Genomic DNA, 57,671 nt, shown 5'->3' with positions numbered 1-57,671 from the left:
AGCAGCAGGGCTATATTGGTCATCGGGCCGGTAACCACCAGCGTTATCGGCACCGGCGCGCTGCGCAGCAGGCTGGCGATCAGCTCTACTGCGCTCTGCTTTACCGGGCTGCAGCCCGGCGTCGGCAGGTGAGTATTGCCCATGCCGGTTTTTCCATGGACATGCTCGGCGATCACCAGTTCGCGCATCAGCGGTTTGTCCGCGCCGGCGGCGACGGGAATATCCGTGCGCTGCATCAGCGTCAGCAAGCCGAGGGTATTGTGCAGCGTTTTTTCCGGCGTTTGGTTGCCGGCGGAGGTGGTGACGGCTTTTACATCCAGCGTGGGTGAACGCAACGCCATCGCCAGGGCAATGGCGTCATCAAGGCCGGGATCGCAATCGATAATAATAGGGCGGGGCATCTGTTATCTCCTTGGCCGGGGTTACCTCAGCAGCATAGCGCTGATGGGCACGGCGTTTCTCTTCCTCAATCTGGTTTGGGCAACATAACGAAAGCAAGCGCCCCGCAAGGGGCGCTTGAAGAGGACGATCAGTGCAGGATTTTCGCCAGGAAATCTTTGGCGCGGTCAGATTCCGGGTTAGTGAAGAAATCATCTTTTTTACGGTCTTCGACGATTTTGCCTTCGTCCATAAAGATCACGCGGTGCGCCACTTTGCGGGCAAAGCCCATTTCGTGGGTGACCACCATCATGGTCATGCCTTCCTGCGCCAGCTCAACCATTACGTCCAGCACTTCGTTGATCATTTCCGGATCCAGTGCCGAAGTGGGTTCGTCGAACAGCATGGCGATAGGATCCATACACAGCGCGCGCGCAATCGCCACACGCTGTTGCTGGCCGCCGGAAAGTTGCGCCGGGTACTTATCCGCATGCGACGACAGGCCAACGCGCTGCAGCAGCTTCAGGCCCTTGTCGCGTGCGGCGGCCTTATCGCGTTTGAGAACCTTCACCTGCGCCAGGATCAGGTTTTCGATGATCGACAGGTGCGGGAACAGTTCGAAATGCTGGAATACCATGCCGACCTTGGAACGCAGATGCGCCAGGTTGGTTTTTTTATCGTTCACCTGCGTGCCGTTCACCAGGATTTCCCCTTTCTGAATCGGCTCCAGGCCATTGACGGTTTTAATCAGGGTAGACTTGCCCGAGCCGGAAGGACCGCAGACGACGACTACCTCACCTTTTTTTACTTCCGTGGAGCAATCAGTCAGCACCTGAAAGTGGCCATACCATTTAGAAACGTTTTTCAGGGAAATCATCAAACTGTCCTTTTCTTCAAATAGCTTACCAACGCCGAGGCGGCAAGGCTGATAACAAAATAGACGAGACCGACGAACAGGATCATTTCAACCTGCGTGCCGTCGCGCTCGCCAATCGTCGTGGCGGTACGGAAGAAATCCGCCAGGCTCAGCACATACACCAGTGAGGTATCCTGGAATAGCACGATGCCCTGCGTCAGCAGCAGCGGCACCATGGCGCGGAATGCCTGCGGCAGGATAACCAGTTGCATCGATTGCCAATGGGTCATACCCAGCGCCAGGGCGGCTGAAGATTGGCCACGGGAGATGCTCTGGATACCGGCACGGATAATTTCCGAATAATAAGCCGCTTCAAACAGGGAAAAGGCTACCATAGCCGAAATCAGGCGAATATCGGTTTTCGGCGACAGTCCCAGAACCTGTTGCAAAAAGCTCGGCACCACCAGGTAGAACCACAGCAGCACCATCACCAGGGGCACGGAGCGGAACAGGTTGACGTACAGCATCGCGAACCAACTGATCGGCTTAATCGGCGACAAACGCATCACCGCCAGAATCGTGCCCCAGATGATACCGAAAATCACCGCCGTAACGGTAATTTTCAGCGTGACGCCCAGCCCCTGTAACAGGTAAGGGAAGCTTGGGACAATGGAACCCCAATCAAATTCGTACATTATTTACTCCCCATGTTGCCTGGCAACCGCACTTTCTGTTCGACGAAACGCATGATTATCATAATGACGGCGTTAATGCCGATATAAGCCAGCGTGATTGCAGTAAAGGATTCATAGGCGTGCGCGGAGTAATCGAGCAACTTATTGGCCTGGGCGGCCATATCCACCAGCCCGATCGTTGAGGCGATGGCGGAGTTTTTCACCAGGTTCAGCATTTCAGAGGTAATGGGCGGCACGATAACGCGGTAGGCGTTCGGCAGCAGCACATAACGGTAGGTTTGCGGCAACGTCAGGCCCATGGCGAGCCCGGCGGCTTTCTGGCCGCGCGGCAATGACTGAATGGCGGCGCGAACCTGTTCGCACACGCGTGCTGCGGTAAACAGCCCCAGGCAGACGGTTGAGCAAACGAAGAACTGCGTGTTGGGGTCGATCTCGGTTTTAAACCACATGCCGATATCCACCGGCAGCAGTTCAGGAACCACCAGATACCAGATAAAGAATTGCACAATCAACGGTACGTTACGGAACAGCTCCACGTAACAGGTACCCAGGGAAGAAAGAAAGCGGTTAGGCACGGTTCGCAGAATACCGAACAGAGAACCGACAAAAAAAGCGATGATCCAAGCACAGATGGAGAGAGCTACCGTCACCTGAAAGCCGGACCACAGCCAGCCAAGGTAGGTGGTATTCCCAAACGGGGCCTGCTGCAGGAAGATACCCCAGTTCCAATCTATTGACATAAAAAACTCCGTTAAGCGGGTACAGAGCACCCCAAACATTGATGACTTTCAGTATTTTTGGCCTTTTGCCGCCAGTTTGGTTTTCCTGGCTTATTGGCGAAATGCCGATAGTGAGTAAAACGGGGAGAAGCGGGAGGGGAACGGCCCCCCGCTGCCTGTCTGTCCCAGCCATCAACCAGGCCGGCCAGGTTTTGGCCTGGCCGGCGCTGTTTTTCAACTTACTGAACTGCTTTATCGTTAGGCGCTTTGAACAGCTGTTTCATGTCGTCGGACAGTTCGAAATTCATGTTAAGGTTTTTTGGTGGAATCGGTTGTTGGAACCATTTATCAAACCATTTGGCGGCTTCACCGGAGGTTTGCGCCTGGGCGATGGTGTCATCAACCAGCTTTTTGAACTGCGGATCGTCTTTGCGCAACATACAGCCATAGGCTTCTTTGGATTGCGGCGTGCCGACGATCACCCAGTCACCCGGTTTTTTCGCTTTTGCACGTTCACCGGCCAGCAGGGCGTCATCCATCATGAAGGCAACAGCACGGCTGCTTTCCAGCGTACGGAAAGAGTCGCCATGATCTTTGGCGCTGATAATGCGCATCTTCATTTTGTCGTTGTCATTCAGCTTGTTCAGCAGAATTTCAGAGGTGGTGCCCGAGGTAACGACCACGGTTTTGCCGGCCAGGTCTTTAAAGTCTTTGATGTCGGAGCCTTTTCTCACCAACAGGCGGGTACCGATCTCAAAGATGGTATTGGAGAATGCCGCCTGTTGCTGGCGCTCCAGGTTGTTGGTGGTGGAACCGCACTCGTAGTCGTAAGTGCCGTTTTGCAGCAGCGGGATACGGTTTTGCGAGGTGATAGGCAGCATTTTCACCTGCAGGTTGGGTTCGTTCAGCTCTTTCTTGATGGCATCAACGATCAGGTTGGAATACTCCTGGGAGTAGCCCACCACTTTCTGTTGGTTGTCGTAATAGGAGAAAGGTACTGACGATTCGCGGTGACCAACAACAATCACGCCGTTGTCTTTAATCTTTTTAAGCGTACCGGTCAGCTCTTCCGCATGGGCGACGCTACTTGCCATACCGATCAGCAGTAACGATAACGCCAATTTACGCATTTGCATGGTCCAACTCCTTTGCTGTTGTGATGGCTTTGGCTAAAACGCGCCAAGTTTAAACGGTTGCTTTTTGCTCTGTTATAAAGATAGCCCCGGAACAGATTACCGTTTGAAAATAGTCGATTGTGAACAGATTGAAACTAAAATGTTTCGTTTTTTGCGACATCAAACGCACCAAATTAATGCATAAAAGGCGCTTGGCACCAATAAAGTGCATGCTATGCTCCGGCATTGTGCTAATCGGCCGTTAAATGTCACCAAAAGTAAACCTGCGATAAATCACGAGATAACTAAAGCAAGGAGTGTGCCAGCCTTGCTGGTTGTACGGGGGAGGGAGTCGCCTGCAGGTGCCTTCGCAGGCGGATTTGCGGATGGCAGGCACAGTGCGCTGTGCCTGCCTGCGGGTTAACGTTTGCCGCGGCGCCAGCCGGCGATCAGCGCTAGCGCGCCCAGCAGCGCGGTGATGATCCAGACGGGCATTGCACCAAAACGGGCATAGGGCGTGATGCCGCGGGTGGGGGTCACGTTGACGGCCAGTACGCCACGGGTGAACTGCGGGATACTGGCCATCACCTCGCCGGTTGGCCCGACGGCGGCGGTGATACCGTTGTTAGTGCTGCGCAACAGCGGGCGGCCCAATTCCAATGCGCGCATGCGCGCCATCTGGAAATGCTGCCACGGGCCGATCGAATGGCCGAACCAGGCGTCGTTGGAGATGGTCAGCAGGAAGTCGGTATCCGGGCGGAAGTTATCGCGCACCTGTTGGCCCAGCACAATTTCATAGCAAATCGCCGCCGTTAGCTTGAGCCCCCGCACGCTCAACGCTGGCTGCACGTAGCCGCCGCGGCTGAAAGATGACATCGGCAAATCAAAGAACGGCGCCAGCGGCCGCAGCAGGGTTTCCAGCGGCACAAACTCGCCGAAGGGGACCAGATGGTGCTTATCGTAGCGGTTTTGCGCCGGATAACGGTATGGCGTTGGTTCGCCGAGCACAATGGCGCTGTTGAAGATCTGGTTGCCTTGCGGCGTGGCCCGCACATCGACAATGCCGGTCACCAGGCTGCTGTTTTTCGCCCGCATCAGATCGTCCACCATGGTCAGAAAACCATTCTGCGCGGCTTCGTAATCCGGGATAGCCGATTCCGGCCAGATGATGATCGGCGTTTTGCCCATCAGGGGGCGGGTTTCGTCGAGGTAGGTTTGCAGCGTGCTGACCAGCGCCTGCGGATCCCACTTCATTGACTGGGCGATGTTGCCCTGCACCATGGCGATGTTGACGGCTTTTTCCGGCTGTGGAGTAAACCACTGCAACTGGCGCAGCGGCCAGGGCAGCAACAGCATGGCGGCGGCGACGAGCGCCGGGATGAGCCGCCGTTGGTTGCAGGCATAAACCAGCACCCCGCTGAGCGACACCAGAATAAAGGTAATCCCCTCAACCCCCAACAATGGTGCCACGCCTTTCAGCGGCCCATTGATTTGGCTGTAGCCAAACTGCAGCCAAGGGAAACCGGTCAACACCCAGCCGCGCAGGAATTCGGTAAGCTGCCACAGGGCCGGCGCGGCGAGCGCCAGCCGCCAGAGGCTGGTACGCGGCCAGAGGCGCGCCAACAGCCCGGCGAACAGGCCGGTGTATAACGACAGATAGGCCGCCAGCAGCGCCACCAGGAAGATATTGACGGCAAACGGCATGCCGCCGAAATCGGCGATGCTGACGTAAACCCAGTTGACGCCGCTGCCGAACAGCCCCAGCCCCCAGATAAAACCAAGCAGGGCCGCTTGCCGGGGCGAGCGGGACAGGGTGACGGCCAGCAGGCCAAACAGGGCGACGATGGCGGCAGGCCAGAAATCATACGGCGAGAAGGCCAACGTGCCGCAGGCACCAGACAACAGCGCCAGCAGGGCGCGAACCCGCTGGCGTTCAAGTAGAGAGGCTTTAGCCATGTGAAATTTAATCTTCCAGTTGCGGTTGCGGGGAGTCGTCCGGAATTTTTACATGAACCTGGATGATACGTCGACTATCCGCCATCGCCACTTTAAATTGGTAACCTTCAATTTCAATGGTTTCCCCACGCGCCGGCAGGTGGCCGAACGCCTGCATAATCAGGCCGCCGATGGTATCGACTTCCTCATCGCTGAAATGGGTGCCGAAGGTCTCGTTGAAGTCTTCGATATCGGTCAGCGCACGCACGGTATACATGTGGCGGCTAAGCTGGCGAATATCCACATCTTCTTCATCGTCATATTCGTCTTCGATCTCGCCGACGATCAGTTCCAGAATATCTTCGATGGTGACCAGGCCGGAAACGCCGCCAAACTCGTCAATGACGATAGCCATGTGATAACGCTGGGAACGAAATTCTTTCAGCATCCGGTCAACGCGCTTGCTTTCAGGCACCACCACTGCGGTACGCAGCACTTTATCAATGCTGAACGGTTCGGAGTCGGTGCGCATGAAGGGCAGTAAGTCCTTGGCCATCAGAATGCCTTCGATGTGATCCCTGTCTTCGCTGATCACCGGAAAGCGTGAGTGAGCGGATTCGATAATCACGTCCAGGCATTCTTCGAGCGTCTGGTTGCGTTTCAGCGTTACCATCTGGGAGCGAGGGATCATGATATCGCGCACGCGCTGTTCGGCGATATCCATCACGCCTTCCAGCATGTCGCGGGTATCGGGATCGATCAGATCGTTTTGTTCGGAATCACGGATCAGCTCTACCAGATCGCCACGGTTTTTAGGTTCGCCGTGGAACAGCTGATTAAGGATAAGAGTAAAGAACCCCTTCTTGGGACTGGGGCTGTCATTGCTTTGTGAATGGTCGTCGCTCATGGCGTTTTAGTTAATATCACTCATGTCAGAGTAGAGAAAGCCGGGCGTTGCCCCAGTGCGGGGCAAACGGCCGGCGTTAAGCGGGGTCTTTTTCCGCGAGATACGGGTCTGGGTAGCCCATGGCCTGCATGATCTCGGTTTCCAAAGACTCCATTTCTTCGGCTTCATCGTCTTCGATGTGGTCATACCCTAGCAGATGAAGGCTGCCGTGGACAACCATATGCGCCCAGTGGGCTTCCAGCGCTTTGTTCTGCTCTGCGGCTTCCTGTTCAACCACCTGCCGGCAGATGATCAGATCGCCCAGCAGCGGCAACTCAATGCCCGGCGGCGCTTCGAACGGGAATGACAGCACATTGGTCGGCTTGTCTTTCCCGCGGTAGGTCAGGTTCAGGTTGTGGCTTTCGGCCACATCCACCAGGCGAATGGTCACCTCAGCCTCTTCCAGGAACTGCGGCAGCACCCCCTCCAGCCAGCGCTGGAAGGTGGCCTCGTCCGGCAGGCCGCCGCTGTCTTCGCAAGCGACCTGCAAGTCCAGAATAACCTGGCTCATGGCGCCTCCTGGCTGGAAGCCAACTGGGCTTCGCGTTTGCGCTGCTCGGCAACCGCCTCTTTGCGTTTTTGCTCCGCTGCTTCCCAGGCTTCATAAGCGATAACCACGCGCGCGACCACCGGGTGGCGCACCACGTCTTCGCTATGGAAGAAGTTGAAGCTGATCTCTTCCACTTCCGACAATACTTCCACCGCGTGGCGCAGGCCGGATTTCTGGTTGCGCGGCAGGTCGATCTGCGTAACGTCGCCGGTAATCACCGCCTTGGAGTTAAAGCCGATGCGCGTCAGGAACATCTTCATCTGTTCGATGGTGGTGTTCTGGCTTTCATCAAGAATGATAAAGGCATCATTCAGCGTGCGGCCACGCATATAGGCCAGCGGCGCGACTTCAATCACGTTGCGTTCAATCAGTTTTTCAACGCGCTCAAAGCCCAGCATTTCGAACAGGGCGTCATACAGCGGCCGCAGGTAAGGATCGACCTTCTGGCTGAGATCCCCAGGTAGGAAGCCCAGCTTCTCACCGGCTTCCACCGCCGGGCGGGTCAGCAGGATACGGCGGATTTCCTGGCGCTCCAGGGCATCTACCGCGGCCGCGACCGCCAGATAGGTTTTCCCGGTGCCCGCCGGGCCAATGCCGAAGGTGATGTCATGATCCAGAATATGGGCGATGTACTGGGCCTGATTTGGCGTGCGGGGTTTGACCAGGCCGCGTTTGGTTTTGATGTTAACCGCTTTGCCGTATTCCGGCACGCTGTCGGCCACCTGCTCCAGCACCCGGCTCTCTTTAATGGCCAGATGGATGTGTTCCGGCTCGATATCGGGGATCACGCCGCGGATCGGGGCGGTATCCACATACAGATGGCGCAGAATATCAGCGGCGGCGTTCACGCACAGGTTCTTGCCCACCAGCTTAAAGCGGTTGTCGCGGCGGTTGATTTCGATCCCCAACCGGCGCTCGAGTTGTTTGATGTTGTCATCAAACGGGCCGCACAGACTGAGCAGGCGTTTGTTGTCTGCGGGCTCTAGCAGGATTTCTTGTGTTGCGACGTTCAAACTATTCCTCTAGGTCACATAGGGCCTGGTTGATAGCACGTAGCGCGTCACGGGACGCGCGCGGACAGGGCGAACCCTGATGGCTTACCTTGAATTATTCATGCTGTCGGGCATCGGCGCAAGTTTACCACTGCTGTTGTTAATAAAAACTGCTCAACAGGTGCGGATTGCAGGGGAAAAGCTCGCGCTGAACGGCAAGTGTTTAGGCGTAGCCGGTGCGGAACTGGCTGGGGCTGACGCCGGTGTATTTTCTGAACACGCGCGAAAAATAGAACTGATCTTCATAACCGACGATATTGCCGACGCTGGCGATGGGCATGCAGGTGGTGCTGAGCAGCAATTTGGCCTGATTGATGCGCTGATCTTCGCGCCAGGTCAGCACGCTGACGCCAAGCTGCTGGCGGAACAGATGCGAAAGACGGGAAGGCGAGAGACAAACGTGCTGCGCGACGCTGGCGATATTGACGCTGCGGTCGGCCAGATGATCGCTGATAAAGTGGCAAGCGTCGCTCACCCGGCTGTCCAGCGGCGGTTTCAACGACGCGTTGATAACCTCCATGCGCCGCAGCAGCAGTTGCTCCAGCAGGTTGATAGCCAACAGCTCCGAGTAATGCCCGGCATCGCGCCCTGCGTCGATCATCTGCTGAAACAGCTGTGCAAAGCGGCCCTGCTGCGTTTCGTCCGGGCGGAAGAAGCCGGTGCGGGCAAAAAGCACCGGCCAGTTCAGCCACTCCTGCCAGTAAGCGCGTGGCCGAAAGTAGACCCACTGATGATGCCAGCTTTCACTTCGCGGCGCGCGCCCGTAGTGATGGATCTCGCCGGGCGGGAACAGCAGTATATCCCCCGGGCGGCACAGGTAGTGGCTGCCCCGGTTATTGATCATGCCTTCCCCGCGTACCGTCAGGTTGAGGATATAGCCTTTCATGCCCTGCGGGCGGTCGATGAAAAAATCCAGCGGCCCTTCGGCTTCGATCGGCGTCAGCCCGGCCACCAGATGTGCGTTGAAAGAGTAGCCCGGCAGCAGAGGATCGTTTTGTTTCTCATTCATCATAAGGCGGGTTCTCCAGGAGCAGAAAGAAACTGATTGTCCATGCGCCAGGGCGGCCATGGTGGGCTGGAACCCGGCTAAAAGCGAACGCGTGGCCAGCACGCGCTTCAGCCAGCGGGCGCGCCGGAATTACCGTAATGGCAGGCTCTGCCTGCGTCAGTGATGAGCATAGCCGCTTGCGGCCTGTGAGCCGGGATATCCGCATCAAGAGTTTGCGCTGCTTCACAATTTCCGCTGGCATAGCCGTTTTATCCATGTTTTCAGCGCATACCGCCTGACGCTTCTGCCCGGCCGGCCCCTATTGTCTATGCACATCTGATTCACTCGGGGAGTGCAAAAATGGCGATAGTGCTGGGTCTGGATTTCGGCAGTGATTCCGTTCGTGCGTTGGCGGTTGACTGTGCACGGGGTACGGAACTGGCCACTCGGGTGGCCTGGTATCCGCGTTGGCGAGAAGGCCGCTATTGCGATGCCGCCAATAATCAGTTCCGCCATCATCCACGGGATTACATTGAGGCCATGGAGGAGGCGTTAATTGCCGTGCTGGCCGAGCTGGATGAGACGCAGCGCGCCGCCGTCTGCGGTATCGGCGTAGATAGCACCGGCTCTACGCCCGCGCCGATCGACGCCGCTGGCGATGTGCTGGCGCTGCGCCCTGAATTTGCCGACAACCCCAATGCCATGTTCGTGCTGTGGAAGGACCATACGGCGGTGGAGGAAGCGGAAGCCATTACCCAGCTTTGCCATCAGCCGGGCCGGACGGATTATTCGCGCTATATCGGCGGTATTTATTCCAGCGAGTGGTTTTGGGCCAAGATCCTGCACGTGACCCGCGTGGATGCCGCCGTCGCGCAGGCGGCGGCGTCGTGGATTGAGCTGTGTGACTGGGTGCCGGCGCTGCTGTCCGGCACCACCCGGCCCCAGGACATCCGCCGGGGCCGCTGTAGCGCCGGGCATAAGTCACTGTGGCATGAAAGCTGGGGCGGCCTGCCGCCGGCCGAGTTCTTCGATAGCCTCGATCCGCTGATCAATCGGCATTTGGCCTACCCGCTGTTTACCACGACCTGGACAGCGGAGCGCCCGGTCGGGCGGCTGTCGGCCGAATGGGCGCGTCGTCTGGGGTTGCCGCAAAGCGTGGTGATTGCCGGCGGGGCGTTTGACTGCCACATGGGCGCCGTAGGCGCCGGGGCGGCGCCGAATACGCTGGTGAAAGTGATCGGCACCTCGACCTGCGACATTCTGATCGCCGATAAAACCACGGTGGGGAGCCACGCGGTGAAGGGGATTTGCGGCCAGGTGGATGGCAGCGTAGTGCCGGGTTTTATCGGGCTGGAAGCCGGGCAGTCGGCCTTCGGCGATATCTACGCCTGGTTCGGCCGTTTACTCGGCTGGCCGCTCGATCAGTTGGCGCTGGCGCATCCCGAACTGCGCGAACCGCTCCAGCGCAGTAAACAACAGCTTTTGCCCGCGCTGACCGAAGCCTGGGCCAGCAACCCGTCGCTGGAGCATTTGCCGGTGGTGCTGGACTGGTTTAATGGCCGCCGCACGCCGAACGCCAACCAGCGGCTAAAAGGGGTGATTAGCGATCTCAATCTGGCGACCGACGCGCCGGCGCTGTTCGGCAGTTTGATCGCCGCCACCGCCTTCGGCGCGCGCGCCATCATGGAGTGTTTTACCCAGCAGGGCATTGCGGTGAATGCGGTGATGGCGCTGGGCGGCATCGCGCGCAAATCGCCGGCCATCATGCAGGTGTGCTGCGACGTGCTTAACCGGCCATTACAGATTGTGGCCTCCGACCAATGCTGTGCGCTGGGGGCGGCGATTTTTGCCGCCGTCGCGGCGCGGCAACACCCGGATATTGCCGCCGCGCAGCAGGCGATGGCCAGCCAGATAGCGACCACGTTGCAACCGGCGCCTGCACGCGCGGCGCGTTTCGATGCGCTTTACCACCGCTATCAGCAGTGGGCCGCCCACGCGGAACCGCTTTATCTCCCCTCTGCCGCGCCGTCCGGTGCACCGGCAGCTCCGATCCACTAAGGACACGACGATGACTATTTTTTCCCAATACGAAGTGTGGTTTGTGATTGGCAGCCAGAAACTCTACGGCGAGCAAGCGCTGCGCCAGGTGACTCAACACGCGGAACAGGTGGTGAATGCGCTTAATGCCGAAGGAAACCTGCCTTGCAAACTGGTGCTTAAACCGTTGGGCACCAGCCCGGACGAGATCACGGCGATCTGCCGCGAAGCCAATTATGCCGAGCGCTGCGCCGGGCTGGTGGTGTGGCTGCATACCTTTTCGCCGGCCAAAATGTGGATCAACGGCCTGAGCATTTTGACCAAGCCATTGTTGCAGTTTCACACCCAGTTCAATGCCCAGATCCCTTGGAGCAGCATCGATATGGACTTCATGAACCTGAACCAGACCGCGCACGGCGGCCGCGAGTTCGGCTTCATCGGCGCCCGTATGCGCCAGACGCACAGCGTGGTTACCGGCCACTGGCAAGATCTGCAAAGCCGTATGCGGATTGGCGCCTGGATGCGCCAGGCAGTATCGAAGCAGGATACCCGCCAGCTGAAAGTGGCGCGTTTCGGCGACAACATGCGTGAAGTGGCGGTTACCGAAGGCGACAAGGTGGCGGCGCAGATCACGTTCGGCTTTTCGGTCAACGGCTATGGGCTGGGCGATCTGGCGGAAGTGGTCGATGCCGTTAGCACCGGCGATGTCAACGCGCTGGTGGATGAGTATGAGTCATCCTATCGCCTGACGCCGGCGGCGCAGGTTCACGGCGAAAAACGGCAGAACGTGATTGATGCGGCGCGCATTGAACTGGGCATCAAACGCTTCCTGGAAGAAGGCGGGTTCCACGCCTTCACCACCACCTTTGAGAATCTGTATGGCCTGAAACAGCTGCCGGGGCTGGCGGTACAACGGCTGATGCAGCAGGGCTACGGCTTTGCGGGCGAGGGCGACTGGAAGACTGCGGCGCTGCTGCGCATCATGAAGGTGATGTCGTCAGGGCTGCCGGGCGGCACGTCGTTTATGGAGGATTACACCTATCACTTTGAGGCCGGCAACGATCTGGTGCTCGGCTCCCATATGCTGGAGGTTTGCCCGTCTATCGCCACCGAGGAACAGCCGATTCTGAACGTGCAGTTCCTTGGCATCGGCGGCAAAGCGGATCCGGCGCGGCTGATTTTCTCGACCCGCAGCGGGCCGGCCATCAACGCCAGCCTGATCGATTTGGGCGACCGTTTCCGTTTGCTGGTCAACGCCGTAGAAGCGTTGGATACGCCGCACCCGCTGCCGAAGCTGCCGGTGGCGAACGCGCTGTGGAAGGCCCTGCCGGATCTGCACACCGCCGCCGAAGCGTGGATTATCGCCGGCGGCGCGCATCACACCGTCTTCAGCCAGGCGCTGACGCTGGACGACCTGCGCCTGTTTTCCGAACTGCATGATATCGAACTGACGGTCATTGATAACGATACCCGGCTGCCGGCCTTTAAAGACGCGTTGCGCTGGAACGCGGTGTATTACGGCGGTAAACGCTAGGCTGACACTGTTTGGAGAACGCCTATGTTTAGTGAATTAAAACGACAGGTGCTGGCGGCGAATCTGGCGCTGCCGGCACACAGGTTGGTAACCCTGACCTGGGGCAACGTCAGCGCGGTGGATCGCCAGCGCGGCGCGGTGATTATCAAACCTTCGGGCGTCGACTACGACCTGATGACGGCAGACGACATGGTGGTGGTCAGTCTGGCCACCGGCGAGGTGCTGGAAGGGAGCAAAAAGCCCTCTTCCGATACGCCGACCCACCGCTTGCTGTACCAGCGTTTCCCGCAGATTGGCGGCATCGTGCATACGCATTCGCGCCATGCCACCATCTGGGCACAGGCGGGGCTGCCGATCCCGGCAACCGGCACGACCCATGCCGACTACTTTTACGGCGACATTCCCTGTACGCGCAAAATGACCGATGCGGAGATCAACGCCGATTACGAGTGGCAAACCGGCGCGGTGATTGTGGAAACCTTCCGCGAGCGCGGCATCACGCCGGCGCAGATGCCGGGCGTGCTGGTGCATTCGCACGGGCCGTTCGCCTGGGGCAACGATCCGCAGGATGCCGTTCATAATGCGATTGTACTGGAGGAGGTGGCCTATATGGGCATCATGTGCCGCCAACTGGCGCCCCATCTGCCGGGCATGCAGCAAACCTTGCTGGATAAACACTATCTGCGCAAGCACGGCGAGCGGGCCTATTACGGCCAGTAGCTTGTCACCGTTGGGGAAAACGCGGTAGGGCGGGCCGCCTTACCGCATTGAGGGGAAGGATCAGTTCTTTTTCACAAATTCGGATTTCAGCTTCATCGGGCCAAAACCGTCGATTTTGCAGTCGATGTTATGATCGCCTTCCACCAGACGGATATTTTTTACCTTGGTGCCAATTTTCAGCATGGAAGAACTGCCCTTCACCTTCAGATCTTTGATCACCGTAACCGCGTCGCCGTCGGCCAGCAGGTTGCCGTTGGCATCCTTGACGATCAGCGCATCGTCATCCTGTTCCGCCGCCTGGTCGTTCCATTCGTGGGCGCATTCAGGGCAGATATACAGTTCACCGTCCTGATAGGTGTATTCGGAGTTGCACTTAGGGCAGTGTGGGAGTTGCATTGTTATGTTGCCTCATTAATCAAATAAAAAAAGAAAATTACCGGGCATTACTGCCCGGCAGCAAAACGAAATAAGAACGCAAAAAAACGCGGTTTATTGTGATACGTAACGCGGCATTAGGGTTGATAGGTGCCGACACCCAGCTCATTTTCTTTGCGCGTGCGGGCAATCACCGCCTGCGGGGATTCATGTACGCGCAGTTCCATCTGCTGCTCGGTGCGTACTACCTCGCCGCGCAGCGAGTTGGGGTACACATCGGTAATTTCAACATCGACAAACTGGCCGATCATATCCGGCGTGCCTTCGAAGTTCACTACCCGGTTGCATTCGGTGCGCCCGGCAAGCTCCATCACGTTTTTGCGGGAAGGGCGTTCCACCAGAATGCGTTGAACGGTGCCCAGCGTGCGGCGGCTGAACTGCATGGCCTGCTGTTGAATGCGCTCTTGCAGAATATACAGGCGCTGCTTTTTCTCTTCTTCGCTGACGTCATCCACCATGTCTGCCGCCGGGGTGCCGGGGCGCGGGGAATAAATAAAGCTGAAGCTGTTGTCGAAGTTAACTTCGGCAATCAGGTTCATGGTCTGCTCGAAATCGGCCTGGGTTTCCCCCGGGAAGCCGATGATAAAGTCAGAGCTCAACTGGATATTGGGGCGCGCTTTACGCAGCTTGCGGATGATCGATTTATATTCCAACGCGGTATGCGCGCGTTTCATCATCGTCAGGATACGGTCGGAACCGCTTTGCACCGGCAGGTGCAGGAAACTGACCAACTCCGGCGTGTCTTCATACACTTTGATGATGTCATCGGTGAATTCAATCGGATGGCTGGTGGTGAAGCGGATGCGATCGATACCGTCGATCGCCGCCACCAGGCGCAGCAGCTCGGCAAACGAGCAGATGCCGCCGTCATAGGTCGCGCCGCGATAGGCATTCACGTTCTGGCCCAGCAGGTTGACTTCACGCACGCCCTGAGCGGCCAACTGGGCGATTTCAAACAGAATATCGTCAATCGGGCGGCTGACTTCTTCACCGCGGGTGTAAGGCACCACGCAGAAAGTGCAGTATTTGTTGCAGCCTTCCATAATGGAAACAAAGGCGGTGGGGCCTTCTGCGCGTGGTTCCGGCAGGCGATCAAACTTCTCGATTTCCGGGAAGCTGATATCAACGATCGGGCTGCGGGTACCCTGCACGTGATTAATCATTTCCGGCAGGCGGTGCAAAGTCTGCGGGCCAAAAATGATGTCAACGCACGGCGCGCGCTGGCGGATATGTTCGCCTTCTTGTGAAGCCACGCAGCCGCCAACGCCGATAATCAGATCCGGTTTGTTCTCTTTAAACTGCTTCCAACGGCCTAACATTCCGAAGACCTTTTCCTGCGCTTTTTCACGGATCGAGCAGGTATTAAGCAGCAACACATCTGCTTCTTCAGGGTTGTCGGTCCACTGATAACCGTGCGTACTCCCCAGGAGATCGGCCATTTTTGATGAATCGTATTCGTTCATCTGGCAGCCCCAGGTTTTGATATGTAGTTTCTTTGTCATTAACTTGCCATTACTCAGTGCGGAGTGAAAGTTGCGTTAAGCGACATGCTGGGCGCCTATTGTAAACATTTGCCGGCTTGGTGACCAGCCTGGGAAACATGGCCCGTAGCCTGATGCGGGATGAAAAATCCGGTACACTGGGGCAAAGATTCCAACAAGCATAGCCAAAATGAAGATGACAGAAAAACGGATGGACGCCGTGGTGGTGGGCGGCGGGATGGTCGGGGCGGCCGCGGCTCTGGGGTTGGCGCAGGCCGGGTTCCAGGTTGCGCTGTTGGAGCACCAACGGCCTGTGGCGTTTGATCTTGCCAGCCCGCCGGATCTGCGCATTTCCGCCATTGGTTGCACGTCGGTGGCGTTGCTACGGCAACTGGGGGCATGGCCGGCGGTGGAACAGATGCGCTCTGCCCCGTATCGGCGCCTGGAAACCTGGGAGTGGGATTCTGCGCGCGTGGCGTTTGATGCGGCGTCGCTCGGGTTGCCTGAATTGGGTTTTATGGTTGAGAACCGGGTGCTGCAGTTGGCGCTGTGGCAGCAAATTGAGCGCTGCGATGCCATCACGTTGTGTTGCCCCGCCAGGCTAAGCGCGCTGCAGCGTGACGGCGATCAGTGGCGGGTGGCGCTGGACAACGGTGAGGTGTTGCTGGCCCGTCTGGTCATCGGCGCTGATGGCGCGCATTCGCAGGTGCGAAAACTGGCGGCGATCGGCACCAGCGGTTGGCAATACCGCCAGGATTGCATGTTGATCACGGTGCGCACCGGGGCGCCGCAGCAGGATGTCACCTGGCAACGGTTCTTCCCCTCCGGGCCGCGCGCGTTTTTGCCGCTGTTCGATGACTGGGCTTCGCTGGTGTGGTACGACAGCCCGCAGCGCATTCGCCAACTGCAGGCGCTGCCGATGGCGCAGCTTGAACGCGAAATCACCGCAGCATTCCCTGCGCGGCTGGGCGCGGTGAAAGCACATGCCGTCGGGGCTTTCCCTTTGGTGCGCCGCCATGCGCAGCGCTATGTCCTGCCGGGGCTGGCGCTGATTGGCGATGCGGCGCATACCATCAACCCCCTGGCCGGCCAGGGCGTGAATCTGGGCTATCGCGACGTAGAAGCGCTGCTGGATGTGGTGAACCGCGCGCGTGAAAACGGCGAAGATTGGGCGGCAGCTTCGGTTCTGGCCCGCTACCAGCGCCGGCGCCGCACCGACAACCTGCTGATGCAAAGCGGCATGGATCTGTTCTACACCGCGTTCAGCAACAACCTGGCGCCGCTGGGCGTGCTGCGCAATCTGGCGCTGATGGCCGCCGAACGTGGCGGCAAGCTGAAAGAGCAGGCCCTCAAATATGCCCTGGGCTTGTAATCAATGTCAATGTGCCGCCCGCCGGTGAGCGTGGGCGGCGTAATTCCGGCCCACCCAGTGCCAGGCGTGGCAGAGCCGTAAACCGTGCCCCAGGGCTGCGGCGCCCCTTTTGCCGCCTGCCAGGCTACCGCTTTCCTTCCCTCGAACCCGCCAGCGGGTGATTCATCCATACAGCTTTCCTCCCCGTGGCCCGCACCGGCGGGCAGGGAACGAAAGGTTGGATGCATGTACTTTTCTGCTGCCTACCGCTGTTTTGTGACGGTAGTCAAAATGTTAACGGCTGGCTAAATTCGCTGAATGTATGAACAATCCTGCTGTTCTTCCCGTATGTGATAGCGCTCTATATTCTGCCGGGCATTAACGGCTAAAAAGTAAATCGTCTGTCTCTCTCTGGGGAAGCGTTTCGCACTAAGCCGGTGTTTTTACGCCATCCAGACCGGAAGTACCCTATTGATAACGTTTACACGCATTAAGCCAATGGCGGCGCAAGTGACGAAAAAACGACCGGAGAACATCATGCATAAATTCATTAAGACGATGGCCGTGCTTGGCCTGGCCGCAGTTATGTCACATTCGGCTATGGCTGCGAACATGAGGCTGGGTTTTTTAGTTAAACAGCCGGAAGAACCGTGGTTCCAGACGGAATGGAAGTTTGCCGATCAGGCCGGGAAAGATCTCGGTTTTGATGTGATCAAAATTGCGGTACCGGATGGCGAGAAAACGCTTAACGCCATCGATAGCCTGGCAGCCAGCGGCGCGAAAGGCTTTGTGATTTGTACGCCGGATCCCAAACTGGGGCCGGCTATTGCGGCGAAAGCCCGCAGTTATGACCTGAAAGTGATCGCCGTCGACGATCAGTTCGTCAACGCCAAAGGGCAGCCGATGGAAACCGTTCCGCTGGTGATGATGGCGGCAACAAAAATTGGCGAGCGCCAGGGCCAGGAGCTGTGGAAGGAGATGCATAAACGCGGCTGGCAAGTGGAAGACACGGCGGTGATGGCGATTACCGCTAATGAACTGGATACCGCGCGCCGCCGCACCAGCGGCTCAATGGATGCGCTGAAAGCGGCCGGCTTCCCGGAAAAACAAATCTATCAGGTGCCGACGAAATCCAACGATATCCCCGGCGCGTTTGATGCGGCCAACTCAATGCTGGTGCAGCACCCGAACGTGAAAAACTGGCTGATTGTCGGCATGAATGACAACACGGTGCTCGGTGGGGTTCGGGCGACGGAGGGGCAGGGGTTCAAAGCGGAAAATGTCATCGGCATCGGCATCAACGGCGTGGATGCCGTCAGCGAACTGTCGAAGGGGCAGGCGACCGGTTTCTACGGCTCGCTGCTGCCCAGCCCGGATATTCATGGCTACAAGAGCATCCAGATGCTGCACGACTGGATCGCCAACGGCGTTGAGCCGCCGAAGTTTACCGAAGTCACCGATGTGGTGCTGATTACGCGCGATAACTTTAAAACTGAACTGAAGAAAAAAGGGCTGATGTAAGTGTCAAAGGCGCCGCGCGCAGATAAAGCGCGGCTACGACCAGGCGCGGCCAGGAGGACGCGCCATTCGCCATGGTGTGATCGCCCGGCCACAGCGGGCATGACGTTACGAGGAAATCGCGATGACAGCACAGTCACCTTATTTGTCGTTCCACGGGATAGGCAAGGTGTTTCCGGGCGTTAAGGCGCTGGATGACATCAGCTTTGCCTGCCATGCCGGCCAGATCCATGCGCTGATGGGCGAGAACGGGGCCGGAAAATCCACGCTATTGAAGATTCTGAGCGGCAACTATACGCCCACCCAAGGGGAAATCCGCATTAACGGGCAGGCGGTGCGTTTCAACAATACCACCGACGCCCTGAATGCCGGCGTGGCCATTATTTATCAGGAGCTGCATTTGGTGCCGGAAATGACGGTCGCCGAGAATATTTACCTCGGCCAGTTGCCGCATAAAGCCGGGCTGGTGAATTATTCGCTGCTGCGTTATGAAGCGAAACTGCAACTGGAGCATCTCGGGCTGGATATCGATCCGGACACTCCGCTGAAATACCTGTCTATCGGCCAGTGGCAAATGGTCGAAATCGCCAAGGCGCTGGCGCGCAACGCCAAAATCATCGCGTTTGACGAACCGACCAGTTCGCTGTCGGCGCGGGAGATCGAACAGCTGTTTCGGGTTATCCGCGAACTGCGCAGCGAAGGGCGGGTCATTTTGTATGTGTCGCACCGCATGGAGGAGATTTTCGCGCTGAGCGACGCCATCACCGTCTTCAAGGACGGGCGCTATGTGCGGACGTTTGACGATATGCAGCAGGTTAATCATGAAAAACTGGTGCAGGCGATGGTTGGGCGCCAACTGGGCGACATCTTCGGCTACCAGCCGCGGCCGCTCGGTGCCGCGCGCCTGACGTTAAACGCGGTTAAAGCGCCCGGCGTCAAAGCACCGATTTCCTTTAGCGTGCAAGCAGGGGAAATCGTCGGGCTGTTTGGGCTAGTGGGGGCGGGGCGCAGCGAACTGATGAAAGGCCTGTTCGGCGCGACCCACATTACCGCAGGCGAGGTGCTGCTGGACGGCAAAAAGCTGACGCTCCGCTCGCCCGCCGATGCGATCCGCCAGGGGGTGATGTTGTGCCCGGAAGATCGTAAGGCCGAAGGCATTATCGCCGTGCACTCGGTGCGCGAGAACATCAATATCAGCGCGCGGCGCAGGAACCTGAAGGCCGGCTTTGTGATTAATAACCCGTGGGAGGCGGAAAACGCGGAAAAACGCATCCAGGCGTTGAATATAAAAACGCCGTCGGCCGCCCAGCTCATCATGAACCTGTCGGGAGGAAACCAGCAGAAGGTGATCCTGGGGCGCTGGCTGTCGGAAGAGATGAAGGTCATTTTGCTGGACGAGCCGACGCGCGGCATAGACGTCGGCGCACGGCATGAAATCTATCACGTCATTTATCAGTTGGCGAAGCAGGGCATTGCCGTGCTGTTTGCGTCAAGCGATTTACCCGAAGTGCTCGGACTGGCCGACCGCATTATCGTCATGCGCGAGGGCATGATTTCCGGCGAGTTACAGCACGATGAGGCCACTGAGCAGAAAGCGCTGAGTCTGGCAATGTTACGCACCCCGGATATTGCGTCCGCGGTAGCCTGATTGCGAAGGAGCACTGAACATGTCAACTGTTACCACAACGCCTGAAAAACCAAAACGGCACATAGGGCTTTCCCGTATCTGGGATAATTACGGCATGCTGGTGGTGTTTGCCGTGCTGTTCTTGGCTTGCGCGCTGTTTGTGCCGAACTTTTCCAGCTTTATTAATATGAAGGGGCTGGGGCTGGCGATCTCCATGTCGGGCATGGTGGCCTGCGGCATGCTGTTTTGCCTGGCCTCCGGCGATTTCGATCTGTCGGTGGCCTCGATTATTGCCTGCGCCGGCGTCACCACGGCGGTGGTGATTAATATGAGCGAAAGCCTGTGGCTCGGCGTCGGTGCCGGGCTGCTGCTGGGGATGGGGTTCGGGCTGATTAACGGCTTCGTGATCGCCCGTCTGAAAATCAATGCCCTGATCACCACCCTGGCCACGATGCAAATCGCCCGTGGCCTGGCTTATATCATTTCTGATGGTAAGGCGGTGGGGATCGAAGATGAGCGTTTTTTTGCGCTGGGCTACGCTAACTGGCTGGGGTTGCCGGCGCCGATTTGGATCACCGTCGCGTGCCTGATTCTGTTCGGCCTGCTGCTGAATAAAACCACCTTCGGGCGCAATACGCTGGCTATCGGCGGCAACGAGGAAGCGGCCCGTTTGGCGGGCGTGCCGGTCGTGCGTACCCGCATCATTATTTTCGCCTTGTCGGGCCTGGTCTCGGCCGCGGCCGGCATCATTCTGGCTTCGCGTATGACCAGCGGCCAGCCGATGACCTCGCTGGGCTATGAACTGATCGTGATTTCCGCCTGCGTGCTGGGCGGGGTTTCGCTAAAAGGCGGGATTGGCAAAATCTCGTATGTCGTCGCCGGGGTGCTGATTTTGGGCACGGTGGAAAATGCCATGAACTTGCTGAATATTTCCCCGTTCGCGCAGTATGTGGTGCGCGGGGTGATTCTGCTGGCGGCGGTGATTTTTGACCGCTACAAACAGCTGGCGAAGAAAACGATCTGACAGGGCGGAATTAAACAGCTAATTCAGCACGCAGCGCAAGGCTCTGGCCGCCCGGCCAGCGCTTTCTGTCGCCCATAAGAAAACGGAGCGTAGCCTTTCGGCTATCGCTCCGTGACTCGCTGACGTATCAGCTAAATTGGCTGGGGTACGAGGAGCTGAGCCTCGGAATCAGTGAAGCTGAAAACCCAACGAATCACGCTATCAGGCTTTCCAGTGGGATGCCAAACTGCGCATGCAGGCGACGAATCATGGGCAGAGTCAGGTTGCGCGTACCGTTCAGGATCTCGTAAACACGGTTCGGTTTGCCGATGGCTGATTCCAAATCCTTCACGCTCAATCCCTGCTGATCCATACGAAATTTAATCGCCTCAATCGGCGTCGGTGGATCTATCGGATAGTGCTTCTTCTCGTATTCTTCAATAAGCAGGCACATCACCTCGAAAAAATCACCTTCAGGCGTGTTCAGTGCCGGTTCATTGTCGAACATCGGTTCAACTGCCCGCAGGGCGGCTTGATAATCTTGCTCAGTTCGGATTGGTTTAATGTTCATTATCTACTCCAGTTCAACCGTCTCAGCGTCTATGGTGTCGTATTGCTTGTGAGTGCCAATGAACTTAACGAACATCCATCCCCGCTGATAAGCAATTGCCACGATTAATCGGTAGCTGTTTCCTTTTATGTTGAATACCACTCGCCTGTTTTTCAGAATGCTAGCGCTACGGTACTGTTCCTTTATTTCTGCTGGGTTTTTCCAATCGGCCTTTGTCGCCTCGTCCACCCAAGCTTTTAGCGGTTGCTCTGTATCAGGGTTCTCCGCCCAGAAGTCCCTAAGTGTTTTCACCGAGATTATCTTCATGGGGATATGCTAGTCCCATGGCGGGACTGTGTAAAGCATTATATCCCAATTTGGGACTGGTCGTCGTCGAGGTGAATATCTCTCTTTCCAGGATCGGCTTACAGGCCAATCTTAAGCGAAGGCGGAGAGGGTAGAGGTATTCCTGGAATGGGGTTCTTTGCAGCAAAAAAACTTGTCGCCACACATAAGAAAACGGAGCGTAGCCTTTCGGCTATCGCTCCGTTACTCGCTGACGTATCAGCTAAATTGGCTGGGGTACGAGGATTCGAACCTCGGAATGCCGGAATCAGAATCCGGTGCCTTACCGCTTGGCGATACCCCAAAAGATGGTGGCTACGACGGGATTTGAACCTGTGACCCCATCATTATGAGTGATGTGCTCTAACCAGCTGAGCTACGTAGCCATAGTACTTCGTACTTCTTTGATTTGCAAGCTGTTTATGATGGCTGGGGTACCTGGATTCGAACCAGGGAATGCCGGTATCAAAAACCGGTGCCTTACCGCTTGGCGATACCCCATCAGCTTAGCAAACCTTCCTGCTGACCCCCTTTCCATGAAAAGATGGCTGGGGTACCTGGATTCGAACCAGGGAATGCCGGTATCAAAAACCGGTGCCTTACCGCTTGGCGATACCCCATCAGCAGAATATGCAACAACCAGCGATGAAGAGAGTGGTGCGGGAGGCGAGACTTGAACTCGCACACCTTGCGGCGCCAGAACCTAAATCTGGTGCGTCTACCAATTTCGCCACTCCCGCAAAAAGATGGTGGCTACGACGGGATTTGAACCTGTGACCCCATCATTATGAGTGATGTGCTCTAACCAGCTGAGCTACGTAGCCATCTTTTTCGCGCTGCCTTCATCAGCGTTGCGGGGCGCATTATGCGTATATGACCGATTTGCGTCAACAAGTTTTTTCCCGAAAAAGCCGCCGCCGCTGCCGTTTGTCTGGCTTGTGAACAGTATGGTGATAAAAACAGCAATTAGAGTGTTTGCAGAGCAAAAGTGTAATAAAAAGGCGAACCTGGAGGTTCGCCTTGTGGGTACTGCCAGCCCGCTTATTGGTAGGCAGACTGGTGCACGCCAACCGCACGGCCGGATGGATCGTCCATTTTCTTGAAGGACTCATCCCATTCAATCGCCTTGGCGGAAGAACAGGCCACTGACGGGCCGCCAGGCACACATTCTGCCGCGCTTGGCAGCGGGAACAGCTCTTCAAAAATTTCGCGGTACAGGTAGCCTTCTTTCGAGGTCGGCGTGTTGTACGGGAAACGGAAATGTGCGTTTTCAAGCTGTTGATCGGTGACTTGCTTCGCAGCCACTTCTTTCAGCGTATCAATCCAGCTGTAGCCAACGCCGTCGGAGAACTGTTCTTTCTGGCGCCAAACCACGCTGGACGGCAGATAAGACTCAAAGCACTCGCGCAGGATGTGTTTTTCCATTTTGCCGTTGCCGCACATTTTGTCCTGCGGGTTGATGCGCATTGCGACGTCGAGGAATTTTTTATCCAGGAACGGTACGCGCGCTTCCACGCCCCAGGCTGACATGGCCTTGTTGGCACGGGCGCAGTCGAACATATGCAGCGCCTGCAGTTTGCGCACGGTTTCTTCATGCAGTTCCTTGGCGTTTGGCGCCTTGTGGAAATACAGATAACCGCCGAACACTTCGTCCGAACCTTCGCCCGACAGCACCATTTTGATGCCCATCGCCTTGATTTTACGCGACATCAGGTACATCGGCGTTGAGGCGCGGATGGTCGTGACATCGTAGGTTTCGATGTGGTAAATCACATCGCGGATAGCATCCAGGCCTTCCTGCACGGTGAAGTGAATCTCATGGTGCACGGTGCCCAAATGGTTGGCCACTTCCTGCGCGGCGCGCAGATCCGGTGAGCCTTCCAGCCCAACGGCGAAGGAGTGCAACTGCGGCCACCAGGCTTCGCTACGCTCTGCATCTTCAACGCGGCGCGCGGCATATTTTTTGGTGATTGCGGAAATGACCGATGAATCCAGACCGCCCGACAGCAACACGCCGTATGGCACGTCGGACATCAGGTGGCTTTTCACGGACTCTTCCAGCGCATCACGCAGTTCGTTGGCGTCGGTGACGTTGTCTTTGACGTTTTCGTAATCGAACCAGTCGCGCTGATAGTAGGAGCGAATTTCACCGTCCTGGCTCCACAGGTAGCTGCCCGCCGGGAATTCTTTGATCGTGCGGCAGATTGGCACCAGCGCTTTCATTTCGGAAGCGACATACAGGGTACCGTTTTCGTCGTAACCCATGTACAGCGGGATAATGCCCAGGTGATCACGGCCGATCAGGTAAGCGTCTTTTTCACTGTCGTACAGGGCGAAAGCGAACATGCCCTGCAGTTCGTCAAGGAATTCCGGGCCTTTTTCCTGATACAGCGCGAGGATCACTTCGCAGTCGGAGCCGGTTTGGAACGCATAGCGTTCGCTCAGTTGCTGACGCAGCGCCTGATGGTTGTAGATTTCACCGTTAACCGCCAGCACGTGGGTGTGAGCGGCGTTGTATAAAGGTTGCGCACCGTTGTTAACGTCAACGATGGACAGGCGTTCATGCGCAAGAATGGCTTTATCGCTGGCATATACGCCAGACCAGTCTGGGCCGCGGTGGCGCATCAGGCGCGACATTTCCAGCGCTGTTTTGCGCAGTTCCGTGGGATCGGATTTCAGATCAAGCGCGCCAAAAATAGAACACATACAAACTCTCCTAACGACTTTTCGTGGTGTTATTTATAGCAGCATTGCCGTTTTTTACCCGTCATATTTCAAGCTGTACAAGCGTTGGCTTGCTACTCGAATTATTCAGGCTTTGCCAGGGTATCTGGCGGTATAGCTGCGTTGTGTTTATGAAAATGCGTCAAAAGGGCCGGTAGATGCAAGCGTTTTAACGCCGGCCGGAAAAATAGTTGTTGGCGGGGGGCGGAAAATTAACGGATCTTCATTTTTAAACGCCTAAAGTTAGCGAATATTCAATTTTCATCCGGATGCGTCTTTTTTATACAAAGTGAATCGGGTGTTTGCTGAAATGGTGTTTTGCGCCGTCGGGGCGGCATAAAGGCAGCTTTGGGCAACGGGGAGTGTGCTAAGGCGGCGCATGGCCGCCGTGGCGTATCTGCCTGGCGGCGTGGCCGCCGGGGGATCAGAAGATGGTGATATCGCTGACGGATGGGAATATGTAGCTCGGGCGGAACGGCATGGTTTCCACATCGTTGAGGGTGGAAACCCCGGACAACACCAGCACGGTTTCCAGCCCGGCCTGGAAGCCCGCCAGAATATCGGTGCGCAGGTTATCGCCGACGATCACCGTGTCTTCCGAATGCGCCTGCATCTTATTGAGCGCGGCACGGATAATCCACGGGCTGGGTTTGCCGACGTAGAAAGGCACGCGGCCGGTGATTTTTTCAATTGGGGCGCACAGCGCGCCGCAGGCGGGAACAAAACCGTGGCCGTGGGTATCCGGATTGGTGGCGATAAAGCGGGCGCCGTTATTCACGAAATAGGCCGCCTTGTGCATCATATCCCAGTTATAGGAGCGGGTTTCCCCAACGATGACGAAATCCGGGTTGATATCGGTAATGGTAAAGCCGGCCTTGTACAGCTCGTGGATCAGCGCGCCTTCCCCCACCACATAGGCCTTTTTACCTTCCTGGCGGCGCAGGAAATCGGCGGTGGCCATGGCGGAGGTATAAAACGCGCTTTCCGGTACTTCCAGCCCGGCAGCGGCAAAGCGGTTTGCCAAATCCTGCGCGGTCTGGGAAGGATAGTTGGTCAGAATAACCAGCGGCATACCTTGTTCCTGGATGCGCGCTAAAAACAGATCGGCGCCCGGGATGGCCGTATTGTCATGCATCAGTACGCCGTCGATGTCACAGATAACGTTTTTTATGGTCATTGTTTACGGTTCTCATAATAGCAGCAGGGCAAGGCGTGAAAATAACATGCCTTGCCGCGCGAAGGCTCAGCTTTCCAGCAGCCGCTGTAATAGCACGCCGTTGAGCATGGCCCGCTTAACCAGCGCAAAAGCGCCAATGGCGGATTGATGGTTGAGTTCGGAGGTGACTATCGGCAGATTTTTGCGGAAGTCTTTCAGCACCTGGGTATTCACGCAGCTTTGAATGGCCGGCAGCAACACTTTCTCGGCTTCGGTAATTTCGCCGGCGATCACTACTTTCTGCGGGTTGAACAGGTTAATGGCGATCGCCACGGCTTTGCCCAGATCGCGGCCGACGTGTTCGATCACTTCGCTGGCCAGCAGATCGCTGCGGTTGGCAGCCTTGCAGATGGCGCTGATGTTACAGTCGTCCAGCGTCAGTTTGCTCGGGTAGCCCTGCGTCAGCAGGTTGCGCACCCGGTGTTCAATGGCGGCATTGGCGGCCACGGTTTCCAGGCAGCCGAAGTTGCCACAGTGGCAGCGCTCGCCGAGGGGATCGATCTGGATATGGCCAATCTCGCCGACGTTGCCGTTGGTGCCGAGGAAGATCTGCCCGTTGACGATAATCCCGGCGCCGGTGCCGCGGTGCAGCCGCACCAGGATGGAGTCTTCGCAGTCGCGCGTGGCGCCAAAGTAGTGCTCTGCCAGCGCCAGGCTGCGGATATCGTGGCCGACAAAGCTGGTGACGTTAAAGCGCTGCTGCAGGTTATCCACCAGCGCCCAGTTATTCACGCTGATATGCGGCATATAGCGCACCACGCCCTGCACCGGATCTACCAGGCCGGGCAAAATAACGGCAATGGCGATCAGTTCACGCAGCTTGCGCTGGTAGCTTTCAATAAATTGAGCGATGGCGGCAAACAGCGCGTGTTCCAGCGTCTCTTGCGTCCGCTCGGGCAGCGTATAGTGCTCTTCGCCCAGCGATTTGCCGCTCATGTCATACAGGGTAATTGTGGCGTCGTAGCGGCCAAGCCGCACGGCAATCGTATGGAAATAGCGGGTTTCCGTTACGATGGAGATCGCACGGCGCCCGCCGGTAGAGGCTTGCTGATCGACTTCTTTGATCAGCCCGCGCTCCAGCAACTGGCGAGTAATTTTTGTGACGCTGGCGGGGGCAAGCTGGCTCAGTTCGGCAATTTGAATACGCGAGATCGGGCCTTGCTGGTCGATCAGGCGGTAAACGGCGGCGCCGTTGAGCTGTTTAACTAAATCAATATTACCTATTTGTGCCTGGCCACCGGTGCTCATCAAAATGTTACTCGCTGTTCATTAATTACACCTCGTTACCGTTAACGAGAGTCTTGGTGATTTTATAATCACGGGTAAAAGCGGTCAGGTTAGCGACCTTGCCGGCCTCGACGGTGCCTAAGCGATGAGCCACGCCAATGGCGCGCGCCGGGTACAGCGTTGCCATCCGCAGCGCTTCATCCAGCGCAATGCCGATATGTTCCACGCTGTTTTGCACCGCTTGAATCATGGTCAGCGCGGACCCGCTCAGGGTGCCGTTGGCGTCTACGCAAATTCCGTCGCGATAGTATATTGTTTTACCGGCAAAAATAAATTGATCAATATCGGCGCCTGCCGGAGCAGTCGCGTCGGTGACCAGCACCAATTTATCACCTTTAATACGTTTAGCGTTACGGATACTCGCCCAGGCCACGTGATGGCCGTCGGCGATGATACCGGTATAGATCTCTGGCGTATCAAACACCGCGCCGATCAGGCCCGGTTCGCGGCCGGTGATATAAGGCATGGCGTTGTATAAATGGGTGGCGAAAGTGATGCCCGCAGCAAAGCCGGCGCGGGCTTCGGCGTAGGTGGCGTTGGCATGGCCGGCGGAAACGATGATGCCGGCTTCAGACAACTGGCGGATAACGTGCGGCTCGACCATTTCCGGCGCCAGCGTGATTTTGCTGATGGCATCGGCATGGGCGCACAGGTAATCCACCATCTGGCTGTCGGGCTTGCGGATAAACGCCGGGTTGTGGGTGCCTTTTTTCACCGGGTTGAGGTAGGGCCCTTCCAGATGCAGGCCCAGCGCCTGATTCGGGTGTTTTTTCAGATAGGCACGCATCACTTCGATGCCGTGCTTCATAAATTCGTCGCTGCAGGTGATCAGCGTCGGCAGATAGCTGGTGCAGCCGGATTTTTCATTGGCGCGCTGCATGATTTCCAGCGTTTCAACCGAGATGGCCGCCAGCGAATCGTTAAACTGCACGCCGCCGCAGCCGTTAAGCTGAACGTCAATGAAACCGGGGGCTAGCATGGCGCCACCCAGATCGCGCGTTTCGATCCCGGCGGGCAACTGGTCTTGTGGGCAGACCCGTTCAATCAGGCCATCAGCAATGACAACCGCGTGGTTATCAAGCACATCGTGGCCGGTGTAGATACGGCCGTGAGTTAAAGCGAACATGTAGCCCCCTGCAGAGATTAAAGATTTTTCATGTTTTCCGCTTCTAACGCGCGGAAATACTTAACGGTTTTGACTTTCAATTCCATCGTGGAAGGCTCGTCGCAAACCATAACGGCTTTGGCATGCAACTGCAGGCAACTGATCGTCCACAGGTGGTTGATATTACCTTCCACCGCGGCCGCCAGCGCTTGCGCTTTGGCATGGCCGGTAACCAGAATCATCACTTCTTCGGCATCCAGCAGCGTGCCGACGCCTACGGTCAGGGCATATTTAGGCACCAGATTGACATCGCCGCCAAAGAAGCGTGAGTTGGCAATGCGGGTCTCTTCGGTCAATGTCTTGATGCGGGTGCGAGAGGCCAGGGATGAGGCCGGCTCGTTAAACGCAATGTGCCCATCAATGCCGACGCCGCCCATAAACAGGTGAATCTTACCGTAAGATTTGATTTTCTCTTCGTAGCTACGGCACTCGGCGTCCACATCCGGCGCATTACCATTCAGCAGATTGATATTTTCGCGCGGGATATCAATGTGATCAAATAAATTACGGTACATGAAGGTGTGATAGCTTTCCGGGTGCTCTTGCGGCAGACCAACATATTCATCCATATTGAAGGTAACCACATGTTTGAAGCTGACTTCACCGGCTTTGTGCATGGCGATCAGGTGTTTGTATGCTTCCAGCGGCGTACCGCCGGTGGGCAGCCCGAGAACGAACGGGCGCTCTGCGGTGGGGTTGAACGCGTTGATGCGTTGCACAATATGGCGTGCCGCCCATTTGCCGACTTGTACGGTATCTTGTAGTGGTATCAGTCTCATCATACACCTCTGTAAGTAAACTAAAACGGGAGCGAAACGGGCCCTGGGCAGGAGCTCTAAGCGTAACTCAGCTTGATGGCTCCTGTATGAATCACCGCATGCTTTGATTTTTCGAATCATAAAATAAGTTTTGTGTTGTGGCTAGCAATACGGTTATAAAAGACTCATTATTAGTGATGTGCATCACAAATAATGAGGTTTTAATTTGCGATGAAAAATATTCTTTTTACACTCGGTGCGAGTCATGCGTGCCATGGAGTTTTCCAAAAAGTAGTGAGTAGCATCAATAACAACTAATAAGATTCCGCTCGCGGATCAGTAGGGGGAAAAGGTGAATATTCTTAGTTATTTACAAAAAGTAGGCCGGGCCCTGATGGTGCCGGTTGCCACGCTACCGGCAGCCGCAATCCTGATGGGGGTGGGGTATTGGATCGATCCCGTCGGCTGGGGGGGCGATAATGCGTTTGCCGCATTGTTGATCAAATCCGGTTCGGCCATCATTGACCATATGGCTGTGCTGTTTGCCATTGGTGTGGCTTATGGCATGTCGAAAGACAAAGACGGCGCCGCCGCGCTGACCGGCTTTGTCGGCTTCCTGGTGCTGACCACCCTGTGTTCACCTGCCGCCGTCTCAATGATCCAAAAAATCCCGGTGGAGCAGGTGCCCGCCGCATTCGGTAAAATAGAAAACCAGTTCGTTGGTATTCTGGTGGGGGTGATCTCGGCGGAGATATACAACCGCTTCAGCGGCGTTGAACTGCCGAAGGCATTGTCCTTCTTCAGCGGCCGCCGCCTGGTGCCGATCCTGATCTCTTTCCTGATGATCCTCGTTGCTTTCATCCTGATGTATGTCTGGCCGATGATCTTCAACGCGCTGGTGAGCTTCGGTGAGCACATCCAGAAAATGGGCGCGGTTGGCGCCGGTATTTATGCCTTCTTTAACCGCCTGTTGATCCCGGTCGGCCTGCACCATGCGCTGAACTCGGTGTTCTGGTTTGACGTCGCCGGGATTAACGATATCCCTAACTTCCTCGGCGGCCAGCAGTCCATTGATGCCGGCAAAGCGGTGGTGGGCATTACCGGCCGCTATCAGGCCGGCTTCTTCCCGATCATGATGTTCGGCCTGCCGGGGGCGGCGCTGGCGATTTATCACTGCGCGCGCCCAGAGAATAAGGCGAAAGTGGCCGGGATTATGCTGGCTGCCGGCTTTGCGGCCTTCTTTACCGGCATCACCGAGCCGCTTGAGTTTTCCTTCATGTTTGTGGCCCCGGTGCTGTATGTGATTCACGCGGTGCTGACCGGGATCTCGGTGTTCATCGCCGCCAGCATGCATTGGATTTCCGGCTTTGGCTTTAGCGCCGGGCTGGTGGATATGATGCTGTGGGTGCGCAACCCGCTGGCAACCCACTGGTATATGCTGATCCCGCAAGGGCTGGTGTTCTTCGTCATTTACTACCTGGTGTTCCGCTTCACCATCACCCGATTCAACCTGATGACTCCAGGGCGTGAACTGGCGGCTACCGGTGATGAGAGCGACGGTTATGATGTGAATGTGGATAACAGCGCCAACCGGGATGAAAGTGAAACCTCCGCGCTGGCTCGCCGCTATGTTTCCGCCATTGGCGGCAGCGATAATCTGACGGGGATTGATGCCTGCATCACCCGCCTGCGCCTGAATGTGAAGGATTCTGCGCTGGTTAATGATGGCCTGGCGAAACGCCTGGGCGCTTCCGGGGTGATCCGGTTGAACAAGCAGAGCGTGCAGATTATTGTCGGCACCCGTGCCGAACTGATCGCCAGCGCGATGCGCAGCGTTATTTCCGCCGGCCCGGTTGCCGCCGCGGTTGCAGCGGCGGCGGTTGAACCCGCTACCCAGGCCAAATCGCAGGCGGTGCCGAATGCACCGAAGGCGGCGTTCCAGCGCTTGCTGGCGCCGATCACCGGTGAAGTGGTGCCGTTGGAGCAGGTGCCGGATGAAGCCTTTGCCAGCAAAGCGGTCGGGGAAGGCGTTGCCATTCGCCCAACTGATAAAACCGTCGTGGCGCCGGCAGACGGCACCGTGGTGAAAATCTTCAACACCGACCATGCGTTTTGCCTGGAAACCGATAAAGGCGCCGAAATTGTCGTCCACATCGGCATTGATACCGTGGCGCTGAACGGCCAGGGCTTTAAACGCCTGGTGCAGGAAGGCGAGGCGGTGAAAGCCGGCCAACCGGTTCTGGAGCTGGATCTGGCCTTCCTGAATGCCAACGCGCGTTCAATGGTGAGCCCGGTGATCGTCAGCAACATTGAAGACTATGCCGGCCTGGCCGAGTTGGCTAGCGGGCAGGTGGTGGCTGGCCAGACCCTGCTGTTTGAGATCCAAAAATAAGGCGTAAAGCCAGGGCGCGCTATCGCGCATAGCAAAAACGGCCTGAATAATGAGGCGGGAAGGGAGCGATCTCTTCCCGCTTTTGTTATGGAAGAACGGCACAAATGCTGGGCTGTGGCTATCTTAAGCATGAGGTGGCCGCAAGCTGCGCTTTTCGTGAAACTAACGGTTGTTTCCGGGCGTGGCTTGTTGGATCATAGGCGGTTATATGTCGCGTTTTGTCTTTGAGGAATAGAACAATGAGTGAGGCTGAAGCCCGCCCAACCAACTTTATCCGCCAGATTATTGATGAAGATCTGGCTTCAGGGAAGCACACCACGATTCATACCCGCTTCCCGCCTGAACCTAATGGCTATCTGCATATTGGCCATGCGAAGTCTATCTGCCTGAACTTTGGCATTGCCAGGGATTATCACGGCCAGTGCAATCTGCGCTTTGACGACACCAACCCGGTTAAGGAAAACGTGGAGTTTGTTGAGTCAATCAAGCGCGATGTGGAATGGCTGGGCTTCACGTGGAGCGGCGACGTTTGCTATTCCTCGAACTATTTCGATCAGTTGTACGGCTATGCAGTGGAGTTGATCACCAAGGGCCTGGCTTACGTTGATGAACTGTCGCCTGAACAAATCCGTGAATACCGCGGCACCCTGACGGCGCCGGGTAAAAACAGCCCGTACCGCGATCGCAGCGTGGATGAAAACCTGGTGCTGTTTGAAAAAATGCGCCAGGGCGAATTCGCTGAAGGCACGGCGTGCCTGCGTGCCAAAATTGATATGGCATCGCCGTTCATTGTGATGCGCGATCCGGTGCTGTACCGCATCAAGTTCGCCCATCACCACCAGACCGGCGACAAATGGTGCATTTATCCGATGTACGATTTCACTCACTGCATTTCCGATGCGCTGGAAGGGATCACGCATTCGCTGTGCACGCTGGAATTCCAGGATAACCGCCGCCTGTATGACTGGGTGCTGGATAACATCACCATCGCGTGCCACCCGCGTCAGTACGAGTTTTCGCGCCTCAATCTTGAGTACGCGATTATGTCCAAGCGCAAGCTGAACCAGCTGGTGACGGAAAACATCGTGGAAGGGTGGGACGATCCGCGTATGCCGACCGTTTCCGGCCTGCGCCGCCGTGGTTATACCGCGGCATCGATCCGTGAGTTCTGCCAGCGGATAGGCGTCACCAAACAAGATAACAACGTGGAAATGGTGGCGTTGGAATCCTGCATCCGGGACGATCTTAACGAGAACGCGCCGCGCGCCATGGCGGTATTGGATCCGGTGAAAGTGGTCATCGAAAACAAAGGCGAAGATGTTGAGATGGTCACCATGCCTAACCATCCGAATAAGCCGGAAATGGGCAGCCGTGAGGTGCCATTTAGCCGTGAGATCTATATCGATCGCGCGGATTTCCGTGAAGAAGCCAACAAGCAGTACAAGCGTCTGGTGCTGGGTAAAGAAGTGCGCCTGCGTAACGCCTACGTGATTAAAGCCGAACGCGTTGAGAAAGACGAACAGGGGAACATCACCACCATCTATTGCAGCTATGATGCGCAAACGCTAAGCAAGGATCCGGCTGATGGCCGCAAGGTGAAAGGGGTGATCCACTGGGTGTCTGTGGCGCACGCGCTGCCGGCGGAAATTCGCCTGTACGATCGCCTGTTCAGCGTGCCGAACCCGGGCGCGGCAGAGGATTTCCTCTCGACCATTAACCCGGAATCGCTGGTGATCAAACAGGGCTTCGTTGAGCCAAGCCTGGCCGGTGCACAACCGGAAAAAGCCTACCAGTTTGAGCGCGAAGGTTACTTCTGCGCAGACAGCCGCGATGCTGCGGCCACGCACCTGGTGTTTAACCGCACCGTCGGCCTGCGTGATACCTGGGCGAAAGCCGCAGTTTAAGTCTTTCTTTCTTCAGTGGCTAAAAAGCGCGGCGCAGGCCGCGCTTTTTTTATGTTTACGCCGATCATTCGCGGCTATCTTCGTTCATTCCCACCGCATACACTGCCTTGCGTTATTTATTTTTATTGCGAATTAACAGCATTTCCCTCTTAAGCAAGCCGGCACTGCATCGGTGTTTCTTTGGCGCAAAGCGTTCACCCTGATTATGCCTGGTGTGATGAAAATCATTTTATAATCATATTATTATTTATCTATCCGCCATTTGGTGCTGCGTCACATAAATTGTTACCTTATGACATGCCGAGATGTGCTCTTGGTCATACTTTGATAAAAATCACGCCATTCCTCTTTGATAATTTTCAACGCGAAAGTAGTCTGTGGTCAGCATGACATTGCGCGGCGTACGGCTCAACGGTGTATTCGCCGCACTTTTAACCGCAAGAGGGATTTTGTATGAAACAACAGGATGTGCGGCGCAGAGCGCTGGTGCTGGTGCTAGCCAGTGCCGCTGCCGGCGGTGATTGGGTGGCTCCGGCCAGCGTGCAGGCCGCTGGGTTTATCGATGATGCATCGCTGACGGGTGGGGTGTACTACTGGCAGCGCCAGCGCGATCGCAAAGATGTTACCGACGGCGATCAATATAAAACCAATCTTTCCCATGCTACATGGAACGCCAATCTTGATTTCTCCTCCGGCTATGCCGCCGATATGTTCGGCATCGATCTGGCGCTCTTCACCGCCGTTGAGATGGCGGAATCCAGCGCAAGCGGCCACCCGAATGAAATCGCTTTTTCTTCGAAGAACCGCACTTACGCTGAAGATTACAGCGGCGACAAGAGCGGCGTTAGCCTGTATAAAGCCGCGGCGAAGTTCAAATCAGGCCCGCTGTGGGCGCGCGCCGGTTATATCCAGCCCAGTGGGCAAACGTTGCTGGCGCCGCACTGGAGCCTGCTGCCCGGCACCTATCAGGGGGCGGAAGCCGGGGCCGAGTTTGATTACGGCGATGCTGGGGAACTGCGTTTTTCTTATATGTGGGCCAACAAGTATAAGGCCCCGTGGCACACCGAAATGGACGATTTTCGCCAGAACGACAGAAAAACCTCGGTTGCCTATCTGCACTCCTTCGGGGCGAAATATGACTTTAAAAACAACCTGGTGCTGGAAGCCGCCTTCGGCCAGGCCCAGGGCTATGTAAACCAGTATTTCACCAAGGCCAGCTACCAGTTTTCCGTGGCGGGCAACCCGCTGACCACCAGTTACCAGTTCTATGGGGCTGAAGACCGCATCGGCAATAAAAGCGATGCCAACAGTATCTATGACGGCCTGGCCTGGCTGCAGGCGCTGACCTTCGGCTATACCACCGGCCCGTTCAACTGGCGGTTGGAAGGCACCATGGTCAAGGCCGAGGGCAACCAGGGGTATTTTCTGCAACGCATGACGCCGACCTACGCGTCTTCCAACGGCCGCCTTGATATCTGGTGGGATAACCGTTCCGATTTTAACGCCAACGGTGAAAAAGCCGTCTACGCCGGCGTGATGTATGACCTGAAGAACTGGGATCTGCCTGGTTGGGCGGTGGGCGGTTCGTATGTTTACGCCTGGGATGCCAAACCCAGCACCAACCCGGTTTACGATCAGAGCCAACGGCTCAAAGAGAGTGCTTATAGCCTTGATGCGATGTACACCGTGCAGGAAGGGCGCGCCAAAGGTACACAGTTCAAGCTGCACTTCACCCGCTATGACAACCACTCGGATATCCCAAGCTGGAGCGGGGGCTACGGCAACATTTTCCAGGATGAGAAAGACGTTAAATTCATGGTGATCGCGCCGTTTACACTGCTGTAAGGCATACCCGCAGGGGAAAGGGCGCGATTGGCGATACTGCTGACTGATTAAGGATGAGCTGAAAATGAATAAATTTACGGTGAGAGCGCTGGCGGCGCTGGTGGCAACGGTGGGCTTTGGGGCGGCAGCGCAGGCGCCTGCCGGGCAGGCGGTGGTTGATCAACTGAGCCAACTGAAGGTTAATTACCGCATCGTGGATAATCGTGCGGGAGAGCATGGCGTGGACTGCGCCAAGCTGGGGGCCGATTGGGCGGCGTGTAACCAGGCGGTGCTTACCCTAATCAACGATGGCGCAGCGATAAAAGAAAAGGATTGGGCCATCTATTTTCACAGTATCCGCCAGATCCTGAAGGTGGATAGCGATCAGTTTAAAATTAGCTTTATCACCGGCGATTTACATAAGCTGGAGCCGACGGATAAATTCACCGGCTTTCCGGCCGGGGGGCGCGTGGAGATCCCGTTGGTGGGGGAATACTGGCAATTGTTCAATAGCGACGTGATGCCGCGCTGGTATGCCACCTCCGGTAACGCCAAGCCTAAGGTGCTGGTGAACACCGATACTGAAGATTTGCACCAGTTCCTGACGCCGTTAAGCGGCGATCAATGGAAGCGCACCCAACATGATAACAACATCCTGATGACGCCAGCGACGCGCTTTACGAAAAACGCGGCGTTAAGCCGCCTGCCGGCCACGGCGCTGCGCGGGCAGATTATCCCAACGCCGCTGCAGGTGACGATTGATCCTACACAGGATGCCGATCTTAGCCAGGGCGTTGCACTGGCGCTTGGCGCATTGGCGGCGCCGGCAGCCAGCGCCGTCACCCAGCGTTTCGCACAGCTTGGCATCCCCCAACGTGCGGGCGGGTATCCGATCACAACCGCGATTGATCCGCACGCTTTCAGCGGCGCCGAGGCAGTGCCGGGAGCTTATACGCTGGCGATGGGTGAAAAATCCGCGCAGATTACCGGCATTGATGAAGCGGGCGTATTTTATGGTTTGCAGTCTGTTCTTTCACTGCTGCCTGCCGATGGCGACAAAAAAATCGCCGTGCTGACGGCCCGCGATGCGCCGCGTTTTCAATACCGTGGCGTGTTCCTGGACGTGGGGCGCAATTTCCACACCAAAGACGCGGTTCTGCGCTTATTGGACCAGATGGCGGCCTATAAGCTGAATAAATTCCACTTTCACCTGAGCGACGACGAAGGCTGGCGCATTGAAATTCCCGGCCTGCCGGAGTTAACCGAGGTGGGTGGCAAGCGCTGCCACGATCTGACAGAAACAACGTGCCTGTTGCCCCAGTTGGGCTCCGGGCCGGACAGCGATAATAACGGTTCCGGTTTTTTCACCCGCAGCGACTATATCGACATCGTAAAATACGCCCAGGCACGCCAGATTGAAGTGATCCCGGAAATTGACATGCCGGCGCACGCCCGTGCGGCGGTGGTTGCGATGGAAGCCCGCTACCAAAAGCTGCACGCCGAAGGCAAGGAACAGGCCGCTGGTGAATACCGCGTGCTGGATCCCACCGATGACTCCAATACCACGTCGGTGCAGTTTTACGATCGCCACAGCTACCTGAACCCTTGCCTGCCGTCGTCCACGCGCTTTGCCGATAAGGTGATTGGCGAGATTGCCCTGATGCATAAAGAGGCGGGCCAACCGCTGACCACCTGGCATTTTGGCGGTGATGAAGCAAAAAATATCCGCCTGGGCACCGGCTATACCGATATCCGCCATCCGGAGCCGGGCAAAGGCATGGTCGATCTCAGCAAAGAGGACAAACCCTGGGCGAAATCGCAGGTTTGCCAGGCGATGATCGCCCAAGGCAAAGTACAGGATATGGCGCACCTGCCGAGCTATTTCGCTATTGAGGTGAGTAAACGGGTTAACGCGCACGGCATCGAAAAAATGCAGGCCTGGCAGGATGGCCTGAAAGACGCGGAAAACGCCAAGGCGTTCGCCACCAAGCGCGTTGGCGTTAATTTCTGGGATACCCTGTACTGGGGCGGCTTCGACACCGCTAACGACTGGGCGAACAAGGGCTACGAGGTGACGATCTCCAACCCGGATTATGTCTACATGGATTTCCCGTACGAAGTTAACCCCAACGAACGCGGTTACTATTGGGCGGCACGCTTTAACGATGAACAGAAAATGTTCAGCTTTGCGCCGGACAACCTGCCGCAGAATGCGGAAACCTCGCGCGATCGCGACGGTGATGCCTTCAGCGCCAAGAGCGATAAGCCATGGCCAGGCGCCTATGGGCTGTCGGCGCAGTCCTGGAGCGAAACCGTGCGTACCGACGAGCAGATGGAATATATGATTTTCCCGCGCGTCATTTCGGTGGCGGAGCGTGCGTGGCACCGTGCGGGCTGGGAACTGGATTATCAGGCCGGGCGCGAATATAAAGGTGACGAAACGCAGTTTGTCGATCGCGCGGCGTTGGATAAAGACTGGCTGCGCTTTGCCAATCTGTTAGGGCAGCGTGAACTGGCCAAGTTGGATAAGGGGGGTATCCACTACCGCTTGCCGGTGCCTGGCGCGCGCATCGTTGATGGCAAACTGGAGGCCAATATCTCACTGCCGGGCCTGGGGATTGAATATTCCACCGACGGCGGCAAACAGTGGCGGCGCTATGACGGCAGCGCCAGGCCGAACGTTTCCGCTGGGGTGCAAATCCGTGCCGTCAGCCCAGATGGCAAGCGCTTTAGCCGCAGCGAAGCGGTGCAAGGGTAATTATGCCAGCTCGCGCGCCGCGCGGGCTGCATACGCAGCCCATAAAAAAACAGCCGTATATACGGCTGTTTTTTTACGCTAGGGGCAAGCACCTGTTACTTTGCGTTGTGTATCGAGTCATCTTCACGGCAATCACCGGTTTCACAGTGCCCATACAGATACAGGCTGTGGTTGGTGAGTTTGATACCGTGCCTTTTGGCAATATCACGCTGGCGCGCTTCGATAAATTCGTCGCGGAATTCGATCACTTTGCCGCAGTCCAGGCAAATCAGGTGATCGTGGTGGTGTTGCTGAGTCAATTCAAATACGGATTTGCCGCCTTCAAAATTGTGGCGGGTGACGATGCCGGCGTCGTCAAACTGGTTAAGCACGCGGTACACCGTGGCCAGGCCAATTTCTTCGCCCATATCAATCAATTTCTTATACAAATCTTCCGCACTGACGTGGTGGCATTCCGGATCCTGCAGCACTTCCAGGATTTTGAGTCGCGGAAGCGTGACTTTTAAGCCGGCCTTCTTCAATGCGGTGTTGTTGTCAGTCATGCGGATTCAGTCCTGTTACTATGCTAATCAAGTTGAGGCGTTCTCGCCTATGGCATCGGTCGGCACAAAGATATAATTGCGTCACATTATAGAACCGGTTGCGCTAAATGAAAACCGCCGGTTGTTAACAACGCTATATTTGCACTATTGCATTTTACATATGCAACGTCTTGATGAATGGGATAAACCGATGCCGCAGTTTACCGTGACGATGTGAGAAGTTACAAAATCGTAGCTTCTATTGCTTCAATTCATAATATCAATAATGACCCTGTTGACATTGCTACTATGCACGTTACAAGGCCATTATTCAACCGCCACCCACAAGGTTTAGTTGGCCAGTTCAGCCAGATTCAATTCTTCGCTGATCTGTTTGACCCAGGCGTCGACACGCTCGTTGGTCAACTCCGGCTGGCGGTCTTCATCAATGGCCAGGCCAATAAAATGATCGTCATCCGCCAAACCCTTTGAGGCTTCGAAATGGTAGCCCTGGGTTGGCCAGTGGCCGACGATGGTGGCGCCGCGTGGTTCGATGATATCGCGGATGGTGCCCATCGCATCGCAGAAGTATTCTGCGTAGTCTTCCTGATCGCCGCAGCCGAACAGCGCGACCAGCTTACCGTTGAAGTCGATCTCTTCGAGCGTAGGGAAGAAGTCATCCCAATCGCACTGCGCTTCACCGTAGTACCAGGTTGGAATACCCAGCAGCAGGATGTCGAAGGCTTCCAGATCTTCCTTGCTGCTTTTGGCAATGTCGTGAACTTCAGCCACTTCTTTGCCCAATTGTTTTTGGATCATCTTGGCAATGTTTTCGGTATTACCAGTGTCGCTGCCAAAGAAAATGCCTACAGTTGCCATATAGCGTATAACCCTTTCAATTCAATAAAGTTGTGTCGCGATAAGACGCCGATGGCGATGCAGCGCTGGGCATCCCGTGCGCCATTTTCACGCTGTTTCTTACCGGTAAACGCCTATCATGCCAGAAATTTACCCGCAGGATTTATCGCATTTATGCGATGCCTATGGGGAAGAAAGCGGGAGCGATCCGGCGTTGTCCTTAACGCCTGCGCCGCGCGCCAGGGCGGCAAGATCAGTGTTCTGGCTGTTCTTCCGCCAGTTTAGCCAACAGCATTTGCTCAATGAGTTCGCTGCGGCTGATGTTGCGCTGGTCCGCCAGTTTGTTCAGAGCGTCTACCGCGTCCGCATTGATTTTCAGCTCCACACGCCGCAAGCCACGAACCTTATCGCGCCGTAACTGATTGCGCTTGTTGATCCTAAGCTGTTCATTGCGGGAAAGCGGGTTAGTTTTCGGGCGCCCCGGACGGCGTTCATCTGCGAACAGATCCAGCGTTGTGCGATCCGTTTGTTCTTTAGCCATTGTTGCGGTAACTGCAAGGGAGTTTGTATCAAAAAGCGCTTATGCGCCTTTGGACGGTTCGGTTTACATTTTGTCGGGCCAATCAACCCTAACCCAAAATTCGCCCCCAGCCTGGCGCCGGTTAAAACGCGGAGCTTAGGCGGCAAAATTACAGCGCGCCATATTACCCCAGCAGGTAGAGCAACGACAATGCTTAACTGCGGCGCAAACGCGCTAAGCGCTTATCTTTAGCGCTTTTTTTCGCCAATTGGCTCAGGCCGGGCCGATAAATCGATGAATTGCTCTTAATACCGCCTGTGGTTTTTCGGCGTGAACCCAGTGGCCGCTGCCGGCGACGACATAGGCACGGGCCTGCGGAAACTGGCGGGTGATTTCATCACGGTAGCTGTCTTGTATATAGGGTGATAGTCCACCGCGGATAAACAGCACCGGGTGTGGCCAGGCGGGCACATCTTGCCAACCGAGAATTGCCTCATATTGTTGAATCAGTACCGGCAGGTTAAAACGCCAGGCACCGTTGTGAAACGATTTCAGCAGGAACTGAATGACGCCTTCTTCATCAATATAGTCGCGCATCAGCAAGGCGGCCTCACGCCGCTGGGCCACGTTGGCGTTGGCCACCGCCTGCAGCGCGGCGAAAATTTTGTCATGGCGGCGGGTATCGTAGGCCACCGGGGCGATGTCGATGACCACCAGTTTTTCAATCCGTTCCGGCGCTATCGCCGTTAACGCCATCGCCGCCTTGCCGCCCATTGAATGACCGATGACGATGGCCTTTGCTACCGACAGTTCGTCCATCAGGGCCAGCAGATCCTGCGCCATGGCTGGATAAGACATCTCCTCTGCGTGGGGGGAAAGCCCATGATTACGCAGATCGACTTTTATCACCGTGTGCTGTTGGCACAAATCGCGCGCCAGCACGCCCAGATTGTCGAGATCGCCAAACAGGCCGTGGATCAAAATAATGGGCAGTGCTGCCGGTGCATCCGCCGGTGCCGCCAAGCGTTGATAATGTAATTTCATGGTGAAGTTGATGATTTATGGATACCAAGATTAGGGTATCATGATTGAATCAGGTTGGTCTTCCCAATGAATAACGTGGGTTTTTCATGGTAAGGCGTGGCGTTTGCCTCCGGTGGCGATAGGTAATAATCTGCTTTTGCTGCCAGATGGAACAATATTGTGTCCGCCCCTGCGCTTTTAACTTTATAATCCCATGGCTTGAATGCAGAACCGGGCTTCAGGCTTTAAGTAGAAAAAAACGTACTGGATAAAGATGAAAACTATTGAAGTCGACGAAGAACTTTACCGCTATATTGCCAGCCACACGCAACATATTGGTGAAAGTGCGTCTGATATTTTACGGCGTATGTTGAAGTTCACCGCGGGGCAGCCGGTGCGCGCTGTGCCAGTGGGCGGCAGCGCAGCGGCGGAGCCAGAGAAAAATGCGGCGCAATCGCGCCCGCGCGATCGCGTGCGTGCCATGCGCGAGCTGTTGCTGTCGGACGAATACGCCGAGCAGAATAAAGCCGTCAACCGTTTTATGCTGGTACTTTCCACTCTGTATACCCAGGATGCAGCGGGCTTTGCCGTTGCAACCGAAGCATTACATGGCCGTACCCGTACTTACTTTGCCGGCGATCAGCAAACCCTGCTGGCAAATGGGACGCATACCAAACCGAAACACGTTCCAGGTACGCCATACTGGGTGATCACCAATACCAATACCGGCCGCAAGCGCAGCATGGTTGAACACATCATGCAGGCCATGCAGTTCCCGGCGGAACTGACTGAGAAAGTTTGCGGGACTATCTAATTTAGCGAACAGCCTGACCGGTGGCCGTGCGCAGCTGTCTGCCCGGTGGCCGGGAGGGTACAGGGAGATATGCCGATGGCGAACAACCCACGTGCCGGGCAACCTGCTCAGCAAAGCGATTTGATTAACGTAGCCCAACTGGCTTCGCAGTACTATGTGCTGCAGCCGGAGGTGGGCAATGCCGCCCATGCGGTTAAGTTCGGTACTTCAGGTCACCGTGGCAGCGCTCAACGCCACAGCTTCAATGAAGCTCACATTCTGGCGATTGCTCAGGCGATAGCGGAAGTGCGCCATCAACAAGGCATCACCGGCCCTTGCTACGTGGGGAAAGATACCCATGCGCTGTCGGAACCGGCATTTATTTCCGTGCTGGAAGTGCTGACCGCGAACGGTGTTGATGTGATCGTGCAGGAAAACAACGGTTTTACACCGACGCCGGCGATTTCCAATGCCATTTTGGTGCATAACCGCGACGGCGGCGCGCTGGCGGATGGCATCGTTATCACGCCTTCGCACAACCCGCCGGAAGACGGCGGCATTAAATACAATCCGCCAAACGGCGGGCCGGCGGACACCAACCTGACCTCGGTGATCGAAAAACGCGCCAATGAACTGCTGGCGCAGCAGTTGAAAGGCGTGGCGCGCCAGTCATTGGACAAAGCCTGGCAAAGCGGCCATCTGCACGCGCAGGATCTGGTGCAGCCGTATGTCGAAGGGCTGGTTAATATCGTCGATATGCCGGCCATCCAGCAGGCGGGGCTGAAGCTGGGCGTTGATCCGCTCGGCGGTTCGGGCATTACCTACTGGCAGCGCATTGCCGAACATTACAAGCTGGATCTGACGCTGGTTAACGATTCTGTCGATCAAACTTTCCGCTTTATGCACTTGGATCACGACGGCATTATCCGTATGGATTGCTCATCGGAATCGGCGATGGCCGGTTTGCTGGCGCTGCGTGATAAGTTTGATCTGGCTTTCGCCAACGATCCGGACTACGACCGCCACGGCATCGTTACGCCGAAGGGCCTGATGAACCCGAACCATTACCTGGCGGTGGCCATTAACTACCTGTTCCAGCACCGCCCGCAGTGGGGGGCTGACGTCGCCGTAGGTAAAACGCTGGTGTCCAGCGCGATGATCGATCGCGTGGTGGCTGACCTGGGCCGCAAGCTGGTGGAAGTGCCAGTGGGCTTTAAGTGGTTCGTTGACGGCCTGTTTGACGGCAGCTTTGGCTTTGGTGGTGAAGAGAGCGCCGGTGCATCTTTCTTGCGCTTTGACGGCAAACCGTGGTCCACCGATAAAGACGGCATCATTATGTGCCTGCTGGCGGCGGAAATTACGGCGGTTACTGGCAAAAACCCGCAGGCCCATTACGATGAGCTGGCCGCGCGTTTTGGCGCGCCGAGCTACAACCGTATTCAGGCGCCGGCGACCCATGCGCAGAAGGCCGTGTTGGCCAAGCTTTCGCCAGAGATGGTGAAGGCCAGCACGCTGGCCGGCGATCCGATCACGGCTCGCCTGACGGCCGCGCCGGGCAACGGTGCGGCAATCGGCGGCCTGAAAGTGATGACGGACAACGGCTGGTTCGCAGCACGCCCATCCGGCACGGAAGAGGCTTACAAAATCTATTGTGAGAGCTTCCTCGGGGCTGAACACCGCGAGAAGATCGAACACGAAGCGGTGAATATCGTCAGCGAAGTGTTGGCTTCAGCCAAGTAAACCGGCTTGCAATACTAAAGGTGCGGCAGATATTGCCGCACCTTTTTTTTGTTCTGGAGGTGGCGCCCGCCTGCGCGGCGAAGGGGACTGCGCAGGTGCAAGAAACAAAATTACAACAAAATAACCAAATGTAAGTTATTTAATAACAAAAATTAAACAACCTGCCGTTGTTGATGAAATTTTGCGCATTATTTTGTTATTTAGTGGTCGGATGAGTAGTAAACTTTCATCAACTGCGATAAGATTTCCTCCAGCTTACTATTTCACCACTCACTCTTTCATTTGTTTTGCCCGCCGCGTTCCTGGCAGTTTAACGGCCGGCATTTTAGGAGGTTCGCATGTCTTTGTATCAGGCCTATCCCATGCATCGGATTCTCCTGCGCCGCAGCGCAGTGATTTTGCTTGGCGCCCTGGCACTGCCGGTGATGCTGTTCCGCCGCGATCGCGCGCGGTTTTACAGCTACCTGCATCGCGTTTGGTCAAAAACCAGCGATAAACCCGTTTGGTTACAGCAGGCGGAACTGGCGGCCGGTGATTTTTACTGAGTATCCGGGGCTTGAGCGGCCAGCGTTTTTTGGCGTGCGGCGGCTCAACCCATGCGGCGGCAGGGGGCACGGTCCCTTGTCTTCTTCCTTCTTCTTGATGGCTTCATTGGGTGCTTTCCGCGCCTGTCTGTAAACATTCTCCCCGCGATTCTTTACCCTTAGGTCGTACTAAGCTGCGAATTCTTCTACACTTTAGTATTACTTTGAGGGAGCGAAGCATGAGTGACAAAATTCCTATCGGTATCAGCGCCTGCCTGTTAGGCGGCGCCGTGCGTTTTGACGGTGGCCATAAAAGGCTAACGTTCGCCGTAGAACAACTCGGCGAATATGTGCAATTTTCATCCATCTGCCCGGAAATGGCGATAGGGTTACCTTCGCCGCGGCCGGCGCTGCGCTTGATTAAACAGCAGCAGCAAATCAGGCTGTGCAACAGCAATGACAGCAGCATTGACGTCACCGAACCGATGCAGCATTTTTCCAGGCAGCAAGTCGCCGAACTGGGGAACCTGTGCGGTTACATTGTCTGTTCAAAATCGCCAAGCTGCGGCATGGAGCGGGTGCGGGTGTACAGCGAAAATGGCGACGGCGCGCGCAAAAGCGGCGTTGGCCTGTTTACCGCTGAACTGATGCGCCAGATGCCCTGGCTGCCCGTTGAGGAAGACGGCCGTTTGCAAGATGCCGCACTGCGTGAAAACTTTGTCGAGCGGGTTTATGCGCTGCACGAATTGAATACCTTATGGCGCTCTGGCCTGACGCGCGGCAAGCTGATTGCGTTCCACAGCCGCTATAAGCTCTCGCTGTTGGCGCATTCGCAGCCGGAATACCGTGCGCTTGGCCGATTTGTCGCGGATATCGAAAAATGGGATTCGCTGGATGCCTTCGCCACGGAATACCGCAGCCGGTTAATGGCGCTGATGGCGCATAAGGCCACGCGCCGTAACCACACCAATGTGCTTATGCACGTTCAGGGGTATTTCCGCCGCCAGCTTAGCCCGGCCCAGCGCCAGGAGCTGTCGCAGCTTATCGATCGTTACCGCCAGGGGATGCAGCCGCTGCTGGTGCCTATCGCGTTGCTAAAACACTATATGGCTGAATACCCGGATAGCTATCTGGCACAGCAGCGTTACTTTGAACCCTACCCGGAAGCTCTGCGCCTGCGCTACGGCCGTTAATCACAAGGAAGCGCCTATGGCCACCCATCTTATTTGGCTGCGCAATGATTTGCGCATTACCGACAACCGGGCGCTGCACGCCGCCTGTGACGATCCCGATGCCAAGGTGTTGGCGGTGTTTATCGCTACACCAGGGCAATGGCAGCAACACGGCATGGCACCGCGCCAGGCCGGGTTTATTCATGCCAACCTGCTGGCGCTCCAGCAGGCATTGGCGCAACGGGCAATCCCGCTGTTCTTCCACCAATGCGATGATTTTTCGGCATCCGTTGACTGGTTGGCGGCCTTCTGCCAACAACAGCAGGTGGATGCGCTTTACTATAACCGCCAGTATGAAATTAACGAGCGCCAGCGTGATGCCCAGTTGGAAGCGCGCCTGGCGGGCAACGTTGCGTGCCACAGTTTTGACGACAGCCTGCTGTTGCCGCCAGGCAGTGTACTGACCGGCAAGGGCGAAATGTTCAGGGTGTATACCCCGTTTCGCAAGGCTTTTATTCAGCGCCTGATGGCCACGGACGTCAGTTCTTTACCGGCGCCCAAAGCGCGCGGCAAAAAGATCGCGGTGCGCCCGATCGCGCCGTTTGATTACCCGCAGGCGGCGTTGAGCGACGCATTCCCCAGCGGCGAAGAGGCGGCGCTACAGCGGTTACGGGCTTTCTGCCGCGAGCAGGTGCAGGATTACGTGCGACAGCGCGATCTGCCCGCGCTGGCAGGAACCAGCTGCCTTTCGCCCTATCTGGCAACCGGTGTGATCTCGCCTCGCCAGTGCGTCAACCGGCTGCGGGCCGAATGCCCGGAAGTGCTGGAAAATACCGAAGGCGGTGCGTTCAGTTGGCTCAATGAGCTGATTTGGCGTGAGTTTTATCGTCATCTGCTGGTGGCCTATCCGGCGCTGTGCAAGCACCGGCCCTTTATTGACTGGACGGATAATGTGCGCTGGCAAGGGGATGCGGCGTTGCTGAAAGCCTGGCAGCAAGGGCAAACCGGCTACCCGATCGTCGATGCGGCGATGCGGCAACTGAATGCCACGGGGTGGATGCATAACCGGCTACGGATGATTAGCGCCAGCTTTTTGGTGAAGGATTTACTGATCGACTGGCGTGCCGGCGAGCGGTACTTCATGTCGCAATTGCTGGACGGCGATCTGGCGGCCAACAACGGCGGCTGGCAGTGGGCGGCGTCTACCGGCACCGACGCCACGCCCTATTTTCGCATCTTTAATCCGACCACCCAGGGAGAACGTTTTGATCCACAAGGCACTTTTATTCGTAAGTGGTTGCCTGAACTGGCCGAAGTGCCGGACAATGATATTCATCAACCCTATCGCTGGTTGGAAAAGCAGCGGCAGCGCGTGCTGAATTATCCGCAACCGATCGTGATACATCAGCAGGCGCGGCGTGAAACACTGGCAGCTTTTGAGGCGGCGAAGCGGGAAGCGCGTTAAGGCAAAGCTGGAGTGACCTGTCATGATGAATAAATTAGTGGCCCTGTGCCTGGCCGGGTACTGCTCGTGGGCCAGCGCGGCGTTCGACGTCGTGGCGCTGGGCGTCGAGGGCGGCGTTAGCGACGGCAACCTGACCTCGTACCTGATCCGCAGTGATAGCCAGCGGCAATATCTGGCGCTGGACGCCGGTTCATTATTGCCGGGCATCGCCAAAGGGTTGGCAAAGGGCAGCTTCCCCCAGGTCAACGACGCGCTTGCCGCGCCGTATACGCCGCAGGGCTATGTGTTGCGTGAACTGATTGGCAGTTATTTTATTAGCCATGCGCACCTTGACCACGTTGCCGGGCTGATCCTGGCCGCGCCGGAAGACAGCCGCAAAACCATTTATGCATCCACTGATGCGGTGCTGACCCTGCGCAACCACTATTTTAACTGGAAGGCCTGGCCTAACTTCACCGATTCCGGCAACGGCACGCGTCTTGGCACCTATCGCCTGCAGCCGGTGCGTGAACTGCAGCGGTTCACCTTCGGCAATACCGGGCTTAGCGGCGTGCTCTATCCGTTGAGCCATGCGAAGACCCCCTCCGCCATGGTGCTGATTTCCGATCGCACTGATTCCTTTGCCTATTTCGGCGATACCGGGCCGGATGCGGTTGAACAATCCCGCCATCTGGATACCGCCTGGCGGGCGCTTGGGCCGCTAGTAGAGCAGGGTAAACTGAAAGGCATGATCATTGAAACGTCCTACCCCAATGGGGTGGAAGACAGCAAATTATATGGTCATCTGACGCCTGCCTGGTTGCTGATGGAGCTGAAAAACCTGGAAAAATACAGCGGCGGCGACGGTGCGTTGAAAGATCTGCCGGTGATCATCAGCCATATCAAACCGAGCCTGAAACAGGGCGGTGACGTGCGCGCCACGGTGCGCCAACAGTTGGAACAGGGGAATGATATGGGCGTGCGCTTTATTTTGATGGAACAAGGGGAGCGGCAACAGTTTTGATCTTCCGCCTTGCGGTGGGCTTCGGCGCCAAAAGGGGAAGATACATACCCAAAATAATTCGAGTTGCAGGAAGGCGGCAACGCAGCGAATCCCCAGGAGCTTACTGTAGTAAGTGACTGGGGTGAGCGAGGAAAGCCAACACACCTGCAACTTGAAGTATGAAGGGTATAATAGGTTGATTTTAAAGAGAGGACATTATGCTTAACCTCGATCTGGAACATCTGATCAATACCGAATTAAACAGTTCGGCTTTTCAAGACTACGCCCCGAATGGCTTGCAGGTGGAAGGCCGGCCTCATGTACAACGGATCGTCACCGGCGTGACGGCCTGCCAGGCATTGCTGGACGCCGCCGTTGAGCAACAGGCGGATGCCATCGTCGTACACCATGGCTATTTCTGGAAAAATGAGGCGCCCGCAGTGCGCGGGATGAAACGTAATCGCCTGAAAACGCTGCTGGCCAACGACATCAATCTGTATGGCTATCATTTGCCGCTGGATGCGCACCCGGTGCTGGGCAACAACGCCCAGTTGGCGCTGGCGCTGGGTATCCGCGTGATCGGTGAAGTTGAGCCTTTGTTGCCGCATGGGGAGTTCGAACGGCCGATCGGCGCTGATGAGCTGAAACAGCGTCTGGAAAGCCGCCTGGGCCGTAGCGTATTACACTGCGGCGATAACGCGCCGGCGCATATTCGCCGAGTGGCCTGGTGCACCGGCGGCGGGCAGAGTTTTATCGATAGCGCGGCGCGTTTTGGCGTGGATGCATTTATCAGCGGTGAAGTTTCTGAGCAAACCATCCATGTCGCCCGGGAAATGGGGCTGCACTTCTTTGCCGCCGGCCACCATGCCACTGAGCGCGGCGGGATCAAGGTGCTCGGCGAGTGGTTGCAGCAGAACCATGGCTTTGAGGTCACTTTTATCGATATTCCCAATCCGGCTTAATCTTTGGCCAAGGGTTCAGCCTGGCTGAACCCTTTAATCCTATCTGCAGCAAGATTTGGCCCACTTTTCAATTATTTCCCTTCCGTGAATGCGGTTTAATCCCTTCTTTTTTCACCGGTTGTTCTATTGACAGCGGAAGCTGCCTCGCGCATAACAGTGAGGTTTTTCATCATAAAAAGAGGTGTCGGGGTGCAACGAGCGCAGTATTACCTGTTGGGTGAAAAAGCCGCCGTGCTTGAGTTGGCGCCGCCGGTCACGTTGACCAGCCAACGGCGGATCTGGGCGCTGGCCGAAAAACTTAATCATCACCCCGACGTGCATGAAGTGGTGCCGGGGATGAATAACTTAACGCTGTTGCTGCGGGTGCCGCAGGCTAACGCGCAGGCCATGCTGGCCGTGTTGCAGCAAGGCTGGGAGCGTGAAGAAAGCCTGGTGCCGGAGCCGCGGAATGTGGATATTCCCGTCATTTATGGCGGCGAATACGGGCCGGATCTGGCCGCGGTGGCGGACCACACCGGTATGTCGCCGCAGCAGGTGGTGGAATGCCATGCAGCGGCGGCCTATGTGGTTTACTTCCTCGGTTTCCAGCCCGGTTTTCCTTACCTGGGCGGCATGCCGGAAAAACTGGCGATGCCGCGCCGTGCCGAGCCGCGCCTGAGCGTCGCGGCCGGATCGGTAGGGATTGGCGGCGGCCAAACCGGTATCTATCCGTTGGCCAGCCCGGGTGGTTGGCAAATTATTGGCCGTACGCCGCGGGCTTTGTTTACCCCCGACACCATGCCGCCAACGTTGCTGCGCCCCGGCGACAACGTGCGCTTTGTGCCGCAAAAGGAGGGCGTATGCTGAAAATCCTACGGGCGGGCATTTTTACCACGGTGCAGGATCTTGGCCGCCACGGCTTCCGGCGCCTGGGGGTTAGCCAGGGCGGCGCGCTGGATATTCCCGCGCTGAAGATCGCCAATCTATTGGTGGGGAATCCGCAAGACGCCGCCGGCCTGGAGATCACCCTTGGGCAGTTTAGTGCCGAATTCAGCCGCGCCGGCTGGTTCGCCCTCACCGGCGCGGGCTGTGACGCCACGCTGGATGGCAAACCGCTATGGACCGGCTGGCGTTACCGGGTAAAAAAAGGCCAACGGCTGGTGTTGAATATGCCTAGGCGCGGTATGCGTAGCTACCTGGCCGTGGCGGGCGGGATTGCCGTGCCGGCGGTGCTGGGATCGCGCAGTACCGATGTTAAGGCCGCTTTCGGGGGCCTGGAAGGGCGGCCGTTGCGGGATGGCGATCGGCTGCCGCTTGGCAAAAGCCAAACGCTGGTGCGCGATAGCATCGGGGTGAAACAGTTGCTGTTTAATAACCGTATTCGTGCGTTACCCGGGCCGGAGTATGGCGAATACAGCGAAGAAGCGCAGGATGCCTTTTGGCGCACCCCCTGGCAGATTAGCCCGCAGAGCAACCGCATGGGGTACCGTTTGCACGGCGGCCATGCTTTGGCCCGCACCACTGAACATGAGATTTTGTCACATGGCCTGGTGCCTGGCGTGGTTCAGGTGCCGCATAACGGGCAACCCATCGTGCTGATGGCGGATGCGCAAACGACCGGCGGCTACCCGCGCATCGCCTGCGTGATCGAGGCCGATCTCTACCACCTGGCGCAGATTCGCCTGGGGGAACCGATGCATTTTATGCCCTGCACGCTGGCGGAGGCGCAGCGCGCCAAAATCGAACAGGACCATTTTATCCAACAAATTGCCTGGGGGCTGGATGAGCATTGATTGGCGGTAATGGCCGATGAAGGTGCAAATCTTCTCCATCTTCCAGAGGCTGGCCGCTATCCACACGGAACAAGGTGGAATTAAGGTTTACACAACATCAGAGGGAATAGGCTATGGAACATGGGGTGGATTTGTGGCCACTGATCGGTATTGCTGCCATCGTGGTGGGTTTCTTGTTGCGCATTAATCCGGTTTTAGTGGTCATTGTTTCAGGGATCATTACCGGTCTGGCAGCTTCGATGCCACTGGGCGTTATTCTGGAAAAGCTTGGCGAAGGGTTTCTCAATACCCGTAATCTGCCATTGATCCTGCTGTTGCCGTTAGCGGTAATTGGCCTGCTGGAGCGCTATGGATTAAAGGAACGCGCGCAAATATGGATTGCCAAAATCAAAAGTGCGACGGCAGGGCGTCTGCTGATTGTTTATTTGTTTTTCCGTGAAATAACCGCAGCTATGGGGCTGACCAGCCTGGGTGGGCATCCGCAGATGGTGCGGCCTATGTTAGCGCCCATGGCGGAAGGCGCAATGCAAAACCGTTACGGCGAATTGCCGGAGCATGTTCGCTATCGCTTACGCGCGATGTCTGCGGCGACGGACAATGTGGGCCTGTTCTTTGGTGAAGATATCTTCGTGGCATTTGGCGCGATTATTTTCATGCACAACTTTATGTTGGAGTCTGGCGGGATTCAAACCGAGCCGCTGCATATCGCCTTGTGGGGCATCCCCACCGCCATTTTCGCTTTTTTGATCCATGCCTGGCGTATGTACCGGATGGATAAGCGCTTGAGCACAGAGCTGGCGCAGCTTAACCAGGCGGCATTAAAAGCGAAGGGAGAGGCGCAATGAATTTCCAACAGCAATACCTCTACTGGCTTGCCGGCGCCGTTTTATTGATTGTCGCAGTGATGTCTCTACGCGATCGTGCTAACCCTCGCCGTATCTTCACCGCGTTGTTTTGGGGCTTATATGGCGTAATTTTCTTGCTCGGTGATTGGGCCTACGGGCTGTTTGGTTCTGGGGAAGAGGCTCGCCGCCAACTGCATATTCTGGTCGGTGTGCTGGTGGTTGTCATGGCGCTGATTGCGGGGTTTGGTGGGGTGCGTCTGGGCCATTATCACCAGCGTAGCGTGGAACAGCGTGAGGAAAGCGCCCAACGGCTTGGCAACCGCTTATTTGTGCCGGCGTTGACGATACCCGTGGTAACGGTAATCGGCGTATTGTTGTTTAACAACGTGCAGGTGTTGCAAACAAGGGTGTTCGGCCCAGGCAATCATGCGACGCTGATCACCTTGTTCAGTATGACGGTCGGCTGCCTGTTGGGCTGTTTGATTGCGTTAAAAATGACCGGTGAAAAAAGCCATCAGCCGATCCAGGAGGCGCGTCGCCTGCTGGATTCCATCGGCTGGGCGTTTATCTTGCCTCAGATCCTGGCAACGCTTGGGTTGTTATTCACTGCGGCGGGGGTTGGCACGGCGATTTCACATTTGACGCAAGAGTACCTGGCGGTAGACAACCGTTTTATTGCGGTCGTGGTGTATGCCGTTGGCATGGCGCTGTTAACCATGGTTATGGGCAATGCTTTCGCTGCCTTTCCGATTGTGACTGCGGGGGTTGGGATCCCTATTCTGGTATTGCAGCACGGCGGCAATCCAGCGGTAATGGCGGCGATCGGTATGTTCTCAGGGTATTGCGGCACATTAATGACGCCGATGGCGGCTAACTATAATATTGTCCCCGCCGCATTGTTGGAGCTGCCGGATAAAAACGCCGTCATTAAGGCCCAGATCCCAACGGGAATCGCGTTGTTGTTGGTGAATGTGCTGCTGCTTTATTTTTTGATGTTTCTTTAGGGTATCTTTTATGCGCAACGTTCTGATTACCGGTTTTGAACCTTTTGATGGCGAATCTGTAAATCCTTCCTGGGAGGTCGTGAAGCAGTTGAGCGATCGGGAACTGGCCGGGGGGCATATTGTCGCGCGCCAGTTGCCGTGCGTATTTGGTGAGGCATTAACCGTGCTGGAGGCGGCGATTGATGAATGGCAACCGGCAATAGTGTTGTGTATCGGCCAGGCGGGAGGGCGATCCGATATCACGCTTGAGCGTGTGGCGATTAATATTAACGACGCGCGCATTCCTGATAATAAAGGCTATCAGCCCATCGATGAGCCGATAGCGGCCGACGGGCCGGCTGCGTATTTCAGTACGCTGCCGATCAAAACGGTGGTGGAAGCGATTCGTGCCGCGGGTATTCCCGCTTCGGTATCGCAAACGGCCGGGACCTATGTCTGTAATCACGTCATGTACGGTCTGCTGCATTATTTGCGTGGCCGGCCGGCGGTGAAAGGGGGATTTATGCATATCCCTTATTTGCCTGAACAGGCAATCGCACATCCCGGCGCGCCAAGTATGGCCGCCCAGACGGTGTTAATTGCCGTGGAGTTGGCGATATCTATCGCCTTGCAGGTGGAACAGGATCGAAAAGTGGCCGGTGGCGCCACGCATTAAGGAGTCTTAGATGCCGGAAGGGCCGGAAATACGCCGGGCGGCGGATAAACTGGCGGCTGCGGTGATTGAGCAACCGCTGACTGACGTTTGGTTTGCTTTTCCACAGTTGAAGCACTATCAGGCAACGCTGGTTGGCCAGCGGGTGATCGCGATTGAACCGCGTGGCAAGGCGTTGCTGATCCATTTTTCTGATGGGCTGACGATGTATAGCCACAACCAGCTATATGGCGTGTGGAAAGTGGTCAGCGCCGGGGAGGTGCCCGATACCAAACGTGATTTACGCGTACGCCTGCAAACGCCGGAGCGGGCGATTTTGCTCTACAGTGCTTCGGATATTACCGTTGGGCCGCGTGAAGAGATTGAGCAGCACCCGTTTTTGCAACGCATCGGCCCGGATGTGCTGGATCCTGCGGTGACGGTGGCCGCCGTCGAGCAGCGTTTATTGCTGCCGGCGTTCAGGCGGCGGCAACTGGGGGGAATGCTGCTCGATCAGGCTTTTCTCGCCGGGTTGGGCAACTACCTGCGTGCTGAAATTTTATGGCAGGCCGAACTGGCGCCACAGCATCGGGCGCAGGAGCTGGCGCCGCCGGTGTTGCATCGCTTGGCCGAAGCGCTGCTGCAGATCCCACGGTTGTCTTACCAAACGCGGGGGCAGGTGGATGACAACCGCCACCACGGCACACTCTTTAGCTTTAAGGTGTTTCACCGCAGCGGCGAACCATGCCCGCGCTGCGGCGCCATGATCGTTCGTGAGACGCTGTCTTCACGGCCGTTCTATTGGTGCCCGGGGTGCCAGAAATAGCGGGAAATCTATATTCCCTCATCGGCCAGATCGGGCCTCTTCTATCCCTGGCTGGTTGCAAAACGAAAAGCGCCGCCCAGGGGCGGCGCTTAACGCGGTAAGGCAAGAACCCAGCGCGGTTATTTTTTCAGCATAGAGTCAAAGTCACGCTCGGCGTAGCCGGTGTACAGCTGGCGCGGGCGAGCGATCTTCAACCCTTCGGCATGCATTTCGCTCCAGTGTGCGATCCAGCCGATGGTACGGGCAATGGCAAAGATCACGGTGAACATAGAGGATGGAATGCCCATCGCCTTCAGGATGATGCCTGAATAGAAATCGACGTTCGGGTACAGTTTTTTCTCGATGAAGTACGGATCGTGCAGTGCAATGTGCTCCAGCTCCATCGCCACTTCCAGCAGGTTGTCATCCTTCTTGTTCAGCTCTTTCAGCACTTCGTGGCAGGTTTCACGCATTACGGTCGCACGCGGATCGTAGTTTTTGTATACACGGTGGCCAAAGCCCATCAGACGGAACGAGTCGTTCTTGTCTTTGGCGCGTTTGATAAATTCCGGGATGTGTTCAACGCTCTTGATTTCTTCGAGCATTTTCAGCGCGGCTTCGTTGGCACCGCCATGCGCTGGCCCCCAAAGCGATGCGATACCGGCCGCGATGCAGGCGAACGGGTTGGCACCGGAAGAACCGGCGGTGCGCACGGTCGACGTCGAGGCGTTCTGTTCGTGATCGGCGTGCAGGATCAGGATCCGATCCATTGCGCGTTCCAGCACTGGGTTGACCACGTATTCTTCACACGGCGTCGCGAACATCATGTGCAGGAAGTTACCCGCATACGACAGCTCGTTACGCGGATAAACAAACGGCTGGCCAAGGGAGTATTTGTAACACATCGCCGCGACGGTCGGCATTTTCGACAGCAGACGGAAGGCGGCGATTTCCCGGTGGCGCTCGTTGTTGACGTCCAGCGCGTCATGATAGAAGGCCGCCAGCGCACCGGTAACGCCGCACAGCACGGCCATTGGGTGTGAGTCACGGCGGAAACCACGGAACAGATGGGTGATCTGATCGTGGATCATGGTATGGCGGGTGACGTTGGTTCGGAACTGTTCAAACTCTTCTTTGGTTGGCGTCTCGCCGTACAGCAGGATGTAACACACCTCAAGATAGGTGGATTTTTTCGCCAGCTGTTCGATCGGGAAGCCGCGGTGCAGCAGAATGCCGTTGTCACCGTCGATGTAGGTGATCTTGGATTCACAGGACGCGGTAGAGGTAAAGCCAGGATCAAAGGTGAAATAACCTTTCGTGCCCAAGGCGCGGACGTCAAGGACATCGGGACCCAGCGTCGGGGTCAGTACGTTTAGCTCGATCGGCGCTGCACCGTCATTCAGTGCCAGCGTCGCTTTTTTGTCAGTCATTTACAGTCTCCTTAGCGCCTTATTTTTAAACCACTAATAACTGAAATACCTTAAATCTCCGCATGTTGCCCGCAAAAAATTCGCGCAAGCGCAAACTCTGTGAGCAACTACGCAAATGCGTGTATGGGGTACAGAGTGCTCATCAGGCGAACGAAACGGGTGACCAGTTATCAACGATTCATTCGAATTCATTATTGTCTGTTAATTGTTACCTACGATATGCCGCGGTTGTTCAAACCCGTGCCCTTCGCGCTGTTCAGTGCCATGTTGCCGCCTTGCTCACCAGGCCCGTAAGGTTGCCCGGCATATTGTTTGCTGGCTATGGCATGCGCGATCGCGGCTCTGGGCGGTGTAACCACACGGATTGAAGGAGTTTCAGCAAGATACACTGTTGCATAACTTGGGCGTAGGGGGAAGTGTATCTGCTGGTCGTTCGTCTATCATAGGCGTGTTTGCGTTGTATATGTAATTAAAATGTTGATATTTTGTCAAATGATATGATTTGTTTTGTATTTTTTGTGAAAAAAGTGATCCAAATCACTGTTCAGGGGAAATGTCACCAAAGAGATTGTGTGGGAATTGTAATAGGATTGTGATCATCCTATACTGCCGCCAGGTCTCCGGGTTTACCCTGAAGTAGGAGCACCCAGCGTTATAACAACGCGCCGTTTAAGCACAGAGGATGTTGATGTTTGAGCGCGTGACGTGTGAGGGTTTTTTTCGGCTCTTAACGCTGTCTGATCCCCGCCCAGGCCGGAGGAAGGAAAATAATAAGAGCTGTGTGGGCAAAATCGTGAAAAAACAAAGACCTGTTAATCTGGATCTGCAAACGATCCGGTTTCCCGTAACTGCAATAGCTTCCATTTTACACCGAGTCTCTGGCGTAATCACCTTCGTTGCCGTGGGCATTCTCCTCTGGCTGTTAGGCCTGTCTCTCTCTTCCCAGGACGGGTTTCTGCAAGCTACAGCCATCATGAATAGTTTCTTCGCGAAATTTATTTTTTGGGGGATCCTGACGGCGCTGGCTTATCACATTTGCGGTGGCATTCGCCATTTGTTAATGGATTTTGGCTATATCGAAGAGAGTTTGGCCGCGGGTAAACGTTCTGCCCAGGTGGCGTTCGTATTGACCGCCGTGTTGTCAATTCTGGCGGGAGTCTTGGTATGGTAAGCAATGTTTCTGCATTAGGACGCAACGGCGTGCATGACTGGTTATTACTGCGTGCCTCCGCCATCGTTATCACCCTGTATGTTCTTTATCTTCTGGGTTTTGTCGCCACTGCGCCTGACATTACCTATGACATCTGGCGGGGTTTCTTCGCCACTTCCATCACGAAGGTTTTTACCCTGCTGGCATTGCTTTCCATTCTGGTTCACGCCTGGATTGGGATGTGGCAGGTGTTAACGGATTATATCAAACCGCTGGCGGTTCGCCTGGTGCTGCAATTGGCGATCGTGGTCGCGCTGGTGGTCTATTTATTGTATGGAACAATTGTCGTGTGGGGTGCGTAAATGAAGCTGCCAGTCAGAGAGTTTGATGCTGTTGTTATTGGTGCCGGCGGCGCGGGGATGCGCGCGGCACTGCAGATTTCCCAGGCGGGCTCAACCTGTGCCCTGCTGTCAAAAGTATTTCCAACCCGTTCCCATACCGTGTCCGCTCAGGGCGGCATTACGGTCGCGCTTGGCAACACCCATGAAGATAACTGGGAATGGCACATGTACGACACGGTGAAAGGCTCTGATTATATCGGCGATCAGGACGCCATCGAATACATGTGCAAAACCGGCCCTGAAGCCATTCTTGAGCTTGAACACATGGGGCTGCCGTTTTCCCGTCTGGATGACGGCCGTATTTATCAGCGGCCGTTTGGCGGCCAGTCGAAAAACTTCGGCGGCGAGCAGGCGGCCCGCACGGCAGCAGCCGCCGACCGCACCGGCCACGCGCTGCTGCACACCCTTTACCAGCAGAATTTGAAGAATCACACCACAATCTTCTCCGAATGGTATGCGCTGGATCTGGTGAAAAACCAGGATGGCACCGTGGTTGGCACCACCGCTATCTGCATTGAAACCGGCGAAGTGGTCTATTTCAAAGCCAAGGCCACCGTGCTGGCGACCGGCGGCGCCGGGCGTATTTATCAGTCCACCACCAATGCGCACATCAATACCGGCGACGGCGTGGGGATGGCGTTGCGCGCCGGGGTGCCGGTGCAGGATATGGAAATGTGGCAGTTCCACCCAACCGGTATTGCCGGCGCGGGCGTTCTGGTCACAGAAGGCTGCCGTGGCGAAGGCGGCTACCTGCTGAACAAACATGGCGAGCGCTTCATGGAGCGCTACGCGCCGAATGCCAAAGATCTGGCGGGCCGTGATGTGGTTGCCCGTTCGATCATGATCGAAATCCGTGAAGGCCGCGGCTGCGACGGCCCGTGGGGCCCGCACGCCAAGCTGAAGCTCGATCATCTGGGTAAAGACGTGTTGGAATCGCGCTTGCCGGGGATCCTCGAGCTGTCGCGCACCTTTGCCCACGTCGATCCGGTCAAAGAGCCGATCCCGGTGATCCCGACCTGCCACTATATGATGGGCGGCATTCCAACCAAGGTGACCGGCCAGGCACTGACGGTGAACGAGCAGGGGGAAGACGTGGTGATCCCAGGGCTATTCGCCGTGGGCGAAATCGCCTGCGTATCGGTCCACGGTGCCAACCGGCTTGGCGGCAACTCGTTGCTCGATCTGGTGGTCTTCGGCCGTTCCGCCGGCC

The 57,671-nt window shown here is 56.4% G+C and carries 51 protein-coding genes and 6 tRNA genes (2 of these 57 cut by a window edge); 27 read left to right on the top strand and 30 right to left on the bottom strand.

Features of this window, described 5'->3' with window-relative positions; all coding sequences use genetic code 11:
* From rihA to araC, 10 genes are all read right to left on the bottom strand, one after another.
* Positions 1-401 carry the 5' end (the start) of a pyrimidine-specific ribonucleoside hydrolase RihA gene (rihA, locus tag ACN28Q_RS05840; RefSeq protein WP_095845482.1) on the bottom strand. The gene continues 532 nt to the left of window position 1, outside the view, so only the first 401 of its 933 coding nucleotides appear in the window; the start codon lies at positions 399-401; its stop codon lies off the left edge, out of view.
* Positions 402-529: 128 nt separating this feature from the next.
* On the bottom strand, positions 530-1,255 hold the full coding sequence (locus tag ACN28Q_RS05835) for an amino acid ABC transporter ATP-binding protein (RefSeq protein ID WP_095845481.1): 726 nt from the start codon (positions 1,253-1,255) through the stop codon (positions 530-532).
* Entirely contained in the window at positions 1,255-1,929 is a 675-nt protein-coding gene (gene gltK, locus ACN28Q_RS05830; protein ID WP_095845480.1) for a glutamate/aspartate ABC transporter permease GltK, read from the bottom strand. Before gltK ends, ACN28Q_RS05835 begins: the two co-directional genes overlap by 1 nt.
* Positions 1,929-2,669, bottom strand: a complete 741-nt coding sequence (locus tag ACN28Q_RS05825) for an amino acid ABC transporter permease (protein WP_095845479.1) — start codon at positions 2,667-2,669, stop codon at positions 1,929-1,931. The genes gltK and ACN28Q_RS05825 overlap by 1 nt, the downstream gene beginning before the upstream one ends.
* 218 nt (positions 2,670-2,887) lie before the next feature.
* Complete coding sequence (locus ACN28Q_RS05820) at positions 2,888-3,784, bottom strand: amino acid ABC transporter substrate-binding protein (protein WP_095845478.1); 897 nt, start codon at positions 3,782-3,784, stop codon at positions 2,888-2,890.
* Between the two features lie 399 nt (positions 3,785-4,183).
* The gene (gene lnt, locus ACN28Q_RS05815) at positions 4,184-5,719 is read right to left on the bottom strand and encodes an apolipoprotein N-acyltransferase (protein ID WP_095845477.1); all 1,536 of its coding nucleotides are present in this window, start codon (positions 5,717-5,719) and stop codon (positions 4,184-4,186) included.
* Positions 5,720-5,726: 7 nt separating this feature from the next.
* Entirely contained in the window at positions 5,727-6,605 is an 879-nt protein-coding gene (corC, locus tag ACN28Q_RS05810) for a CNNM family magnesium/cobalt transport protein CorC (RefSeq protein ID WP_095845476.1), read from the bottom strand.
* 76 nt (positions 6,606-6,681) lie between these two features.
* Positions 6,682-7,155 carry an rRNA maturation RNase YbeY gene (gene ybeY / locus ACN28Q_RS05805; RefSeq protein WP_095845475.1) on the bottom strand — a complete coding sequence of 158 codons (474 nt, stop codon included), beginning with the start codon at positions 7,153-7,155 and terminating at the stop codon, positions 6,682-6,684.
* Positions 7,152-8,207, bottom strand: a complete 1,056-nt coding sequence (locus ACN28Q_RS05800; RefSeq protein ID WP_095845474.1) for a PhoH family protein — start codon at positions 8,205-8,207, stop codon at positions 7,152-7,154. Before ACN28Q_RS05800 ends, ybeY begins: the two co-directional genes overlap by 4 nt.
* A gap of 202 nt (positions 8,208-8,409) precedes the next feature.
* Positions 8,410-9,255 (bottom strand): arabinose operon transcriptional regulator AraC, encoded by an 846-nt coding sequence (gene araC / locus ACN28Q_RS05795; protein WP_095848929.1) that lies wholly within the window; start codon positions 9,253-9,255, stop codon positions 8,410-8,412.
* Between the two features lie 339 nt (positions 9,256-9,594).
* Here araC and ACN28Q_RS05790 point away from each other — a divergent pair, with 339 nt between their 5' ends.
* The 3 genes from ACN28Q_RS05790 to araD are packed head-to-tail and all read left to right on the top strand — an operon-like array spanning position 9,595 to position 13,525.
* Positions 9,595-11,292 (top strand): ribulokinase, encoded by a 1,698-nt coding sequence (locus ACN28Q_RS05790; RefSeq protein WP_095845472.1) that lies wholly within the window; start codon positions 9,595-9,597, stop codon positions 11,290-11,292.
* Between the two features lie 10 nt (positions 11,293-11,302).
* Positions 11,303-12,805, top strand: a complete 1,503-nt coding sequence (gene araA / locus ACN28Q_RS05785; protein ID WP_095845471.1) for an L-arabinose isomerase — start codon at positions 11,303-11,305, stop codon at positions 12,803-12,805.
* Between the two features lie 24 nt (positions 12,806-12,829).
* Positions 12,830-13,525 (top strand): L-ribulose-5-phosphate 4-epimerase, encoded by a 696-nt coding sequence (gene araD, locus ACN28Q_RS05780; protein ID WP_095845470.1) that lies wholly within the window; start codon positions 12,830-12,832, stop codon positions 13,523-13,525.
* A 60-nt stretch (positions 13,526-13,585) separates the two neighbouring features.
* On the opposite strand, the gene ACN28Q_RS05775 is transcribed toward araD, so the two are convergent.
* The gene (locus ACN28Q_RS05775) at positions 13,586-13,921 is read right to left on the bottom strand and encodes a zinc ribbon domain-containing protein YjdM (protein ID WP_095845469.1); all 336 of its coding nucleotides are present in this window, start codon (positions 13,919-13,921) and stop codon (positions 13,586-13,588) included.
* Between the two features lie 116 nt (positions 13,922-14,037).
* Complete coding sequence (miaB, locus tag ACN28Q_RS05770) at positions 14,038-15,462, bottom strand: tRNA (N6-isopentenyl adenosine(37)-C2)-methylthiotransferase MiaB (protein WP_095845468.1); 1,425 nt, start codon at positions 15,460-15,462, stop codon at positions 14,038-14,040.
* 169 nt (positions 15,463-15,631) lie between these two features.
* Between miaB and ubiF the strand changes: the two genes are divergently transcribed.
* The 4 genes from ubiF (at position 15,632) to araH (ending at position 20,961) form a co-directional block, all read left to right on the top strand.
* A complete protein-coding gene (gene ubiF, locus ACN28Q_RS05765; protein ID WP_095845467.1) occupies positions 15,632-16,813 on the top strand; it encodes a 3-demethoxyubiquinol 3-hydroxylase in 1,182 nt (393 codons plus the stop codon).
* Between the two features lie 516 nt (positions 16,814-17,329).
* Positions 17,330-18,313: an arabinose ABC transporter substrate-binding protein gene (locus tag ACN28Q_RS05760; RefSeq protein WP_095845466.1), complete on the top strand. Its 984-nt coding sequence runs from the start codon at positions 17,330-17,332 to the stop codon at positions 18,311-18,313.
* A 121-nt stretch (positions 18,314-18,434) separates the two neighbouring features.
* On the top strand, positions 18,435-19,958 hold the full coding sequence (gene araG, locus ACN28Q_RS05755) for an L-arabinose ABC transporter ATP-binding protein AraG (RefSeq protein ID WP_095845465.1): 1,524 nt from the start codon (positions 18,435-18,437) through the stop codon (positions 19,956-19,958).
* A 19-nt stretch (positions 19,959-19,977) separates the two neighbouring features.
* Complete coding sequence (gene araH / locus ACN28Q_RS05750) at positions 19,978-20,961, top strand: L-arabinose ABC transporter permease AraH (protein WP_095845464.1); 984 nt, start codon at positions 19,978-19,980, stop codon at positions 20,959-20,961.
* Positions 20,962-21,154: 193 nt separating this feature from the next.
* Here the strand turns inward: araH and ACN28Q_RS05745 are convergent, their stop codons facing one another.
* The 13 genes from ACN28Q_RS05745 to nagB all read right to left on the bottom strand — a co-directional run bounded on the left by ACN28Q_RS05745 (position 21,155) and on the right by nagB (position 29,006).
* On the bottom strand, positions 21,155-21,511 hold the full coding sequence (locus ACN28Q_RS05745) for a helix-turn-helix domain-containing protein (protein WP_095845463.1): 357 nt from the start codon (positions 21,509-21,511) through the stop codon (positions 21,155-21,157).
* Positions 21,512-21,514: 3 nt separating this feature from the next.
* Positions 21,515-21,817 (bottom strand): type II toxin-antitoxin system HigB family toxin, encoded by a 303-nt coding sequence (locus ACN28Q_RS05740; RefSeq protein ID WP_095845462.1) that lies wholly within the window; start codon positions 21,815-21,817, stop codon positions 21,515-21,517.
* Positions 21,818-22,064: 247 nt separating this feature from the next.
* A tRNA-Gln gene (locus tag ACN28Q_RS05735) sits at positions 22,065-22,139 on the bottom strand.
* Between the two features lie 5 nt (positions 22,140-22,144).
* A tRNA-Met gene (locus ACN28Q_RS05730) sits at positions 22,145-22,221 on the bottom strand.
* Between the two features lie 40 nt (positions 22,222-22,261).
* Positions 22,262-22,336 (bottom strand) — tRNA-Gln (locus tag ACN28Q_RS05725).
* Between the two features lie 44 nt (positions 22,337-22,380).
* A tRNA-Gln gene (locus ACN28Q_RS05720) sits at positions 22,381-22,455 on the bottom strand.
* 35 nt (positions 22,456-22,490) lie between these two features.
* Positions 22,491-22,575, bottom strand: a tRNA-Leu gene (locus ACN28Q_RS05715).
* Positions 22,576-22,582: 7 nt separating this feature from the next.
* Positions 22,583-22,659 (bottom strand) — tRNA-Met (locus ACN28Q_RS05710).
* 217 nt (positions 22,660-22,876) lie between these two features.
* Positions 22,877-24,541, bottom strand: a complete 1,665-nt coding sequence (asnB, locus tag ACN28Q_RS05705) for an asparagine synthase B (RefSeq protein WP_095845460.1) — start codon at positions 24,539-24,541, stop codon at positions 22,877-22,879.
* 442 nt (positions 24,542-24,983) lie between these two features.
* A complete protein-coding gene (locus ACN28Q_RS05700) occupies positions 24,984-25,736 on the bottom strand; it encodes an HAD-IIA family hydrolase (protein WP_095845459.1) in 753 nt (250 codons plus the stop codon).
* 66 nt (positions 25,737-25,802) lie between these two features.
* Complete coding sequence (nagC, locus tag ACN28Q_RS05695; protein WP_131928957.1) at positions 25,803-27,023, bottom strand: DNA-binding transcriptional regulator NagC; 1,221 nt, start codon at positions 27,021-27,023, stop codon at positions 25,803-25,805.
* A 25-nt stretch (positions 27,024-27,048) separates the two neighbouring features.
* Positions 27,049-28,188 (bottom strand): N-acetylglucosamine-6-phosphate deacetylase, encoded by a 1,140-nt coding sequence (gene nagA / locus ACN28Q_RS05690; protein ID WP_095845457.1) that lies wholly within the window; start codon positions 28,186-28,188, stop codon positions 27,049-27,051.
* 17 nt (positions 28,189-28,205) lie between these two features.
* Positions 28,206-29,006, bottom strand: a complete 801-nt coding sequence (nagB, locus tag ACN28Q_RS05685; protein WP_095845456.1) for a glucosamine-6-phosphate deaminase — start codon at positions 29,004-29,006, stop codon at positions 28,206-28,208.
* A gap of 331 nt (positions 29,007-29,337) precedes the next feature.
* Here nagB and nagE point away from each other — a divergent pair, with 331 nt between their 5' ends.
* The 4 genes from nagE (at position 29,338) to ACN28Q_RS05665 (ending at position 37,863) form a co-directional block, all read left to right on the top strand.
* Positions 29,338-31,377 (top strand): N-acetylglucosamine-specific PTS transporter subunit IIBC, encoded by a 2,040-nt coding sequence (gene nagE / locus ACN28Q_RS05680; RefSeq protein WP_095845455.1) that lies wholly within the window; start codon positions 29,338-29,340, stop codon positions 31,375-31,377.
* A gap of 239 nt (positions 31,378-31,616) precedes the next feature.
* Positions 31,617-33,281 carry a glutamine--tRNA ligase gene (glnS, locus tag ACN28Q_RS05675; RefSeq protein ID WP_095845454.1) on the top strand — a complete coding sequence of 555 codons (1,665 nt, stop codon included), beginning with the start codon at positions 31,617-31,619 and terminating at the stop codon, positions 33,279-33,281.
* 453 nt (positions 33,282-33,734) lie between these two features.
* Positions 33,735-35,126 (top strand): chitoporin ChiP, encoded by a 1,392-nt coding sequence (chiP, locus tag ACN28Q_RS05670; protein WP_095845453.1) that lies wholly within the window; start codon positions 33,735-33,737, stop codon positions 35,124-35,126.
* A 64-nt stretch (positions 35,127-35,190) separates the two neighbouring features.
* Positions 35,191-37,863, top strand: coding sequence for a beta-N-acetylhexosaminidase (locus ACN28Q_RS05665; RefSeq protein ID WP_095845452.1), 2,673 nt, complete (start codon positions 35,191-35,193; stop codon positions 37,861-37,863).
* Positions 37,864-37,958: 95 nt separating this feature from the next.
* On the opposite strand, the gene fur is transcribed toward ACN28Q_RS05665, so the two are convergent.
* The 4 genes from fur to ybfF form a co-directional block, all read right to left on the bottom strand.
* A complete protein-coding gene (gene fur / locus ACN28Q_RS05660; protein WP_095845451.1) occupies positions 37,959-38,405 on the bottom strand; it encodes a ferric iron uptake transcriptional regulator in 447 nt (148 codons plus the stop codon).
* Between the two features lie 330 nt (positions 38,406-38,735).
* Positions 38,736-39,263 carry a flavodoxin FldA gene (gene fldA / locus ACN28Q_RS05655; protein ID WP_095845450.1) on the bottom strand — a complete coding sequence of 176 codons (528 nt, stop codon included), beginning with the start codon at positions 39,261-39,263 and terminating at the stop codon, positions 38,736-38,738.
* Between the two features lie 232 nt (positions 39,264-39,495).
* Entirely contained in the window at positions 39,496-39,783 is a 288-nt protein-coding gene (gene ybfE / locus ACN28Q_RS05650) for a LexA regulated protein (RefSeq protein WP_095845449.1), read from the bottom strand.
* Between the two features lie 252 nt (positions 39,784-40,035).
* On the bottom strand, positions 40,036-40,806 hold the full coding sequence (gene ybfF, locus ACN28Q_RS05645; protein WP_095845448.1) for an esterase: 771 nt from the start codon (positions 40,804-40,806) through the stop codon (positions 40,036-40,038).
* 253 nt (positions 40,807-41,059) lie between these two features.
* On the opposite strand from ybfF, the gene seqA reads away from it, so the two are divergent.
* The 13 genes from seqA to nei all read left to right on the top strand — a co-directional run bounded on the left by seqA (position 41,060) and on the right by nei (position 53,501).
* The gene (seqA, locus tag ACN28Q_RS05640) at positions 41,060-41,599 is read left to right on the top strand and encodes a replication initiation negative regulator SeqA (protein WP_095845447.1); all 540 of its coding nucleotides are present in this window, start codon (positions 41,060-41,062) and stop codon (positions 41,597-41,599) included.
* A 75-nt stretch (positions 41,600-41,674) separates the two neighbouring features.
* Positions 41,675-43,318 carry a phosphoglucomutase (alpha-D-glucose-1,6-bisphosphate-dependent) gene (gene pgm, locus ACN28Q_RS05635; RefSeq protein WP_095845446.1) on the top strand — a complete coding sequence of 548 codons (1,644 nt, stop codon included), beginning with the start codon at positions 41,675-41,677 and terminating at the stop codon, positions 43,316-43,318.
* Positions 43,319-43,656: 338 nt separating this feature from the next.
* Complete coding sequence (locus tag ACN28Q_RS05630) at positions 43,657-43,863, top strand: YbfA family protein (protein WP_095845445.1); 207 nt, start codon at positions 43,657-43,659, stop codon at positions 43,861-43,863.
* Between the two features lie 218 nt (positions 43,864-44,081).
* On the top strand, positions 44,082-45,035 hold the full coding sequence (locus ACN28Q_RS05625) for a YbgA family protein (protein ID WP_095845444.1): 954 nt from the start codon (positions 44,082-44,084) through the stop codon (positions 45,033-45,035).
* A 16-nt stretch (positions 45,036-45,051) separates the two neighbouring features.
* Complete coding sequence (gene phrB / locus ACN28Q_RS05620; protein WP_095845443.1) at positions 45,052-46,479, top strand: deoxyribodipyrimidine photo-lyase; 1,428 nt, start codon at positions 45,052-45,054, stop codon at positions 46,477-46,479.
* A 22-nt stretch (positions 46,480-46,501) separates the two neighbouring features.
* The gene (locus ACN28Q_RS05615; protein WP_095845442.1) at positions 46,502-47,482 is read left to right on the top strand and encodes an MBL fold metallo-hydrolase; all 981 of its coding nucleotides are present in this window, start codon (positions 46,502-46,504) and stop codon (positions 47,480-47,482) included.
* Positions 47,483-47,679: 197 nt separating this feature from the next.
* A complete protein-coding gene (locus tag ACN28Q_RS05610) occupies positions 47,680-48,423 on the top strand; it encodes a type 2 GTP cyclohydrolase I (RefSeq protein WP_095845441.1) in 744 nt (247 codons plus the stop codon).
* 189 nt (positions 48,424-48,612) lie between these two features.
* A complete protein-coding gene (gene pxpB, locus ACN28Q_RS05605; protein WP_095845440.1) occupies positions 48,613-49,269 on the top strand; it encodes a 5-oxoprolinase subunit PxpB in 657 nt (218 codons plus the stop codon).
* On the top strand, positions 49,263-50,195 hold the full coding sequence (pxpC, locus tag ACN28Q_RS05600; RefSeq protein WP_095845439.1) for a 5-oxoprolinase subunit PxpC: 933 nt from the start codon (positions 49,263-49,265) through the stop codon (positions 50,193-50,195). Before pxpB ends, pxpC begins: the two co-directional genes overlap by 7 nt.
* 113 nt (positions 50,196-50,308) lie before the next feature.
* Positions 50,309-51,040 (top strand): DUF969 domain-containing protein, encoded by a 732-nt coding sequence (locus tag ACN28Q_RS05595; protein ID WP_095845438.1) that lies wholly within the window; start codon positions 50,309-50,311, stop codon positions 51,038-51,040.
* Positions 51,037-52,044 carry a DUF979 domain-containing protein gene (locus tag ACN28Q_RS05590; protein WP_095845437.1) on the top strand — a complete coding sequence of 336 codons (1,008 nt, stop codon included), beginning with the start codon at positions 51,037-51,039 and terminating at the stop codon, positions 52,042-52,044. The genes ACN28Q_RS05595 and ACN28Q_RS05590 overlap by 4 nt, the downstream gene beginning before the upstream one ends.
* A gap of 10 nt (positions 52,045-52,054) precedes the next feature.
* Positions 52,055-52,699 carry a pyroglutamyl-peptidase I gene (gene pcp / locus ACN28Q_RS05585; protein ID WP_095845436.1) on the top strand — a complete coding sequence of 215 codons (645 nt, stop codon included), beginning with the start codon at positions 52,055-52,057 and terminating at the stop codon, positions 52,697-52,699.
* Positions 52,700-52,709: 10 nt separating this feature from the next.
* Positions 52,710-53,501, top strand: a complete 792-nt coding sequence (nei, locus tag ACN28Q_RS05580; protein ID WP_095845435.1) for an endonuclease VIII — start codon at positions 52,710-52,712, stop codon at positions 53,499-53,501.
* A gap of 119 nt (positions 53,502-53,620) precedes the next feature.
* On the opposite strand, the gene ACN28Q_RS05575 is transcribed toward nei, so the two are convergent.
* Positions 53,621-54,910: a citrate synthase gene (locus tag ACN28Q_RS05575; protein ID WP_095845434.1), complete on the bottom strand. Its 1,290-nt coding sequence runs from the start codon at positions 54,908-54,910 to the stop codon at positions 53,621-53,623.
* Between the two features lie 781 nt (positions 54,911-55,691).
* On the opposite strand from ACN28Q_RS05575, the gene sdhC reads away from it, so the two are divergent.
* The 3 genes in view from sdhC to sdhA are tightly spaced (each overlapping or abutting the next) and all read left to right on the top strand, a layout consistent with a single transcriptional unit that may run on beyond the window.
* On the top strand, positions 55,692-56,081 hold the full coding sequence (sdhC, locus tag ACN28Q_RS05570) for a succinate dehydrogenase cytochrome b556 subunit (protein ID WP_095848928.1): 390 nt from the start codon (positions 55,692-55,694) through the stop codon (positions 56,079-56,081).
* Complete coding sequence (gene sdhD / locus ACN28Q_RS05565; RefSeq protein ID WP_095845433.1) at positions 56,075-56,422, top strand: succinate dehydrogenase membrane anchor subunit; 348 nt, start codon at positions 56,075-56,077, stop codon at positions 56,420-56,422. The genes sdhC and sdhD overlap by 7 nt, the downstream gene beginning before the upstream one ends.
* Positions 56,423-57,671: the 5' portion of a succinate dehydrogenase flavoprotein subunit gene (gene sdhA / locus ACN28Q_RS05560; RefSeq protein WP_095845432.1), read on the top strand. The gene runs 518 nt beyond the window's last position; only the first 1,249 of its 1,767 coding nucleotides appear in the window; its start codon is at positions 56,423-56,425; its stop codon lies beyond the right edge, outside the window.

The sequence above is a fragment of the Gibbsiella quercinecans genome (genome assembly GCF_002291425.1).
Taxonomy (GTDB): Bacteria; Pseudomonadota; Gammaproteobacteria; order Enterobacterales; family Enterobacteriaceae; genus Gibbsiella; species Gibbsiella quercinecans.
This window is presented reverse-complemented; position numbering and strand designations above follow the sequence as displayed.

Coding starts and splice junctions, on each gene's coding strand:
- fldA (WP_095845450.1), bottom strand. CDS start 39,263: ATGGCAACTGTAGGCATTTTCTTTGGCAGCGACACTGGTAATACCGAA.
- ACN28Q_RS05630 (WP_095845445.1), top strand. CDS start 43,657: ATGTCTTTGTATCAGGCCTATCCCATGCATCGGATTCTCCTGCGCCGC.
- nei (WP_095845435.1), top strand. CDS start 52,710: ATGCCGGAAGGGCCGGAAATACGCCGGGCGGCGGATAAACTGGCGGCT.
- sdhD (WP_095845433.1), top strand. CDS start 56,075: ATGGTAAGCAATGTTTCTGCATTAGGACGCAACGGCGTGCATGACTGG.
- araA (WP_095845471.1), top strand. CDS start 11,303: ATGACTATTTTTTCCCAATACGAAGTGTGGTTTGTGATTGGCAGCCAG.
- ACN28Q_RS05775 (WP_095845469.1), bottom strand. CDS start 13,921: ATGCAACTCCCACACTGCCCTAAGTGCAACTCCGAATACACCTATCAG.
- ACN28Q_RS05665 (WP_095845452.1), top strand. CDS start 35,191: ATGAATAAATTTACGGTGAGAGCGCTGGCGGCGCTGGTGGCAACGGTG.
- asnB (WP_095845460.1), bottom strand. CDS start 24,541: ATGTGTTCTATTTTTGGCGCGCTTGATCTGAAATCCGATCCCACGGAA.
- ACN28Q_RS05745 (WP_095845463.1), bottom strand. CDS start 21,511: ATGAACATTAAACCAATCCGAACTGAGCAAGATTATCAAGCCGCCCTG.
- ACN28Q_RS05760 (WP_095845466.1), top strand. CDS start 17,330: ATGCATAAATTCATTAAGACGATGGCCGTGCTTGGCCTGGCCGCAGTT.
- ACN28Q_RS05610 (WP_095845441.1), top strand. CDS start 47,680: ATGCTTAACCTCGATCTGGAACATCTGATCAATACCGAATTAAACAGT.
- ACN28Q_RS05740 (WP_095845462.1), bottom strand. CDS start 21,817: ATGAAGATAATCTCGGTGAAAACACTTAGGGACTTCTGGGCGGAGAAC.
- gltK (WP_095845480.1), bottom strand. CDS start 1,929: ATGTACGAATTTGATTGGGGTTCCATTGTCCCAAGCTTCCCTTACCTG.
- pcp (WP_095845436.1), top strand. CDS start 52,055: ATGCGCAACGTTCTGATTACCGGTTTTGAACCTTTTGATGGCGAATCT.
- pxpC (WP_095845439.1), top strand. CDS start 49,263: ATGCTGAAAATCCTACGGGCGGGCATTTTTACCACGGTGCAGGATCTT.
- pgm (WP_095845446.1), top strand. CDS start 41,675: ATGGCGAACAACCCACGTGCCGGGCAACCTGCTCAGCAAAGCGATTTG.
- araH (WP_095845464.1), top strand. CDS start 19,978: ATGTCAACTGTTACCACAACGCCTGAAAAACCAAAACGGCACATAGGG.
- phrB (WP_095845443.1), top strand. CDS start 45,052: ATGGCCACCCATCTTATTTGGCTGCGCAATGATTTGCGCATTACCGAC.
- ACN28Q_RS05835 (WP_095845481.1), bottom strand. CDS start 1,255: ATGATTTCCCTGAAAAACGTTTCTAAATGGTATGGCCACTTTCAGGTG.
- ybfE (WP_095845449.1), bottom strand. CDS start 39,783: ATGGCTAAAGAACAAACGGATCGCACAACGCTGGATCTGTTCGCAGAT.
- ACN28Q_RS05575 (WP_095845434.1), bottom strand. CDS start 54,910: ATGACTGACAAAAAAGCGACGCTGGCACTGAATGACGGTGCAGCGCCG.
- ACN28Q_RS05825 (WP_095845479.1), bottom strand. CDS start 2,669: ATGTCAATAGATTGGAACTGGGGTATCTTCCTGCAGCAGGCCCCGTTT.
- ybeY (WP_095845475.1), bottom strand. CDS start 7,155: ATGAGCCAGGTTATTCTGGACTTGCAGGTCGCTTGCGAAGACAGCGGC.
- fur (WP_095845451.1), bottom strand. CDS start 38,405: ATGACTGACAACAACACCGCATTGAAGAAGGCCGGCTTAAAAGTCACG.
- miaB (WP_095845468.1), bottom strand. CDS start 15,462: ATGACAAAGAAACTACATATCAAAACCTGGGGCTGCCAGATGAACGAA.
- araD (WP_095845470.1), top strand. CDS start 12,830: ATGTTTAGTGAATTAAAACGACAGGTGCTGGCGGCGAATCTGGCGCTG.
- nagB (WP_095845456.1), bottom strand. CDS start 29,006: ATGAGACTGATACCACTACAAGATACCGTACAAGTCGGCAAATGGGCG.
- ubiF (WP_095845467.1), top strand. CDS start 15,632: ATGAAGATGACAGAAAAACGGATGGACGCCGTGGTGGTGGGCGGCGGG.
- corC (WP_095845476.1), bottom strand. CDS start 6,605: ATGAGCGACGACCATTCACAAAGCAATGACAGCCCCAGTCCCAAGAAG.
- araC (WP_095848929.1), bottom strand. CDS start 9,255: ATGAATGAGAAACAAAACGATCCTCTGCTGCCGGGCTACTCTTTCAAC.
- lnt (WP_095845477.1), bottom strand. CDS start 5,719: ATGGCTAAAGCCTCTCTACTTGAACGCCAGCGGGTTCGCGCCCTGCTG.
- ACN28Q_RS05820 (WP_095845478.1), bottom strand. CDS start 3,784: ATGCAAATGCGTAAATTGGCGTTATCGTTACTGCTGATCGGTATGGCA.
- ACN28Q_RS05625 (WP_095845444.1), top strand. CDS start 44,082: ATGAGTGACAAAATTCCTATCGGTATCAGCGCCTGCCTGTTAGGCGGC.
- glnS (WP_095845454.1), top strand. CDS start 31,617: ATGAGTGAGGCTGAAGCCCGCCCAACCAACTTTATCCGCCAGATTATT.
- ACN28Q_RS05590 (WP_095845437.1), top strand. CDS start 51,037: ATGAATTTCCAACAGCAATACCTCTACTGGCTTGCCGGCGCCGTTTTA.
- nagC (WP_131928957.1), bottom strand. CDS start 27,023: ATGAGCACCGGTGGCCAGGCACAAATAGGTAATATTGATTTAGTTAAA.
- ACN28Q_RS05790 (WP_095845472.1), top strand. CDS start 9,595: ATGGCGATAGTGCTGGGTCTGGATTTCGGCAGTGATTCCGTTCGTGCG.
- nagA (WP_095845457.1), bottom strand. CDS start 28,188: ATGTTCGCTTTAACTCACGGCCGTATCTACACCGGCCACGATGTGCTT.
- ybfF (WP_095845448.1), bottom strand. CDS start 40,806: ATGAAATTACATTATCAACGCTTGGCGGCACCGGCGGATGCACCGGCA.
- ACN28Q_RS05615 (WP_095845442.1), top strand. CDS start 46,502: ATGATGAATAAATTAGTGGCCCTGTGCCTGGCCGGGTACTGCTCGTGG.
- ACN28Q_RS05700 (WP_095845459.1), bottom strand. CDS start 25,736: ATGACCATAAAAAACGTTATCTGTGACATCGACGGCGTACTGATGCAT.
- seqA (WP_095845447.1), top strand. CDS start 41,060: ATGAAAACTATTGAAGTCGACGAAGAACTTTACCGCTATATTGCCAGC.
- araG (WP_095845465.1), top strand. CDS start 18,435: ATGACAGCACAGTCACCTTATTTGTCGTTCCACGGGATAGGCAAGGTG.
- ACN28Q_RS05595 (WP_095845438.1), top strand. CDS start 50,309: ATGGAACATGGGGTGGATTTGTGGCCACTGATCGGTATTGCTGCCATC.
- chiP (WP_095845453.1), top strand. CDS start 33,735: ATGAAACAACAGGATGTGCGGCGCAGAGCGCTGGTGCTGGTGCTAGCC.